Source organism: Micromonospora sp. A3M-1-15, from assembly GCF_024213425.1.
Classification (GTDB): Bacteria; Actinomycetota; Actinomycetes; order Mycobacteriales; family Micromonosporaceae; genus Micromonospora; species Micromonospora chersina.
Map to the genome: position 1 here is coordinate 569,790 of NZ_JANAVK010000001.1, position 54,490 is coordinate 624,279.

At 70.7% G+C, this 54,490-nt stretch carries 57 protein-coding genes, 1 tRNA gene and 1 pseudogene (2 of these 59 only partly in view); 28 read left to right on the forward strand and 31 right to left on the reverse strand.

The genetic code is table 11. The features are described 5' to 3' along the window. On the forward strand, positions 1–1,112 hold the 3' portion of the coding sequence (locus NLX85_RS02495; RefSeq protein ID WP_254331404.1) for an endo-1,4-beta-xylanase. 298 nt of this gene lie to the left of the window's left edge; only the last 1,112 of its 1,410 coding nucleotides appear in the window; the start codon falls outside the window, past its left edge; it ends in the stop codon at positions 1,110–1,112. 76 nt (positions 1,113–1,188) lie between these two features. Here the strand turns inward: NLX85_RS02495 and NLX85_RS02500 are convergent, their stop codons facing one another. Continuing rightward, positions 1,189–2,073, reverse strand: coding sequence for an aminoglycoside phosphotransferase family protein (locus tag NLX85_RS02500; RefSeq protein ID WP_254331405.1), 885 nt, complete (start codon positions 2,071–2,073; stop codon positions 1,189–1,191). A gap of 175 nt (positions 2,074–2,248) precedes the next feature. Between NLX85_RS02500 and NLX85_RS02505 the strand changes: the two genes are divergently transcribed. Then, on the forward strand, positions 2,249–2,866 hold the full coding sequence (locus tag NLX85_RS02505) for a hypothetical protein (RefSeq protein ID WP_254331406.1): 618 nt from the start codon (positions 2,249–2,251) through the stop codon (positions 2,864–2,866). Between the two features lie 13 nt (positions 2,867–2,879). Here the strand turns inward: NLX85_RS02505 and NLX85_RS02510 are convergent, their stop codons facing one another. Then, positions 2,880–3,971 (reverse strand): winged helix DNA-binding domain-containing protein, encoded by a 1,092-nt coding sequence (locus NLX85_RS02510; RefSeq protein WP_254331407.1) that lies wholly within the window; start codon positions 3,969–3,971, stop codon positions 2,880–2,882. 186 nt (positions 3,972–4,157) lie between these two features. Here NLX85_RS02510 and NLX85_RS02515 point away from each other — a divergent pair, with 186 nt between their 5' ends. From NLX85_RS02515 to NLX85_RS02525, 3 genes are all read left to right on the forward strand, one after another. Continuing rightward, positions 4,158–4,490: a hypothetical protein gene (locus tag NLX85_RS02515; RefSeq protein ID WP_254331408.1), complete on the forward strand. Its 333-nt coding sequence runs from the start codon at positions 4,158–4,160 to the stop codon at positions 4,488–4,490. A 10-nt stretch (positions 4,491–4,500) separates the two neighbouring features. After that, positions 4,501–6,165: a DUF885 domain-containing protein gene (locus NLX85_RS02520; RefSeq protein WP_254331409.1), complete on the forward strand. Its 1,665-nt coding sequence runs from the start codon at positions 4,501–4,503 to the stop codon at positions 6,163–6,165. A gap of 89 nt (positions 6,166–6,254) precedes the next feature. Then, positions 6,255–6,827, forward strand: coding sequence for a GNAT family N-acetyltransferase (locus tag NLX85_RS02525; RefSeq protein ID WP_254331410.1), 573 nt, complete (start codon positions 6,255–6,257; stop codon positions 6,825–6,827). 143 nt (positions 6,828–6,970) lie between these two features. Here the strand turns inward: NLX85_RS02525 and NLX85_RS02530 are convergent, their stop codons facing one another. The 3 genes from NLX85_RS02530 to NLX85_RS32930 form a co-directional block, all read right to left on the reverse strand. Beyond that, the gene (locus NLX85_RS02530; RefSeq protein ID WP_254331411.1) at positions 6,971–7,855 is read right to left on the reverse strand and encodes an aminoglycoside phosphotransferase family protein; all 885 of its coding nucleotides are present in this window, start codon (positions 7,853–7,855) and stop codon (positions 6,971–6,973) included. 113 nt (positions 7,856–7,968) lie between these two features. Beyond that, on the reverse strand, positions 7,969–9,072 hold the full coding sequence (mraY, locus tag NLX85_RS02535) for a phospho-N-acetylmuramoyl-pentapeptide-transferase (protein WP_254331412.1): 1,104 nt from the start codon (positions 9,070–9,072) through the stop codon (positions 7,969–7,971). Further along, on the reverse strand, positions 9,069–9,191 hold the full coding sequence (locus NLX85_RS32930; protein WP_256566652.1) for a hypothetical protein: 123 nt from the start codon (positions 9,189–9,191) through the stop codon (positions 9,069–9,071). The genes mraY and NLX85_RS32930 overlap by 4 nt, the downstream gene beginning before the upstream one ends. Before the next feature lie 342 nt (positions 9,192–9,533). Between NLX85_RS32930 and NLX85_RS02540 the strand changes: the two genes are divergently transcribed. Next, a complete protein-coding gene (locus NLX85_RS02540; RefSeq protein WP_254331413.1) occupies positions 9,534–10,202 on the forward strand; it encodes a hypothetical protein in 669 nt (222 codons plus the stop codon). Positions 10,203–10,283: 81 nt separating this feature from the next. Here the strand turns inward: NLX85_RS02540 and NLX85_RS02545 are convergent, their stop codons facing one another. Further along, positions 10,284–11,414, reverse strand: coding sequence for a hypothetical protein (locus NLX85_RS02545; protein WP_254331414.1), 1,131 nt, complete (start codon positions 11,412–11,414; stop codon positions 10,284–10,286). Between the two features lie 416 nt (positions 11,415–11,830). Between NLX85_RS02545 and NLX85_RS02550 the strand changes: the two genes are divergently transcribed. Continuing rightward, a complete protein-coding gene (locus NLX85_RS02550) occupies positions 11,831–12,496 on the forward strand; it encodes a hypothetical protein (RefSeq protein ID WP_254331415.1) in 666 nt (221 codons plus the stop codon). Between the two features lie 163 nt (positions 12,497–12,659). Here NLX85_RS02550 and NLX85_RS02555 read toward each other — a convergent pair whose 3' ends face one another. Beyond that, positions 12,660–12,833: a hypothetical protein gene (locus NLX85_RS02555; RefSeq protein WP_254331416.1), complete on the reverse strand. Its 174-nt coding sequence runs from the start codon at positions 12,831–12,833 to the stop codon at positions 12,660–12,662. Continuing rightward, a complete protein-coding gene (locus tag NLX85_RS02560; RefSeq protein ID WP_254331417.1) occupies positions 12,830–13,048 on the reverse strand; it encodes a flavin reductase in 219 nt (72 codons plus the stop codon). The genes NLX85_RS02555 and NLX85_RS02560 overlap by 4 nt, the downstream gene beginning before the upstream one ends. Positions 13,049–13,370: 322 nt before the next feature. Here NLX85_RS02560 and NLX85_RS33355 point away from each other — a divergent pair, with 322 nt between their 5' ends. Then, positions 13,371–13,772: a winged helix-turn-helix domain-containing protein gene (locus tag NLX85_RS33355; protein WP_254331418.1), complete on the forward strand. Its 402-nt coding sequence runs from the start codon at positions 13,371–13,373 to the stop codon at positions 13,770–13,772. 8 nt (positions 13,773–13,780) lie between these two features. On the opposite strand, the gene NLX85_RS33610 is transcribed toward NLX85_RS33355, so the two are convergent. Then, positions 13,781–14,248: an abortive infection family protein gene (locus tag NLX85_RS33610; protein ID WP_374628046.1), complete on the reverse strand. Its 468-nt coding sequence runs from the start codon at positions 14,246–14,248 to the stop codon at positions 13,781–13,783. Between NLX85_RS33610 and NLX85_RS02570 the strand changes: the two genes are divergently transcribed. Beyond that, a complete protein-coding gene (locus tag NLX85_RS02570) occupies positions 14,192–14,572 on the forward strand; it encodes a transposase (RefSeq protein ID WP_374628047.1) in 381 nt (126 codons plus the stop codon). The genes NLX85_RS33610 and NLX85_RS02570 overlap by 57 nt on opposite strands. On the opposite strand, the gene NLX85_RS02575 is transcribed toward NLX85_RS02570, so the two are convergent. Further along, entirely contained in the window at positions 14,569–14,811 is a 243-nt protein-coding gene (locus NLX85_RS02575) for a hypothetical protein (protein WP_254331419.1), read from the reverse strand. The genes NLX85_RS02570 and NLX85_RS02575 overlap by 4 nt on opposite strands. Positions 14,812–15,276: 465 nt before the next feature. On the opposite strand from NLX85_RS02575, the gene NLX85_RS02580 reads away from it, so the two are divergent. From NLX85_RS02580 to NLX85_RS02590, 3 genes are all read left to right on the forward strand, one after another. Further along, complete coding sequence (locus NLX85_RS02580; protein ID WP_254331420.1) at positions 15,277–15,888, forward strand: hypothetical protein; 612 nt, start codon at positions 15,277–15,279, stop codon at positions 15,886–15,888. Beyond that, a complete protein-coding gene (locus NLX85_RS02585; RefSeq protein WP_254331421.1) occupies positions 15,885–17,291 on the forward strand; it encodes a hypothetical protein in 1,407 nt (468 codons plus the stop codon). The genes NLX85_RS02580 and NLX85_RS02585 overlap by 4 nt, the downstream gene beginning before the upstream one ends. An 830-nt stretch (positions 17,292–18,121) precedes the next feature. Then, positions 18,122–19,279: a low temperature requirement protein A gene (locus NLX85_RS02590; protein WP_254331422.1), complete on the forward strand. Its 1,158-nt coding sequence runs from the start codon at positions 18,122–18,124 to the stop codon at positions 19,277–19,279. A gap of 279 nt (positions 19,280–19,558) precedes the next feature. Here the strand turns inward: NLX85_RS02590 and NLX85_RS02595 are convergent, their stop codons facing one another. From NLX85_RS02595 to NLX85_RS02605, 3 genes are all read right to left on the reverse strand, one after another. Next, a complete protein-coding gene (locus tag NLX85_RS02595) occupies positions 19,559–20,035 on the reverse strand; it encodes a DUF4279 domain-containing protein (protein WP_254331423.1) in 477 nt (158 codons plus the stop codon). Positions 20,036–20,261: 226 nt separating this feature from the next. Further along, a complete protein-coding gene (locus NLX85_RS02600; protein ID WP_254331424.1) occupies positions 20,262–21,068 on the reverse strand; it encodes a hypothetical protein in 807 nt (268 codons plus the stop codon). A gap of 146 nt (positions 21,069–21,214) precedes the next feature. Then, on the reverse strand, positions 21,215–21,583 hold the full coding sequence (locus tag NLX85_RS02605; RefSeq protein ID WP_254331425.1) for a cyclic-phosphate processing receiver domain-containing protein: 369 nt from the start codon (positions 21,581–21,583) through the stop codon (positions 21,215–21,217). A gap of 363 nt (positions 21,584–21,946) precedes the next feature. Between NLX85_RS02605 and NLX85_RS02610 the strand changes: the two are divergent. Then, positions 21,947–22,774, forward strand: a pseudogene (locus tag NLX85_RS02610) (tyrosine-type recombinase/integrase); the annotation flags it as partial. 77 nt (positions 22,775–22,851) lie between these two features. Here NLX85_RS02610 and NLX85_RS02615 read toward each other — a convergent pair. Together NLX85_RS02615 and NLX85_RS02620 are read right to left on the reverse strand one after the other, a co-directional pair. Continuing rightward, positions 22,852–22,923, reverse strand: a tRNA-Val gene (locus NLX85_RS02615). A 50-nt stretch (positions 22,924–22,973) separates the two neighbouring features. Beyond that, entirely contained in the window at positions 22,974–23,507 is a 534-nt protein-coding gene (locus NLX85_RS02620) for a TIGR02611 family protein (RefSeq protein WP_254333569.1), read from the reverse strand. Positions 23,508–23,780: 273 nt separating this feature from the next. Here NLX85_RS02620 and NLX85_RS02625 point away from each other — a divergent pair, with 273 nt between their 5' ends. Beyond that, positions 23,781–24,212 (forward strand): SsgA family sporulation/cell division regulator, encoded by a 432-nt coding sequence (locus NLX85_RS02625; protein WP_007457244.1) that lies wholly within the window; start codon positions 23,781–23,783, stop codon positions 24,210–24,212. A gap of 70 nt (positions 24,213–24,282) precedes the next feature. Here the strand turns inward: NLX85_RS02625 and NLX85_RS02630 are convergent, their stop codons facing one another. After that, the gene (locus NLX85_RS02630) at positions 24,283–25,059 is read right to left on the reverse strand and encodes an SDR family oxidoreductase (RefSeq protein ID WP_254331426.1); all 777 of its coding nucleotides are present in this window, start codon (positions 25,057–25,059) and stop codon (positions 24,283–24,285) included. Positions 25,060–25,210: 151 nt separating this feature from the next. On the opposite strand from NLX85_RS02630, the gene NLX85_RS02635 reads away from it, so the two are divergent. Continuing rightward, on the forward strand, positions 25,211–26,125 hold the full coding sequence (locus NLX85_RS02635) for a helix-turn-helix transcriptional regulator (protein WP_254331427.1): 915 nt from the start codon (positions 25,211–25,213) through the stop codon (positions 26,123–26,125). Between the two features lie 7 nt (positions 26,126–26,132). Continuing rightward, a complete protein-coding gene (locus NLX85_RS02640; protein ID WP_254331428.1) occupies positions 26,133–26,588 on the forward strand; it encodes an Rrf2 family transcriptional regulator in 456 nt (151 codons plus the stop codon). A 4-nt stretch (positions 26,589–26,592) separates the two neighbouring features. Here the strand turns inward: NLX85_RS02640 and NLX85_RS02645 are convergent, their stop codons facing one another. From NLX85_RS02645 to NLX85_RS33615, 7 genes are all read right to left on the reverse strand, one after another. Continuing rightward, on the reverse strand, positions 26,593–27,204 hold the full coding sequence (locus tag NLX85_RS02645; RefSeq protein ID WP_254331429.1) for a malonic semialdehyde reductase: 612 nt from the start codon (positions 27,202–27,204) through the stop codon (positions 26,593–26,595). Further along, positions 27,201–27,764 carry a flavin reductase family protein gene (locus NLX85_RS02650; RefSeq protein ID WP_254331430.1) on the reverse strand — a complete coding sequence of 188 codons (564 nt, stop codon included), beginning with the start codon at positions 27,762–27,764 and terminating at the stop codon, positions 27,201–27,203. The genes NLX85_RS02645 and NLX85_RS02650 overlap by 4 nt, the downstream gene beginning before the upstream one ends. Beyond that, positions 27,761–29,095, reverse strand: a complete 1,335-nt coding sequence (locus NLX85_RS02655; protein WP_254331431.1) for an LLM class flavin-dependent oxidoreductase — start codon at positions 29,093–29,095, stop codon at positions 27,761–27,763. Before NLX85_RS02655 ends, NLX85_RS02650 begins: the two co-directional genes overlap by 4 nt. Positions 29,096–29,106: 11 nt before the next feature. Continuing rightward, positions 29,107–29,970, reverse strand: a complete 864-nt coding sequence (locus NLX85_RS02660) for an ABC transporter permease (protein ID WP_254331432.1) — start codon at positions 29,968–29,970, stop codon at positions 29,107–29,109. Further along, positions 29,963–30,781, reverse strand: a complete 819-nt coding sequence (locus NLX85_RS02665) for an ABC transporter ATP-binding protein (RefSeq protein ID WP_254331433.1) — start codon at positions 30,779–30,781, stop codon at positions 29,963–29,965. Before NLX85_RS02665 ends, NLX85_RS02660 begins: the two co-directional genes overlap by 8 nt. After that, positions 30,778–31,809 carry an ABC transporter substrate-binding protein gene (locus tag NLX85_RS02670; protein ID WP_254331434.1) on the reverse strand — a complete coding sequence of 344 codons (1,032 nt, stop codon included), beginning with the start codon at positions 31,807–31,809 and terminating at the stop codon, positions 30,778–30,780. Before NLX85_RS02670 ends, NLX85_RS02665 begins: the two co-directional genes overlap by 4 nt. 141 nt (positions 31,810–31,950) lie before the next feature. Beyond that, on the reverse strand, positions 31,951–32,100 hold the full coding sequence (locus NLX85_RS33615) for a putative leader peptide (protein WP_374628048.1): 150 nt from the start codon (positions 32,098–32,100) through the stop codon (positions 31,951–31,953). A gap of 169 nt (positions 32,101–32,269) precedes the next feature. Between NLX85_RS33615 and NLX85_RS02675 the strand changes: the two genes are divergently transcribed. Continuing rightward, a complete protein-coding gene (locus NLX85_RS02675; RefSeq protein ID WP_107075640.1) occupies positions 32,270–32,449 on the forward strand; it encodes a DUF4236 domain-containing protein in 180 nt (59 codons plus the stop codon). A gap of 109 nt (positions 32,450–32,558) precedes the next feature. Beyond that, positions 32,559–33,083, forward strand: coding sequence for a potassium channel family protein (locus NLX85_RS02680; RefSeq protein ID WP_254331435.1), 525 nt, complete (start codon positions 32,559–32,561; stop codon positions 33,081–33,083). Here NLX85_RS02680 and NLX85_RS02685 read toward each other — a convergent pair. Then, entirely contained in the window at positions 33,043–33,951 is a 909-nt protein-coding gene (locus NLX85_RS02685; RefSeq protein WP_254331436.1) for a hypothetical protein, read from the reverse strand. The genes NLX85_RS02680 and NLX85_RS02685 overlap by 41 nt on opposite strands. 24 nt (positions 33,952–33,975) lie before the next feature. Then, a complete protein-coding gene (locus tag NLX85_RS02690; protein ID WP_254331437.1) occupies positions 33,976–34,497 on the reverse strand; it encodes a VOC family protein in 522 nt (173 codons plus the stop codon). Between the two features lie 50 nt (positions 34,498–34,547). On the opposite strand from NLX85_RS02690, the gene NLX85_RS02695 reads away from it, so the two are divergent. Both NLX85_RS02695 and NLX85_RS02700 read left to right on the forward strand, forming a co-directional pair. Further along, complete coding sequence (locus NLX85_RS02695) at positions 34,548–35,018, forward strand: MarR family winged helix-turn-helix transcriptional regulator (RefSeq protein WP_254331438.1); 471 nt, start codon at positions 34,548–34,550, stop codon at positions 35,016–35,018. A gap of 48 nt (positions 35,019–35,066) precedes the next feature. Beyond that, positions 35,067–36,632 (forward strand): tetratricopeptide repeat protein, encoded by a 1,566-nt coding sequence (locus tag NLX85_RS02700; protein WP_254331439.1) that lies wholly within the window; start codon positions 35,067–35,069, stop codon positions 36,630–36,632. 4 nt (positions 36,633–36,636) lie between these two features. Here NLX85_RS02700 and NLX85_RS02705 read toward each other — a convergent pair whose 3' ends face one another. Further along, the gene (locus NLX85_RS02705) at positions 36,637–38,085 is read right to left on the reverse strand and encodes a HAMP domain-containing sensor histidine kinase (protein ID WP_254331440.1); all 1,449 of its coding nucleotides are present in this window, start codon (positions 38,083–38,085) and stop codon (positions 36,637–36,639) included. Further along, the gene (locus NLX85_RS02710; protein WP_254331441.1) at positions 38,082–38,738 is read right to left on the reverse strand and encodes a response regulator transcription factor; all 657 of its coding nucleotides are present in this window, start codon (positions 38,736–38,738) and stop codon (positions 38,082–38,084) included. The genes NLX85_RS02705 and NLX85_RS02710 overlap by 4 nt, the downstream gene beginning before the upstream one ends. Positions 38,739–38,834: 96 nt before the next feature. Here NLX85_RS02710 and NLX85_RS02715 point away from each other — a divergent pair, with 96 nt between their 5' ends. Both NLX85_RS02715 and NLX85_RS02720 read left to right on the forward strand, forming a co-directional pair. Further along, positions 38,835–39,944: a sigma-E factor regulatory protein RseB domain-containing protein gene (locus NLX85_RS02715; protein WP_254331442.1), complete on the forward strand. Its 1,110-nt coding sequence runs from the start codon at positions 38,835–38,837 to the stop codon at positions 39,942–39,944. Between the two features lie 286 nt (positions 39,945–40,230). Further along, a complete protein-coding gene (locus tag NLX85_RS02720; protein WP_254333571.1) occupies positions 40,231–42,450 on the forward strand; it encodes an AAA family ATPase in 2,220 nt (739 codons plus the stop codon). Positions 42,451–42,504: 54 nt separating this feature from the next. On the opposite strand, the gene NLX85_RS02725 is transcribed toward NLX85_RS02720, so the two are convergent. After that, a complete protein-coding gene (locus NLX85_RS02725; protein WP_254331443.1) occupies positions 42,505–42,927 on the reverse strand; it encodes a hypothetical protein in 423 nt (140 codons plus the stop codon). A gap of 313 nt (positions 42,928–43,240) precedes the next feature. On the opposite strand from NLX85_RS02725, the gene NLX85_RS02730 reads away from it, so the two are divergent. Further along, complete coding sequence (locus NLX85_RS02730; protein ID WP_091311411.1) at positions 43,241–43,621, forward strand: hypothetical protein; 381 nt, start codon at positions 43,241–43,243, stop codon at positions 43,619–43,621. Positions 43,622–43,684: 63 nt separating this feature from the next. Here NLX85_RS02730 and NLX85_RS02735 read toward each other — a convergent pair whose 3' ends face one another. The 3 genes from NLX85_RS02735 to NLX85_RS02745 form a co-directional block, all read right to left on the reverse strand. Then, entirely contained in the window at positions 43,685–44,632 is a 948-nt protein-coding gene (locus NLX85_RS02735; RefSeq protein ID WP_189198214.1) for a sporulation protein, read from the reverse strand. Positions 44,633–44,728: 96 nt separating this feature from the next. Next, positions 44,729–45,505 (reverse strand): DeoR/GlpR family DNA-binding transcription regulator, encoded by a 777-nt coding sequence (locus NLX85_RS02740; RefSeq protein WP_148431666.1) that lies wholly within the window; start codon positions 45,503–45,505, stop codon positions 44,729–44,731. Positions 45,506–45,532: 27 nt separating this feature from the next. Continuing rightward, a complete protein-coding gene (locus NLX85_RS02745) occupies positions 45,533–47,602 on the reverse strand; it encodes a beta-galactosidase (RefSeq protein WP_254331444.1) in 2,070 nt (689 codons plus the stop codon). A gap of 279 nt (positions 47,603–47,881) precedes the next feature. On the opposite strand from NLX85_RS02745, the gene NLX85_RS02750 reads away from it, so the two are divergent. The 5 genes from NLX85_RS02750 to NLX85_RS02770 all read left to right on the forward strand — a co-directional run. Next, the gene (locus tag NLX85_RS02750) at positions 47,882–49,213 is read left to right on the forward strand and encodes an ABC transporter substrate-binding protein (protein ID WP_254331445.1); all 1,332 of its coding nucleotides are present in this window, start codon (positions 47,882–47,884) and stop codon (positions 49,211–49,213) included. 21 nt (positions 49,214–49,234) lie between these two features. Continuing rightward, the gene (locus NLX85_RS02755; RefSeq protein ID WP_254331446.1) at positions 49,235–50,191 is read left to right on the forward strand and encodes a carbohydrate ABC transporter permease; all 957 of its coding nucleotides are present in this window, start codon (positions 49,235–49,237) and stop codon (positions 50,189–50,191) included. Further along, positions 50,188–51,099, forward strand: coding sequence for a carbohydrate ABC transporter permease (locus NLX85_RS02760; RefSeq protein WP_254331447.1), 912 nt, complete (start codon positions 50,188–50,190; stop codon positions 51,097–51,099). The genes NLX85_RS02755 and NLX85_RS02760 overlap by 4 nt, the downstream gene beginning before the upstream one ends. After that, on the forward strand, positions 51,096–53,288 hold the full coding sequence (locus tag NLX85_RS02765; RefSeq protein ID WP_254331448.1) for an alpha-galactosidase: 2,193 nt from the start codon (positions 51,096–51,098) through the stop codon (positions 53,286–53,288). Before NLX85_RS02760 ends, NLX85_RS02765 begins: the two co-directional genes overlap by 4 nt. Before the next feature lie 260 nt (positions 53,289–53,548). Then, on the forward strand, positions 53,549–54,490 hold the 5' portion of the coding sequence (locus tag NLX85_RS02770) for a polysaccharide deacetylase family protein (RefSeq protein ID WP_254331449.1). Its footprint extends 51 nt past the window's final position; only the first 942 of its 993 coding nucleotides appear in the window; the start codon lies at positions 53,549–53,551; the stop codon falls past the right edge of the window.

The following is a 54,490-nucleotide window of genomic DNA, read 5'->3' on the forward strand; positions in this document are numbered from 1 at the left end:
ACCAGTTCAACTACACCAACGCCGACCGGATCGTCAGCCACGCCCAGGCCAACGGCATGCGGGTCCGCGGCCACGCGCTGGCCTGGCACTCGCAGCAACCGGGCTGGGCGCAGAACCTGTCCGGCACCGCGCTGCGGCAGGCCATGGTCAACCACATCACCCAGGTCGCCACCCACTACAAGGGCAAGATCTACGCGTGGGACGTGGTGAACGAGGCGTTCGCCGACAGCGGTGGCGTCCGCCGCGACTCCAACCTCCAGCGCACCGGCGACGACTGGATCGAGGTGGCGTTCCGCACCGCGCGGGCCGCCGACCCGGGCGCCAAGCTCTGCTACAACGACTACAACACCGACAACTGGACCTGGGCGAAGACGCAGGCCGTCTACAACATGGTCAAGGACTTCAAGGCACGTGGCGTGCCCATCGACTGTGTCGGCCTCCAGTCGCACTTCAACAGCGGCTCGCCGTACCCGGGCAACTACCGCACCACCCTGGAGAACTTCGCCGCACTCGGCGTCGACGTGCAGATCACCGAGCTGGACATCGAGGGCTCCGGCACCACCCAGGCCACCACCTACGGCAACGTCGTCAAGGACTGCCTGGCCGTGTCCCGCTGCACCGGCATCACCGTGTGGGGCATCCGGGACAGCGACTCCTGGCGGGCCAGTGGCACCCCGCTGCTCTTCGACGGCAACGGCAACAAGAAGCCGGCGTACACGGCGGTGCTCGACGCGCTGAACGGCGGCGGCACCACCCCGCCGCCCCCCACGACGACCCCGCCGCCCACCAGCGCCCCGCCGACCACCCCGCCGCCGTCCGGCAACGGCTGCACCGCGTCGCTCGTCACCAACCAGTGGCAGGGCGGCTTCGTCACCACCGTGCGGGTCACCGCCGGCGCCACCGCGCTCAACGGGTGGGCCGTCGCGCTGACGCTGCCGTCGGGCGCGAGCCTGGTCAACACCTGGAACGCCCAGCCCAGCGCCACCAGCGGCGCGGTGACCTTCCGCAACGTCGCCTACAACGGCCAGGTCGGCGCCGGCACCACCACCGAGTTCGGCTTCCAGGGGAACGGCACCGCCCCCGCCGGCACCCCCACCTGCACGGCCGGCTGACCGACCGCGGCCCGGCGCGGGGGTGCTCCCGCGCCGGGCCGCGGTTACCCCAGCGGCCGCGCGGCCGGCGCGTTGATCAGGGGCGGTCGGACAGCACCGCTCCCACCGCACGCTGGGCGACGGCGTACATCGTGGGGTTGGTCTCCCGGTAGTAGGTCAGCGCGCTGATGAAGGTCAGCGCCCACCCCTTGCCCCGCGCCCAGGTCGCGTCGTCGAACCCGGCCGTCTCGCGGAACACGTCACGTGAGCCGGCGTCGAGCAACGTCCACGCCGCCATGGCGTCGCAGGCGGGGTCGCCGACGCCCGCCGCGCCGAAGTCGATCAGACCGCACAGCCGGCCGCCCTTGACGAGCACGTTGCCCGCCAGCAGGTCACCGTGGCTCCAGACGGGCGGGCCGTCCCAGGCCGGCGCGGCCAGCGCCGCCTCCCAGACGGAGATGACCGCGTCGACGTCGACCAGGCCGCGGGCGGCCTCGGTCCACTCCCTCAGGTACTCGTCGCGGCCGCTCAACGGCCCGCCGCGGTAACCGACCGGGGCGCCCGCGGTGTCCGCCCGACGCAGGCCGGCCACCAGCTCCCCGAGGTCGGCGGCGAACCGTCGCGGATCGGTGTTGCCCTCCGCCGGGTGCTCGCCGTCGACCCAGCGACACACCGCCCAGGGCCACGGGTACGACTCGGCCGGCCGGCCGACGGCGCACGGCTCCGGCACCGCCACCGGCAGGTGCCTCGCGAGGACCGGCAGCCACTCGTGCTCGAACTCGACCTGGTCGACCGCGGATGCGATGCGTGGCAGCCGGACCGCGAGGTCGTCGCCGAGCCGGTAGATCGCGTTGCTCGTACCTCCGGAGGGCACGGGCGTGACCGGCCGGTCCGCCCACCGCGGGAACTGCCCGGCGACCAGCCGTCGGACCAGGGCGCTGTCCGTGCGTACCTCGTCCTTGTGCATCTGCCCTGCGGGCATTCCGGCCCTCCTCCGGTCGCGGTCGTCCGTGCACGCTAGTCGGAGCCGTCGCCGATGTCCCGGGAGTTACCGGTCACGCTGACCACCCCCGAGTTCGTCACACCCGTCGGGCAAGCTGGCCGCTTCCGACGTGGGCCGGTGCGGCATCGGCCCCCCGAAAACCTGGAGGGAAACCGTGGCGGTCACCGCCGACGACCTCGACGCGGCCCTGTCCAGCGTCGTCGCCAGCCTCCGACCGGCGGCCGGGCTGGACTGGTCCGTGCCGGCGGGCAGCCTGGAGTGGGACTGCTGGCACACCGCCGAGCACGTCGGTGACTGCCTGATGTCGTTCGCGGGCCAGCTCGTGGCCCGACCGGAGAAGCGGTTCGTGCGCTTCATGGCAGCCGCCGACAAGGACGCGTCCCCGGAAGAGGTGCTGGAGTTCGCCGAGGCAGGTGGCCGCATCCTGGCCGCCACCGTACGCACGGCCGGACCGGAGGTCCGGGCCTACCACCCCAGCGGCCGAGCCGATCCGGAGGGCTTCGCCGCCATGGGGTGCGTCGAGACCCTGCTGCACGGGGACGACATCGCCCAGGGCCTCGGCCTCGCCGTCGATCCCCCGCGTGACGTGTGCGCGCGGCTGCTCGCTCGACTGTTTCCGGACGCGGCGCGGGACCTCGCCGACGTCGCGGCGCGGGACCTCGCCGACGTCGACCCGTGGGCGGCGCTGCGGTGGTCCACCGGGCGCATCGCGCTGCCGCGGCGCGCGCAACTGAAGGAGTGGCGCTGGCGCGCTGCCCCGTCCGGGGAATGAGCCTCTTCCCAACCTAAGCGGGGAATTCGACGCCGGCGAGAGCGACAGAGCGGTACGCGGCGAGGCGTTCGGCCTGTTCGACGATGCCGTTGCGCGTGCTCGCGGACAGTGTCCGCCACGGCTGGACGGCCACCTTGAACGTCCTGCCCGACTTGCGGGGACGCCAGGTGCCGACCAGTTGACCGTCGACCAGGACGGCGCCGGGGCGACCCAGCACCGGCCACAACTCCTTGGCGTGGGCCGTGTCCGGCACCAGGGTCGCCCGGTCCTTGGCCTGGAGGAACAGGTCGTACGGGCCGAGCAGACGGGTTGCCGTGGCCTCGGCCGATTCCCACGCCTGCTCGTCGGCGGCCAGCAGCGAGCGCGCCTCCCCGCCGACCACCACCTCGATCACATCTTCGGGCCAGCGTGCCTTCACGTCCTTGACCGGGGCGTCGAGATAGTCGGCCACGTGCTTGGGGGTGGCCGGGCCGAGCAGACGCAGATACGCGCGGATGAGGTCGAGCCGGTCGTCCGAGGTGGCCGCCTTCGTGAACCGTGCGATGCGTTGCAGGACCGGGGGCGACGTGTCGAGCTGGAGCTCCAGTCCGGCCCGCACGGCGGCCAACCGGAACGGCATCTCGTAGAGGTGGGTGGCGTTGCATGGCCGGCAGAACCGCAGGTAGGGCTCCGGCATCACCTCGGCCAGGCGGCCGGAGACGTCGCCCTTGACCGTCGGCTGCGTGACGATGGCTCGCAGGTGAGCCGCCACCTCGTCGAGGGCGGCCAGGATGCCGATGCCGGCCGCCTTCAACGGCTTCGCCGCGTCGTAGATGCGCTTGCCCGCGTCGGCGTCGGAGAACGGCTCGACCGCGGCCGCCACCTTCCCCACGTCAGCGCGGCGGTAGAGGTGAGGAGCGCCCCGTACGGTCCACAACAGGATCAGGTCCTCCGCGGACATCGCCGGCACATCGACCCCGCGGATGGCCAGCGCCCACCGGCCGCCGTCCGGACCGGTGTCCTGCACCCCGATGTCGAGCACGGCGGTGTCTGCCAGCGTGCCCTCCGCTCGGTCGAGCTGCTGGGCCCGAACGCGGAAGTTCATCACCTGGCGCTGATCAACCACCCTCACACCCTAGTCAGCGGACCCGCGTATGGACCAGAACTGGTGGGTCATCTACATTCGGTCGATGAATGTGGGCGCGGTCGTCGAGTTTGGTCTGGTGGTCTTCGGAGGCCCCACCTTCCTCTTCCTCCTCGCCGTTCTGACCGCCTGGTGGAAGCAGAAGAACTGACGACTTGTGGAGGGGGAATGTTCTTCAAAGTCGTCATCGTGGTGCTCGTGAGCCTTGCGGGGCCGGCGGCAATGATCTGGGTTGCCAACTGGCCCTTCAACACCCCCTGGGAGAAGGATCTCAGTGCCGGGGAACGCCGGATCCACGCAGAGCACAATCGGCGTCATCGCCGCGCTGTGGCACGCATGCTTTCTCCCACTCTTGCCATCGGGTTCGGAATTGCATCGGTGAGCCTTTTCACCGGCTCGAAAAGCGATCCGTTCGCGGCAGTCGTCATGGGTGCGTGTTCGGCCGTGTGCCTGGGCGTGTTCGCTGCGTTGGTCAGGAGCGGGCGCAGGCGGCGGCCCTAGCATTGCCCCCATGATCGAGGATTTCGCGGATCGACTCCTGCGCGACATGGCCGGCCTCGATCCCTGCACCGCCGTCGTCGAGGCCGGCGAGCAGGACGTCGACGGGCTCACCGACTACGGCCCGGAGGGCCACCAGGCCCGCGCCGACCTCGCCGCCCGCGCCCTGCGCGAGCTCGACATCCTGAGTGACGCGCGGCCGGCCGCAACCGCGCTGCACGCCCACCTCGCCGAACGGCTGCACACGCGTATCGCCTTCCACGACGCCGGCGAGGACCTGCGCGAACTGCACACGGCGGCCACCGGTCCGCTCCAGCTCATCCGCCAGGCCGTCGGGGCCGCGGTTCCCGGCCGCGACGCCGGGCGCGCGGCCTTCGAGGAGGGCTGGGCTCGTGTGGGCGCACGCCTGGCCGCGATCCCCGCGGCCCTCGACGGGTACGCCCGCAGCCTCCTGGTCGCCGCCGAGCGCGGCAAGCTGCCGGCGCGACGCCAGGTGGAGCTCGTCACGCAGCGCTGCGGTAACTGGGTCGACGACGATGTCGCCCTGGTGGACCGCTACGGCGAAGGGCGTCAGCGGGCGTCGTTGCAGGCCGCGGCGACGGGCGCGCGAGAGGCGTACCAAAAGCTGGCCCGGATGCTGACCGCGGACCTGGCACCGCGGGCCGTTGATGAGGAGGCGTTCGGCCAGCAGCGGTACGCACTCTGGGTGCGCACCTTCCTCGCGGCCCAGCCTGGCCTGCGCGAGTTGTACGACTGGGGCTGGGACGAGTTCAGGTCGACAGAGGCAGAGCTGATCGCCGAAGCGAAGGCCCTGGGCGGGAGCGTGCCGGAGGTGCTCGCCTGGCTCGCCAGCCCCGACGCACCCGGCACGCTGCACAGCAGGGAGGCGTTCGCCGCATGGCTGCAGGAGCTGTTGGAGGCCACCACCGAGCGACTGGACGGCGCGTACTTCGACATCCCCGCCCCGCTGCGCCGCATCGAGTCGCAGTTGACCACGTCGTCCGGCGTTGCCTACATCGGGCCGTCGCGGGATCTGACGCGGCCGGGCCGGGTCTGGTGGTCCCTCCCCGAGGGCGAAGCCAGCTTCCCCACCTGGTACGCCTACAGCGTCGCCTATCACGAGGGCGTTCCCGGCCACCACCTCCACCTCGGCGCCGAGGTCTGCCGGGGCGGCCTCGGGCCGCGGCTGAACCTGCTGGGCGGCCTCTCCGCCGGCCAGGAGGGTTGGGCACTGTACGCGGAGCGGTTCATGGACGAGCTCGGACTCTATGAACAGCCGGGTGCCCGGCTGGGGCATCTGTACATGCAGCTCCTGCGGGCGGCACGGGTGGTGCTCGACATCGGCCTGCACCTGCGACTGCCGACACCCTCCGGTGACGGGGCACGCTGGACGCCGGAGGCGGCGCTGGAGTTGCTGCGGGACCGCTGTCACCAGGGGCCGTACGCGTCCGCTGAACTCGCGCGTTACCTGGGCCGGCCAGGGCAGGCGCTGGCCTACAAGGCGGGTGAGCGCGTGTGGCGGGCAGGGCGCGAGTCCTTCCCCGGCGACCGGCGGACATTCCATCGTCAGGCGCTGGAGCTGGGCTCGCTGGGCCTGGACCAGTTGACGGCCGCCCTCCAGGGTGACCGCGCACCACTCGTGCACGGCGGTGAGACAAGCCAGGGACCCCGCTTGTAGCGGCACGTTCGCCATAAACCCGTTGCGGGTGGCCGGCACCGGGATGTCTGGTTGACCGGCAACCAGTCACGGGAGAGAACATGACGCGCATGTCGCTGCCCACCCCCACTCTGCACACCGCTCGCCTTCGACTGCGTCCCTTCGACGACGCGGACGCGAACGACCTCTTCGCGCTGCACAGCGATGCCTACGTGCTGCGCTACTGGGACGCACCACCGTGGAGCGACCGCGCGCGCTCCGAACGGTTCATCGCGGCCTGCCGGCAGATGGCGGAGGAGGGCACCGGGGCGCGGCTGGCCGTGGATCGCATCTCCGACGGGGCGTTCATCGGCTGGTGCGGCCTGAGCCAGTGGAATCCCGACTACCGCAGCGCGTCGCTGGGCTACTGCTTTCACGAGGCGGCGTGGGGCCACGGCTACGCGACGGAGGCGGCGCGCGCTCTGCTGGGGTGGGCATTCGACACGCTCGACCTGAATCGCGTCCAGGCTGAAGCCGACACGCGCAACGTGGCATCCGCCCGCGTGTTGGAGAAGCTCGGGTTCGTGCGCGAAGGAACGTTGCGGGAAGACTGCGTCGTGAACGGCGAGGTCTCCGACTCGTGGGTCTACGGGCTGCTCAGGCGTGAGTGGCTGGGGCGATCCGAGCCGGTTCCCGCCCGCTGAGTCCTCTACTCCGGCACGCCCGCGTCATGGCCGACGAGGTCGTCAACCACGCGTTCAGCCACGGATTCCATCCCCAGCACAGGGCTTGACCATCCCCCGCTGGTCCTGGGACGGACCACAACGCTGAGCGCGGCCGGCGCAGGTCAGTCGTGGCGGTGGCGCACGATGTAGTCGATGTGGCGAATCGTGTCCTCGCGGTCGTCCTCGCTGATCGAGTCCCACAGGTCCGCCAGCCAGTAGAGCGAGCCCGACAGCATCCAGGCCCACCCGCGCACCCAGGTCGCCTCGTCGAACCCGAGCGCCTCCCGGTAGGCGGCCCGCGCGCGGGCATCGAACAGGCTCCAGCCCGGCCGCACCTCCACCGCCGGATCGCCGCGGCCGAGACCGCCGAAGTCGATCACCCCGGTGAGTCTGCCCCGGTCGACCAGCAGGTTGCCTTCCAGGAGATCACCGTGCAGCCACACCGGCGGTCCGGGCCACTCGTCCGCCGCCATCGCCTCGTCCCACGCCGCGGTCACCGCCCGCCCGTCGATCCGGTCGCCCAGCGCCGCGATCGACCGGCGGGTCAGATCGTCCCGCCGCACCAGAGGTACGCCGCGCTGAATCCCCTCCTTGACCGGCCCGCCCATCGGGTCGATCGCGATCATCGCGCGCACGAAGCCGGCGAGGTCGACGGCGAGGTCGACGAGGTCCTGCCCCGCTTCCGGATTGCGCCCGTCCAGCCACGGGACGACCGTCCACGGCCACGGATAGTCCCCGCCCGGCCGGCCGACCGCGACCGGCACCGGAACAGGCACCGGAAGATGCGGCGCCAGCCGCGGCAGCCAGGTCGCGTCGGTCGCCACCTGGTCGACCGCCCACTGCGCCCGCGGCAGCCGTGCCGTCAGGGAATCACCCAGCCGGAACAGCGCGTTGTCGGTGCCGTTCAACGGCTGCGGAACGATCGGCAGTTCCGACCATTCGGGGAACTGCTCGTCGATCAGGGCGCGTACCTGCTCGACAGCGACGACGATCTCTCCAGGGCGCATCGGCGCGACCGTAGAACCCGCTCGATCGTCCTGTCCATCGAATTCGGAGGTGGGGAACCAGGCTGCCCGGCGGATCACCGGCGGTGGCACGACACAGGCTTGTCGCGTGGCTTCTATCCCATGACCGCCAAGAAATCCGAGTAGAACAGGCCCAGGCCGACCGCCACGCAGACGCCGGCCACGATCCAGAACCGCACCACGATATTGACCTCACTCCAGCCGGCCAACTCGAAGTGGTGGTGCAACGGCACCATCCGGAAGACACGTCGACCGGTGGTCCGGAACGAGACGATCTGGATCACCCAGGTCGTCGTGATGATGACGAAGAGCCCGCCGATCATGATCGAAAGCAGCGTGGTGCGGGTTACCACCGCGAGCCCGCCGATCAGGCCGCCGAGCCCGAGCGCGCCCACGTCACCCATGAAGATCCGCGCCGGGGACGTGTTCCACCACAGGAAGCCCACGCAGGCGGCGGCCGCCGCCGCCGCGATCATGGCGATCTCCAGAGGATCCCGGACCTGGTAGCAGTAGTCGTTCGCGCGGGCGTACGTGTCGTCGGCGCACCAGTGCCGGTACTGCCAGAAGCCGATCAGCGCGTACGCGCCGAGCACCAGGATCGACGCGCCGGTGGCCAGGCCGTCGAGGCCGTCGGTCAGGTTCACGCCGTTCGACATCGCCGTGATCACGAAGACGAAGACCATGACCGCGCCGACCTTGCCGACGTCCAGCCAGCTGATGTCGCGGATGAGCGAGATGTGCTCGCTGGCCACGGTCTGACCATTGGTGCTCGGCACGTAGAGCGCGGCGATGCCGAACCCGCCGGCGACGATCGCCTGGCCGAGCAGCTTGCCTTTGGCGGACAGCCCGTCGGAGTTGCGCCGGAGCACCTTGAGGAGGTCGTCGAAGAAGCCGACCGCGCCGCAGAAGACGAACAGCCCGAGCAGCACCAGGGCCGTCATGGTCGGCCCCTCCTGCGCGATCTGCCGCTCGGGCAGGGTGGTCAGGGCGATATGCCCGGCGACGTAGGCGAGGACGGTCGCCACGATGAAGACCACTCCGCCCATCGCTGGCGTGCCCCTCTTGCCCTCGTTGCTGGCGAGCCCGATGGATCGGATCGGCTGGCCGGCCTTGAGCGCGGTGAAGACGCGAACCGCCACCGGCGTACCGAGCAGAGAGATGATGAACGCGACCGCGGCCGCGACGATGACCGCCCTCACGGGCGAACCTCCACGAGATCCGGATACCGCACGGCGTCCCCACCGAGCTGCCAGATCAGCGCCTGGCGTATCCACCTGATCCGGCCGTGCAGATCGTCCTTGACGAAATCATCGATCATGAGGCACGAGCTTGCCATCCGACGGCGAGCGGAGCAGCCCTGGACCTCACAGCGCCGTGGTTCGTAGCTCGCCAACACGAATCCGACGACGGTCTTGCAGCGCCAGGCCGAGGTTCAACTGTGTCCGAAGCCGCGGAGACAGCCCAACCGACGCGATCCCTTGTCGCTGTGGTGCGCGTTCACTGACGATCCGCTGACCCGTGCGCGTCCGTGGATTGCGGTACTTTCCTGTGTGGAGGCCGAGCGGCACGGCTCCGTCGCCGGCGGCTGTCCCCCCACGGTGAGTACGACCCCAGCCCGAGCCATTGACAGCTATTGCCCCCACCGACGCAGGAGCCAGGAGTGGCGATCAACATCTCGAGGGATTCCAGCGCAAAGGTCGCGATTCTCGTCACGAGCGGTATTGCAATCAACAAGCTGTCCGAGCTCTTCAATCTCACGGCACCGGCGGTAATCCTTGGTTCGGCGGTTGTTCTAGTCGTGATGCTACTAAATGACTCGACCGCCTCCCAGGAAGGTGATTCCACAGCCAACGAGAGGCGCTCGGATAACAGCGATTTTGTAAAGTTCTGCCTTGCCTCACTTCTGATCGGCTCAATAATCGCAGCAGCTGCAATGCTCCCGATATTCGATGATCGAAAGTTGTCCGCCCCAATTGATGTAGGAATACCTGGGGCGTACTACCATCTCTACGAGGCTGGGGCGGCGTGCTTCATTACCCTGTTGGCCGCAGTCGCCGCGATCCGCAGACGGTCACCGTTGCAGATCTTCGCATTTCTCGCTTCCGCAACCGCCGGGATGACCTTTGCAATAGCCGTTCGACCAGTGAACGAATTGCACGAGGAGTTTCAATTCGCCAACACATTCATTACTTGGCTCGCGCTGGCAGCTCTCGTCACCTTCTTCGTCTATGAAACGCCAGCCTTAATCCGCATATTCTCTGACTTCTGGTTTAAGCCCGCGACCGAGTCTCAATCCGAGCTAGCGGCCCACGACGAGCAGCGGCCTTGATGCGGCGTCCCTGCGTCCTTCGCCACCACGCGCACACTGCTTCGGTGTGAACGTGGTCGGTCGGAAGCAACGAGCATCAGCTCATGTCATCCAGCGCTTGTCACCGCAGCAAAACAGGCGTCCCGTGCGGTCCGGCATCATCGACCTCCAGCGCGTTCGCTGCTTCCTGGCTGCTCCGGCGGGGCCGACGGCCGCGGGTCTAACCTCTGAGCTGCCGTCACCCGTCGGCAACGAAGTTTCTTGGCCGTCCAGGCTGCTGGCGTCGAGCTCGATAAGACGGGGAAAGTGAATTGGTCGGAACGGTGCAGGGCGTTGCGGAGGACCCTGTACGTCCGTCGTCTGCCACGAGATCGTAGTGGACTGTGTCGCTTGATCCGTGGTTCCCACCCACACTGTAGGACGACCCACAAGTGAGGCTTCAGCAGCACCGTAGAGCCGTTCCCCCAGCTGCGTAAGGGCTAACGGGACCTCGGTCTGCGCGAAGGCGAAGTCGCCCCAAATCTCAAGCGCCTCGATCCGGTGCAGCTGTCCCGTCTCGAGGCGTCGCAGGTAGTAGCCGAGCTGGGGCATGGCCAGCCTGCACGAGAACGCGACGACCTGGTCACGTTCCTCGTGGAGATGCGCCATCACGGAAAGGCGACTTGCTACTAGGTCCATGTGGATTGCCTCGTGCACTAGGTACGCGAGGGGTCCGAGGAGGGTGCCATCCGCCTCATAGATGTCGGTGTCGGGCTGCCCAGGCACGACTGCACGATCATCGCCTTCGAAGAAGACCTGCACATTGCACCCGGTCGCGCTGTAGTTGATGGTGTCGATGAACAAACTCTTGATGACCGGCCTTCCGTCAACCGTGATCATCTCGGGCTGTAGAGCCTGTACCCGGCCGGCCTCGCGGTCGACCGCCGCCAACGCCGTAGCCGAAAACCCAGACTTGGATACGAGCAGTAGCCGGTTCGTTGGTAGGTTGCGGTGCTTCTGCAACATCTCCTGCACCCAGGGAAGCGTTGCTTTCCGACCGTGCTCGATCACCTCGACGGAGACGACCATCGGCTCGCCGTCGAACTCCCCTTCGATCACGATGTCCACCTCGCGCTGGACCCCGAGGACCGAGTCGCGAAGCAGTTTCGACTCGGTGACCGTAGCCCCGGGCTGCGCGAAGTGCTGCCGCACGAGACGCACGATCGCCTGGAAGGGTGTCGACCGCTTCGGCATGCGGCAAGCATAGTTCCGGAGTTACGCCGCAGCCCGCGCAGCAACACGCCGCCGCCGACGTGAGCGGCCACAGGCACCCCATTTCCCCGGCCGCCTCCCACCGACGACGATCCCTGACATCTGCTTGGGTATCGGGTTGATCTACACGCGCTGTAGAACAGCAGCCGCGCTGACGATTACCGAGCGTGCGCAGCTGGGCGACGGAGTGCTCACGCTTACCGGCGTTGCCCCTGCATCGGGCACGGACCGGGCACGGCTGCGCCCTCTCGTCGGGCTGCTGCCATCGACAGCAACGGACTTGACAGAGCAAGCTACGCAGACAGAAGGGCTAAGCACTAGCAAACCGACGTCGCGCGTCACATGATTGGAGGCTCCAGGAGTTGGATGCTGATTCACTCTCGGCAATCGGATCCCTGGTGGCTGCTGCCGGAACCACTGTTGCTCTTGTTGTTGCGGTGAAGGCACTGCGAGCAACCCGGCGGGCGGCCTTGGCCGAACAATTGTTGAACACGCTCGGGGATATGCTCGCGGCGCTTGCCGAAATTTCCGACCGCGCCATCGAACTGGGCAGGCTACCCGACGGCGAGGAGTCCAGTCGCGAACGACTCAGTGAACCTTTTCGGAGATTTCAGATCGCCAGCACTCGTGTCGGCCTTCTTGAACCAGCACTTTCCTCTAACCCTGAATATGGCGAATGGCTGCGAGCCGTCGCTAATAATCTTGCGGCGGACCTCCTCCAAGCCGACGAGTTTGCACCGATGGCTCGTGAGGAAGTGGCAGATCCGTCGATGGGGAGGCCGCCAAAGGCAAATGAAGACGAGTGGGAAGTACTCAGCAGATCAATGTCATACTGGTGTGTCCGAATGGTCGGATTGGACCCCCCAAAAAGGGTGCCTAGTGGCTTCGCGCGGCTTGAGGACTGGTGGGTACCAAGAGTGGTGGCGCATGGCCACGAAGAGGACAACGTCTACGGTGTGGGCGCACCGTATTTCGTCCAAATTTCACGGCTGCTTGATGACTTTGTTCGCGAATACCTTGAGGAATGGGCGACCCAGCTTGTCAAAAGCGGGCTACTTCGCTGATGTTTTAATATAGGCGGTAGAGCGGGCGGGGTGACCGCTTCGGTGTGAACTCTCGGCAAGCGGGTCGGGTCGGGCCTGATACGAGGTCAGACGGCCTGCTGAGGCGCTTCTCGGCTCGGTTCGGCTGGCACGGCTGCTGTACTTCGCTGCTGTACTGCTGGCATCACGCGAGGCGTTGGTTGCGGACCTTCGGGCGCTCGTTCCTGAGATGGCCTTGCTTGTGCTGGCGGACCTGCTCGTCCCAGATCTCCTGGTCGTAGTCCGGGTCCGGTGGGATCCACTTGTGGGAGCCGTCGCTGTAGTGGAACTTCTCGTCGCCGGGTCGCAGGATGCTCATCGGGTCCAGCCGAGGAAGCGGTGGTGTAGCTGGCCGGCGGGGACGTGGGTAAGGTCCTGGGCGGCGTCGACGAGCTGAGCGGCCAGGTAAAGGGCCAGCGAGACCGGCGCGCCGTCGTACTCGGCTCGCAGCTCCCGCCGCCGGGTGTGGCATGGCCACTCTCCCGCGCAACCGCCGCAGGTCCAGGCCGGCTTGATCGGGTGGTGAGTAGTCATCGTGCGCCGTCCTGGCTGGGCCAGTGGCCGCGGTTGATCGGGATGCGGTGGCGGCTTCGGCATGGCAGGGTCGCGCCGCAGCGGCAGATGCGTCGCCAGTGAATCCATGACCAGACCGGCCGGTGCCGTCGGGCCAAGGTCAAGGCGACGGCGAACAGGTACTCGTCGTACGAGACGCGCGGCACTGAGCCCCCTAAAGCATGGAGTCGATGGCAGGGCCTTCGGTCCGAAGCTGACTCCGGACCGGCCAAGCGTCACCGTAACGACGTAGGACTGTAGATACAATAAGATGTAGAGCTGTTGGACACGTAGCGTCACAACCGTGATCGACCCGAGCGCAGACCGCGCCGTGTTCCGGCAGCTCGCAGACCTCCTGCGAGACCGGATCACGTCTGGCGACCTCGCGCCCGGCGCATCGGTGCCGAGCGAGCTGCGGCTAGCTCAGGAGTATGGGCTGAGCCGCACGAGCGTCCGACAGGCGATAGCGTTACTTCGATCGGAAGGGCTCGTGATCGTGGAACCACCGCGAGGCACGTTCGTCCGCGCCCTGGAGCCGACCGAGACGGTGACCCTCCTCAAGGGCGATACTGCCTCTGCCCGGATGCCTACCCCGGCGGAGCGGCGCGAGCTGGAGATTGGCGAGGGCGTCCCAGTCATCGTGGTCTTCCGCGCTGACGGCTCCCGTGAGCTGTACGCCGCCGACCGCATCCGCGTCGGCCGCTGACCTGCGCATTACGCGTCCGTCCCCGCCTGCTGGTCCGTCGCCTGGTCCTCACGCCCGCCATGGCGTGAGCGTCCGTGATCGTCCGCCCCTGCTCGCCGGTTTGGCTGCTCGCTTGGCTGCTCGGAAGCCCTCGGCGGAGGGGCAGCATCACGTTCGGCGACACGACATCCGGCTGCCCGATCAGTCAGGGTTTCAAGCATGAAGTTGATCCAAGCGGTTGCGGCAGTCACCGCGAGGCGGGCATGTCTGGGTGCAAGCCCGGCGGGCGCGGTCACGCCCCCGTGACCCGTACCCAGCCGCGGCCGGTCCCGCGGCGGGTTGACCACCAAGCTGCACCTGGCCGCTGATCGTCGTTGCCGTCCAATCGCCCGGCACATCACGTGCGGGCAGCGTGCCGACTGCACCGGCTTCGTGCAGTCATGGCCGCTATCCGGGTTCCCCGCCGGGTTGGTCGGCCGCGTATCCGCCCCGGGCATGTCCTGGCTGACAAGGCGTACAGCTCGAAGGCCATCCGTGCTCACCTACGCCGACGCGGCATCACAGCCACCATCCCGATCAAGGCTGACCAGGTGGCTAACCGCCGCAAGAAGGGATCTCGCGGCGGCCGGCCGCCGAACTTCGATCGGGAGCGCCACAAGCAGCGCAACACCGCCGAACGCGCGTTCAACAAGCTCAAGCAGTTCCGGGCGGTCGCGACCAGGTACGACAAGCGCAACTTCATGTACCAGGCCACCGTCGACATCGCCACGATGAAGATCTGGCTACGCGACCTCGCCCAAGATCGACGAGACACTGCCTAGTCCAACCAGAGATTCGCGAGTCCGGCGATGCTGATCAAGCAGCCCAGGACGAGGAACACCACGCCACCCCGGCGCTCCTCGTGACGAGAAGGATTCGACGGCCGGGCCGACCGCCACAGCAGGAACCCGCCGACCAGGGCGAGACCCAGGCCCACATACGGCACGGTGCCCCGAGACATCTCTCGCTGGGCCAGCAGGGGCAGGTCGGTCGATGGCGGATACGCGAGAGGACGAAGCACGCGGCAAGGCTAACGAGCCCTCGCCAGTGCAAGTGTCCGGGGCGGAACACGGGCGGTCTTCGGCCAGACTTCCGTCCACCCGGGCGGTCGCGACCAGGTACGACAAGCGCGACTTCATGTACCAGGCCACCGTCGACATCGCCACGATGAAGATCTGGCTACGCGACCTCACCCAAGATCGACGAGACATTGCCTAAGACCCCCGGCACGCCCCAGCGGCAACGGCGACTGACGCCTGCTGACGTGCGGTCTAACGCTGCCATGGTTGGCCGCTGATTGACGACCTTTGACGGCGTCTTGTGACCCCAGTGTGCCCGACGCCGCTACCGCCGACGCGCGACGCGATGGAGCCGCCTCTCCAGCCTGCCGTCGAGAGACAAGCAGACCTTCTCGTCAGCCAGCCGACGGGCGCCAGGTGGATCTTCGGTCCTGTTGCTGTCCGTGTGGGTGATATACCCTGCTGTGATGGTGGCGGGCGAGCTGCGGCAGCAGACCGGCAGCATTGGCGTAGATAGAGCTAAGCGGTGGCTGAACTACTCGACCCGTGTTGCGTCGATCTACACAAACACCGACAAGGTCTTTAAAGACCTGCTGCATTTTCAGTGGCCCTATGGCGGTCAAGGCTTCAGCTTTGACCTGGGGGGCAAATTGCGTGGCGGCGATCTGCATGACATGTCATTTATGGCGGAAGTCAAGGCATACCGCTATGAGATGGACTCAGCAACGGAGTATCGGAAATTCATCGCCGAATGCTACGTAGCATTTCAAGAAAAGCCCGACCGATGCGATAATCTGATATGGTTGTCCTGGGCTCCCTTTCAAGCGCAGAGTTGGCACAAGCATCGAAGCGCGGAGTCCATTCAGAAGCACCTTCTCCACGCCGACAACACCTTTCGGGTGTTTGGGACAGAATCGGCAGAGGAGGCCCGACGAAAACTAGACACGCAAGTGATCTACGAATTAACCAATCGCTTGTGGCTGCTGACGCTCTGCGATGAGCAGGAGGGTCTAGTAATCACGAGCGACCACTACCAGCGGGTTATGGCGTTCATGGGCATCGGGGAGGAGTCCCAATGAGCGGCGAATTCAGCGCGGCTCTGCGTCATGCGCTAGATTTCGACACACCGGATCGGCGTATCGACTCCTTGAAAACTAGCGTGAGCAACTTCCTGCGGTCCGGCGACCCGTCTGCACGAGTCAGGAAGACTGAATACTTCAACCACACTTTCGCGCCAGACCTGGTACTGACTTGGCCGGAGGAAAGCCGGGAAAGACTCGTCTTTCTGCGCACCGATCCCAATCCAGAATGGCTAGCAGCCGACCTTAAAATCATCGCACCCAGTCACCCGATTATGCTCACTCTGGACGACTTCGGATCCGAACAGGATTCGGCCGCTCACGAACGCTTGGTGATGGCCGCGAAAGAGGCTCGGGCCCTAATTACAGATCCGGACGCGATTGAGGAATTCGTGTCCCCTCGCGTCCCCATCACTTCGGTGCTTACGAACGCCGTTATCCGTGGTGGCCTAGGCCTAGTCGATGAGCAGGCAGCGAGGGGTGCAACCGAATCCGCCATCGCGGGCTTCTCTGCGGCGGAGCACTTGGAGGCGGAGCCGATCAGGTCGGCGCTCGTAGCAGCCGAAGGCATGTTAGACGATGAGCAGGCAAACCGATTCAGTCGGCTCTACCGGGCAGTTTGGGAGGGGCAGGGGGGAACTCCTGAAAATTTCCCATCCCATCGCAACCTGGCCGGCCCACTAACAGGCAGAGACCTGTCCCTTCTTCTTGCAACCCTCACGACGGATGATGTGCAATTCTGGCGCAGGATCGGCCGTAGCGTCCGACTCGAACAAGTAGTAGCCCTGGGGACAGATTCAGGACCAAATCTAGGCCACCTAGTCGAAGCGAATTTGGATCGACTGCTAGCACGTGGAGCGCGTGTCTTCGGCCAAAGCGGCGCGTCAAACTCCGAGGGCCAGCGTGCGAACTGGGAAGTACAGAATGACTGTCTAGCGCTGCGCGGTGACGGCTGGATTGCCTACTTCGCCGCCAAGTCAAACGACTTGCCTCCGCATGAGACACGACGCGGCGTGTCGGTTAATACCTTGATTGATGGCATCCGCCAGCTGGGAGTCCGCATGACGGAAGTCAAAGTACAGCAGGCCAACTTCGCCATCTCGATCCAAGCTGTTGGCAATGCCGACGTTGTCGACAGTCCAGACTTCGGCCAACTAGTGGCTCGTGGCGACTCCGTGGCGCAGACGGCCGCAATAGCGATGTCTAGTGGACGTAATCTAATAGCGGATTTCGTCACTGGAACGGCCATGGGTCACACCAACGCCTCTTATCCACTTGACGAATTAGCGCAAGCCGCAGTTCGGCTCCTACTAGAGTTGAGTCATCGGAATGTGCCCGATGCTGACGTGAGGCTGGTCTCTGGCCGTGATCCAGTAGTAATTCAGGACCCGCTTTGGGAATAACTTCCCCTAAGCCACCCTGCCATCCCGTCTGCCTTCGACCCGCCCTTCTGGGGAGCGGGCCGCCGCCCGGCCCGCCACGTCAAGACGGCCTTGACGCACGTTCGGACGCTGGCGGGTCGGGCGGTGGTCTGCTCGGCTTGCCCGGGTCGATGGCAGGCAGGATGGCCTACCGCAACCACCCACGGACCGCGACCCGCCGGCGCTGCCCCGGCCATCCTGGAGCCGGAGCGCCCCCGCCGGAGGCGCAGTAACCGCAACCCCCGCGACGTCGCAGCTTGCCGACGCAGCCGGCGTGCGCCCCCCTACGCCGCGCGGGCTCGTAACCGCGCGGCCCGGCCGGCTGCCGGCCCACTGCCACCCGGTCAACCGTCCTGTCGTTCTGCGGCGGCCGCTTGGGCTTCCCCGCTTCCGCGCCAGCCGCCGGGCGTGTTGCGTGGCCGGAGTCGGAGCGTCAGCGGAGCGACGGACGCGCGCCCAGGCGGCGGCGCGTGCGGCCCGTCAAGGGCCGCCTTGATAGATGTACAGAAAGGTCTCCCACATCGGCTGGCAGCCGGTGTGTCCGGCTTCAGGACCTGCATGACATATCGGTATCAGGACCTGGGTGACACTCCGCCCTCCGTAGCACCGGCCGACGCTTGGCCAAGGTCGACCAGCTAATCCGAACCCGCGGCTTCAGCTGATGGGCGGAACTCTGTCGACTGTCGCTTCCCAAGATCGCGCTAGGTGCTCTGCCGTGGCGAGCGGCTTCGTCGTTCCTGGCTCGTTTGGATGAAGAGATACGAGAGGAAGCGCCATGACTAGCTTGGGACTCTGCGTCGGGCTGATGACGGATGGATGAGCCGGGCGGCGAGCGGCTCGTACGCGAGGAATCCGGCTGGATGCGGGCGAGCTTCCTGGAGCTGCTCTTCGATCTTGTCTTCGTGTTCGCGCTCAATCAGGTCAGCTTGCGGCTCATCAGCGACTTCAGCACCGGGCGCGAGCTCCTGATCGGGGAGGCTGCCCGGACCTTACTGCTGTTCCTGGCGCTCTGGGTCACGTGGCTGACGACGGTCGCCTTGACCAGCCGACGACGTCCGGATTTGTTGCTGGTCCAGGCTCTCGTGTTCATGTCGATGGCCGGCGCCGTGGTGATGGCCGTCGCGGTACCGCAGGGGTTCGAGCAGCGGGCTCTCGTCTTCGCCGGCGCATATACGGCGGTCCGGATAAGCCGCCTGCTGCTCCTCCTGAGCGTCCGCCGTCAAACGGACCCCGTGGCGATTGCCGTGAGCACGGTGCTGTGGATCGTGGGCGCGCTGGTGCACAACCAGGGTCTACGCGCCGTGCTCTGGGCCCTCGCGCTGGCCATCGGCTACCTCAGGGGCACGGCCGCTTATATGCGATTCGCTGGCGTACCAATCGCCGGTGAGCACGTGGCCGAGCGGTTGCAACAGTTCTATCTGATCACGTTAGGTGAGGCGATCTTCGTGGCTGGCAAGGGCCTCAGCGCCAGTGACTTAGGCACCCCGCACGCGGCCGGGTTCGGGCTTGCGTTCGTCGCCATCGTGCTGCTCTGGCGGGTCTATTTCTACCGGGCCGGCGCGACCCTGCCACTGGCCATCACGCGTGCTCGGAACCCGCTCCGGCAGTCCGTGGCGGTGGCCGGGACTCACCTGCTCATGATCGCCGGTGTCTTCCTGGCCGGTGTCAGCTTCGATCTGTACATCATGGAGCCGCTCGGCCGGCCGGAACCGAACTGGCTCATCGCCATCCTCGGCGGGCCCGCGCTGTTCCTGGCCGGCCGGTCACTTCTCGAACTGCAGGCCTTCAGCCGAATCTCCCGATCGCGGCTGGCCGGCCTGCTCGCCCTGGGCCTCCTGATCCCGGCTACCTGGCACCTGCCGCCCCTGGCCGCCGGCGGCGCCGCCGCTGCGGTATTGGCCGGAGTCGCCGGCTCGGACGCTTGGCGCGCCCGGGGCCGCGCACCCGAGCTACCCGTCCCACGGATCTGACCCACCACGGAATCCCGGTCCTTCACGGGCGAACCGTCAGGGCCAGGGACCAGACGGGCCTCAAAAAATACCCAACGTCAAAAGGTCGTCTAGCCGGACGTGTCGCCCACGTCCCGAGACTGGTCTGTCACGCAGGTCCTGAGACCCGACACGGCTGGCAGCCGGTGTCGTACTCCGCTTGATGCGTTACATGCTGGCGTCACTTGATGCGTGACAGTTCGACAAGGCGCGGGCGCCGCACGATGATCCCCGATAGGTCTGCCAGCCTTGCACGCGGCGTCATCCGTAGGCGTACTCGTCGACGTCCAACTCCGCGCGGGTCAGCCGGAGGAACTCCGGCGTCTGGGAGTCAAGGTGCCAGCCCAGGAGTTGATGTTGCCCCGGAAGCTTCTCGAAGTCCTCGACCGGACTGGTCAGGTCTTCCTGCTCTCCGTCGGGATGCTCGAATACCCGCACGACTTGCAGCACGCTCGCTCCCGGCTCTCCATCGATGCGGTCGAGCTCAGCCGCCAGCGCACCGATGCGTTCGGCATGGGGAGACAGCCTGTCGACGATGTGCTTGATCTGCTCATCGACCGTTCGGCCGGGCTCGCGGCAGACAACCTGCCACATGTGGGTGGCAGGTCTCGGCGGCTGGGCAAGACGACTGCCGCGCACACTCACCTCGTCCGGATCGATCCCGAGCCGAGCAGTGATCTCCGCAGCAGTCACACGCACCGAAGCCAGCTTGAAGTAGGCGTACTGGGAGATGAGCACGCCGGCACCCTACCGACTACTGGCTTGGAACAGGGCCCGCCTGACAAGGCGAGGACGGAACGCCTAGCCGGACGTGTCACTCCTCATCTGACACCGATCTGTCACGCATCAAGTGGAGAGCCCGACACGGCTGGCAGCCGCTGTGTCCTCCGTCGACTGGTGTGCGACAGGCGTCCGCCAAGTGATCTGCGGCAGTCGATGGCGCGGATCGCGGCATGAATGAGTGTCAGCGGCCACCTTCGGTCGGCCGCCAACGGTGCCGCTCGGGGATCCAGGTTAGTGCCTCGGCGGTGGTCGGCTCCGTCAGAGCGACTACGGACTCGTCGAAGAGGTGCCACTCGTGCCGGGAATACGCTTCGGCGGCGATGAGCAACGTCGACGCGTGGTCGCCGTGCAGCAAGACCTCGCTCACGAGCCCAGCATCGTGACGGCCCTCGACAACGGTGTCGTAGACGACTTCCACCTGGTTGATTTTGCCGCGTACGAGTGGAATCCCTCGGCGGGACCGCAGTGAGCCGGAGTCGAACTCCGGCAGTCGGAGTTCCACGGTCGGAATGAAGCAGAGGCCGAAGAGCGCGTCATCCTGGTAGACGCTGACCTCAGCCGATGCGTCGGCGCCGATGGCGCGTAGCCAGGCGTAGGGCGTTCGCGCGGCGTCGGGTTCAGCCCACGCAATCGCGACATCGTCAGGACCAGACTCAAGGGCCCATTCCACTCCCTCCCACGACTCGACACTCATGGAGGCCAGCAGAAGTGCGGCCGAGATGTTCTCAGTGATCCAGCCGTGTCGGTCAGCCAGTCCAGCGGCAGCCAAGAGGTCCGCCACAGCCTCGTGCGTCATGGCGGCCAGGTCGTCCGCCGAAGGCATGATGTGCCCGCGCGCTGCGGAGAAGACCGGGAACGGGCCACTGTCCTCGCGGAAGACGGCCCAGGCCGGTTCACCGGTCCGGCTGGTGAACTCCCAGCCGAGGCCGTCTCGGGCGCTCACATCGCTGGCGACAACTGCATCCCACAGAGAGCGCCAGTCGGTCATCAGTCAGCTCCTTTCGGGTGTGATGGCCTGTCGCCAGCCCTCATTCGCACGCTAGCGACTGGGCGCGGCGAACCGGCGGTGTGCGGGTGGCAGCCGGTGGTCCGCTTCATCGGCCGTCGACGCTGCGGTGTCCGGGTGGCCGGCCGCTAATCGGCCTCGGAGAGGTAGCCGACCTGCGGTGACCCAGCCGCCGAGCGGACGTCGCACCCCCAGCGCCGCAACGCCTGCGTGATCTTCTCAGCGCCGGCCGGGTTCGCCGAGTGGACGTACACCACGCCGATGTTGAACGGGCGCTCCTCAAAGGCGGCCCGCTCCAACACCTCGACGACCGGCCAGATCGTGTCGTCCTCGCCGAGGTCGTGATCCAGCCACAGCTCGTCCAATCGCTGTCCGCGGCGTCGCTCCAGCGTCTCGATGCCGGCCCTGCTGCTGCGCGCAACGTGTGCCACCCGGCCATCAACGAACGAGCGCAGGTCGTCCACCAGCACGATTCCCGGCAGCTTCTCGTTAACCACGCCACCATCCTTGGACCAGCGCCGCGCCATCGCCAGCGCTATTGGGGCCCACATATGGCATCGGACTACGGCGGGTTGACGTGTCGGTACCCGGTGCTACTCTGACGCTCGTCGAGCACGCCAGCGCGGCCTTCCTGCCGAACCGCTGGACTTGACCTCCGAGATGCCGAGCGGCCTTCCTGCCGCCGATGCGTGCCGTGGCTCGCCAGCTCTCGATCGCACCGGCCGCTGTGCCGGTCCTCCGAATCCCCTGAGCGGCCCAGGACGGCCTTCCCGTCCTCGATGGCCCGGATTCGAATATCTCCACGGGTGGGGCAGCCTGCGGCAACCCGCCGGATGCCGACATCCCAGGCTCCCCACCCGTGCCGGCCTAACAAGGACGCCGGCCGGCCGAAGGCCAAGCGGCGCTGCCGCGCGGTCGGCCGCTGCTGCCAGGCCGTCCCGTCGACGCGCACGGTCAGCGACATCCGGGCCGCCCTACGAGCTGCCCTCACTCACGCCCAAGCCGAAGACCTCATCACCAAGAACCCCGCCGTCGCGGTCACCCTCGCCACCGTCCGTAGGCGGCGAGGCAAATCCTGGTCGAGCGACGAGGCTCGGAAGTTCCTGGAGTCCGCCAAAGCAGACGACGACCCGCTCTACGCCGCCTACGCCCTGGTCCTCGTCACCGGCCTCCGCAAGGGCGAGGCACTCGGACTGACATGGGAGGACGTAGACCTCGACGCGGGAGAGCTGACCATCGGCCGCCAACTCCAACGCGTGCGCGGCCAGCTCCTGCGCCGCGACACCAAGACCCAGGCGTCGGACGCCACTCTCCCCCTGCCCGACATCTGCCTGACCGCACTCAAGCTCAGACGAGAACAACGCGACGAGGCACAAGCAGCCGCCGGCAACGCCTGGCAGGAAACCGACCTCGTATTCACCACCCGCTATGGCACGCCCATCGAGCCGCGCAACTTCCAACGCTCCTGGCAGACGAGGTGCGAGAAAGCAGGCGTCAAGCCGATCACCGTTCACGACGCCAGAAGAACCTGCGCCACGCTCCTGGCCGACCTCGACGTCCACCCCAGAGTCGCCATGCAGGTGCTGAGGCACGCAAGGTTCTCGATAACGATGGAGATCTACACCCAGGTCTCGTCGAAGGCGACGAGAGAAGCCCTGAAGCGACTCGGCGATTCACTCGCGCAATGACCAGACTGCTGTACTTAGCTGCTGTACCTAAGCAGAAAGGCCACCTCCCGAAGCCGGGAAGTGGCCTTTGACCTGCGTGGGCGATACTGGGATCGAACCAGTGACCTCTTCGGTGTGAACGAAGCGCTCTCCCGCTGAGCTAATCGCCCTCAGCGCCGATGACTCTACCTGATCGAGACGCCGGACCAAAAACCGGGTCTCAGTGGGTCGCGAGGTAGTGCAGCGTCCGTGCCACGAGGTCGATGCCGAGGCTGTACTTGAGGGACAGCCACACCACGACCGACACGAACACGAGCCCGACGGCGCCCAGGGCGCAGCGTACGGGCAGCGACCGGCTGGTGACCCAGCGCGTCCAGGCGTTGACGTGCCGGCGGGTGAAGGCGAGCAGCCGCCGCGCCCAGTGGAACTCGACGGCCCAGACCCCGAGGCCGGCGATCACCAGGAGCCAGCCGGGCCCGGGCAGCGGGATCAGCGCGACGCCGACGGTGACGATGAGGGCGCCCAGCACGCCGATGAAGATCTTGAGGGCGACGCGGCCGGTGGGGTTGGCCCGGATGAGTTCGAGGGTGGTGTGCAGGCGACCTCGCCATCCGGCCTGGCGCCGCTCCGCGAGAGCGGTCCGCGGACCCCCTTCGACAGGCACCTCGTACCCCCGACTTTCGGCTGCTCGGGCCGCACCTTTCGGCGGGCCGGCCGTGGTCCTCGCTGCTACCGAGGAACCCCTCGTGACCATTTCCACCCCCAGTGTCGCCCGGGACCGTCACCCTCGCTGAGGACTGGACGTTACCGGAGTAAGTCGACGACTGAACCACCCGTTGCCGGGCGGGATGACGGATCGGGCGGAAGCGGAAATCCTACAAGAACTTTCACGTTCTCGAAGGCTTTCCGACCCCCTTCCCACCACTGGGTGAAGTCAGCGTATGGCGGAGCGTAGCCAGGAGCAGCACCTGAGTATGGGAAAAGCGGGACACGCGCGTTCCGCAGCGGTGCCGGGGGGAGAACGTCCATGAGTGTCATCCGACCGACGACCGTAGAGGTCGAGACGTCGCTAAGGCTCGTCGCGCCTGACGCCACCGCCTTGCCGGTGCGTGCCAGTCTGCGTTACGACCCTGCTGACCCGTATGCGGTCCATGTCCTGTTCCACGCCGAATCCGCCGGCGGCGAGGCGGTGAGCTGGTCGTTCGCCCGCGAACTGCTGGTCACCGGGCTCGACGAGCCGGCCGGCATCGGCGATGTCCGGGTCTGGCCGTGGGCCACCCCGCGCGGCGACTTCGTCGCGCTCGCGCTGTCGTCCCCGGACGGCAACGCCCTCTTCGAGGTCCCGCGCAGCGTGCTGGTGCGCTTCCTGCGCCGGACCTACGTCGTCGTCCCGCGTGGCCGCGAGGCCGAGCACCTGGACGTCGACACGGCGGTGAACCGGCTGCTCGCCGGCCGCTGACACGGCACACCGGGGCCGCGCGGATCTGCCGAGTCCGCGCGGCCCCGGGCCGTCAACGCAGGGGTACGGCTCAGCCGTGCGTGGTGATCCCGCCGTCGACCGGGATGACCGCCCCGGTCAGGTACGCGCCGGCCCGCGACGACAGGTAGATCGCCGTGCCCGCCATGTCCTCGGGGCGGCCGATCCGGCCCAGCGGCACCTGCTGCTCGATGGCCGCCCGGGAGGCCGGGTCGTCCAGCGCGAAGGCCATCATCTTGCTCTCGAACGGCCCGGGCGCGATCGCGTTGACCGTGATCTGCTCGCCGGCGAGCTGGTGGGCGAGGCTGCGGGTGAGCATGTGCACGGCCGCCTTGGTCGCCGAGTAGGCGTACACCTCCATCCACGGCACCCGGATGCCGTCGATCGAGCCGATGTTGATCACGCGGGCGGGGTCGTCGGGGCTGGCGGCCGCGCGCAGCGCGGGCAGCAGCGCGGTGGTGAGCCGGAAGACGGCCTTGACGTTGACCGCCCAGAGCTTGTCGAACGCGGCCTCCGGGTACGACTCCAGCGGCGCGCCCCAGGTCGCCCCGGCGTTGTTGACCAGCACGTCGAGCCGGTCGGTGCGCTCCCGCACGGCCTGCGCCAGTCCGAGCGCGCCCTCGTCGTGGCCCAGGTCGGCGGGGATCGCCTCGCAGTGGCCCTCGGCGGAGAGTTCCTTGGCCACGGCCTCGCAGACGTCGGCCTTGCGCGAGGAGATGATGACCTTGGCGCCGGCCCGGACGAAGCCCTGGGCGATCATCAGGCCGATCCCCCGTGAGCCGCCGGTGACCAGGACCGTCTTGCCTTCGACCGAGAACAGATCCGTCATGCCCATCCCATCGCCGGTGTGCGGGGCCGCGGGCCGGTCGGCCGACCCGAGCGCTACCGATCGGTAACCTAACCGTCCCTGATCAGTCCCGACAAGACCGGCCGAAACCGTCGAGATGCAAGGTGCGCGGCGGGCGGTTACCGTCGGGACGATGGTCACTACCGGTCAGCCCTCCCCGGCAACCCGCACCGACCTGTGCGCGCCTGCCGTCGACGCCGACGAGATCGTCACCGGTGCGCTCGGCGACCTGGCGCCCGCGCCTGGCTGGTCGCGGCCGGTCCTGCTCGGCGCCGACCTGCTGATCCTGGTCACCCACGGTCACGGGAGCGCGGAGCTGGACTTCCGGGCGCTGCCCTGCCGCCCGGGCACGCTGCTGCGGGCCCGACCCGGCCAGGTGCTGCGCTGCCTCGGTCCGCAGCTCGACGCGACGGTGGTGCGCTGGGGTCCGGAGACCCTGCGCGGCCTCGACGTCGACCCGGACGCGGTGCCGGCGTACCGGCAGCTCGCCGGGGAGGACGAGGACGCGGTGATCAGCGAGGTGACCCAGCTGGCCGTGGACGCCGACCGACACGCCGGGATCCCGGCCGCGACGGCGCTGCTGCGCCACCAGCTCGCCGTGCTGCTGCTGCGGCTGAGCCTGCTGCCCGGCGGCGAGGAGCGGGCCGCGCCGCGGGCCGAGACGGAGACCTTCCGGCGGATGTGCCGGGAGGTGGAGCGCGGCTACCGGCACACCCGCCGGGTGGAGGACTACGCGGCCCAGCTCGGTTGTTCGGTGCGTACCCTGACCCGGGCCTGCCTGGCGGTGACCGGCCGCAGCGCCAAGCAGGTGATCGACGAGCGGGTGGCGTTGCAGGCCAGCCGCCTGCTCGCGGCCACCGACGAGCCGATCGCCCGGATCGGCCGGCGGCTCGGCTTCCCCGAGCCGACCAACTTCGGTCGCTTCTTCACCCGCGAGGTCGGGGTGAGCCCCGGGGCCTTCCGGGCCGCCCGGGAGCAGCCGCTGCCCGTCCGCATGGTGCGCCCCCGCCCGCCCGCCGACTCCCCCGCGCCCGCCGGCCGGGCATGATGGCACTGTGCACATCTCCGCGCGCGGCGACTACGCGGTCCGGGCGGCACTGAGCCTGGCCACCGCGTACCCCACCCTGCTGTCCACCCAGGCCATCGCGGCGGAGCAGGACATGCCCCGCAAGTTCCTCGAGGCGGTCCTGGCCGACCTGCGCCGGGCCGGGATCGTCCGGGCCCAGCGCGGCGCCGAGGGCGGCTACACCCTGGCCCGGCCGCCGCGCGACATCACCATCGGGCAGATCCTGCGCGCCGTCGACGGCCCGCTCGCCGGGGTACGCGGGCTGCGCCCCGAGGAGACGCGGTACGAGGGCGCGGCCGAGAACCTGCCGCGGCTCTGGGTGGCCGTCCGCGCCGCCGTCCGGCAGGTGGTCGACGAGGTGAGCCTGGCCGAGATGGCCAGCGGGAAGCTCCCCGGCCACGTCCGCAAGCTGATCGCCCGCCCCGACGCCTGGGAGCCCCGCTGACGCCTCAGAGGGTGCCGACGACCTCGGCGTAGTCGAGCCGGGGCAGCCGTTCCCGCCAGGCGTCCGCCGCCGGCCGGCCGATGTTCATGAGCAGCAGCACCCGGTGCCGGCCGTCCGGGAAGAACTCGCGCTCCACCCCGGCCGCGTCGAACCCGGCCATCGGGCCGGCGGCCAGCCCGGCGGCGCGTACCCCGACCAGCAGGTAACCGATCTGGATTGCCGCGTTGAACCGGGCCTGGGCCTCCCGGCCGGCCGGATCGCCGGTGAACCAGTCCCGCGCGGCGGGCCGGTGCGGGAACAGCTCGGGCAGCCGGTCGTGCCAGTCCACGTCGGCGGCGAGCACCGCGGTCAGCGGCGCGCTCGCCGTCTTGTCCCGGTTGCCGGAGCTGAGGTACGGCAGCAGCCGGGCCCGGGCCGGCGCCGAGCGCAGCAGCAGCACCCGCAGCGGCTGGGCGTTCATCGCGGTCGGGCCGTGGCGGACCAGGTCGTGGATGGCCCGGACCTGCTCCTCGTCGACCGGCTCGTCGGTGAACGCGTTGGCCGTGCGGGCCGCCCGGAACAGCAGGTCCTGGGCGGCCCGGTCGAGCGCGAGCAGTTCGCCGGCGGGTGCGCTCACCACGTCTGCGGCCAGGCGCCGAGCGTGGTGGTGTAGCCGCCGCGGTGGTGCACCAGCGGGTCGCCGTCCTCGCCCGCGCCGAGCGCCAGGGGTTCGGCGAGCACGAGGGTGTGGTCGCCGGCCTCGACCCGGCGGACCACCCGGCAGAGCAGCACGGCGAGGGCGTCGCCGATCAGCGGCACCCCGAACGGGCCGGCCGCCCAGCCGGGGTGGGCGGCGAACCGGTCGATCCCGCTCGTGGCGAAGATCCGCGCGACCTCCTGCTGGCCGGAGGCGAGCAGGTGCACGGCCACGTGCTCGGCCCGTTCCACCGTCGGCCAGCTCGACGACGCGCGGCCCAGGCAGAAGGAGACCAGCGGCGGGTCCAGCGACACCGAGGTGAACGAGGTGGCGGTGAAGCCGGCCGGCGGCAGCGACGGCAGGCGCCGGCCGCCGTGCAGGCCGGGCGTGGTGACCACGGTGACCGTGGACGCCTGCCGGCGCAGCAGGCCGCGGAACGTGTCGGCGTCGACCGGGCGCAGCTCCACGGTGCCGGCCCCGGGCCGGTCCACGGTGGTCACGCCGTCACCAGCTCTCGGCCGGCGTAGGTGCTCGCCGGGCGGGGCAGCCCGTAGTGCTCGCGCAGGGTGCGGCCGGTGTACTCGTGCCGGAACAGTCCGCGGCGGCGCAGCAGCGGAACGACGTGGTCCACGAAGGCCTCCAGTCCGTGGGGCAGCAGGGGTGGCATGACGTTGAAGCCGTCGGCGGCGCCCTGGGTGAACCAGAGCTCGATCTGGTCGGCGATCTGCTCCGGGGTGCCGGCGACGACCCGATGCCCGCGACCGCCGCCCAGCCGGCCGATGAGCTGCCGGATGGTGAGCTTCTCCCGCCGGGCCAGGTCGACCACGAGCTGGTAGCGGCTCTGGTGGGACTGCACGGCGCTGACGTCGGGCAGGTCGGGCAGCGGCCCGTCCAGCGGCAGCCCGGTGAGATCGAGACCGGTCATGCCGGAGAGCTGGGCGAGGGCGTGCTCGGGCACGATCAGCGCCTCCAGCTCGTCGGCGAGGCCCCGGGCCTCGGCCTCCGTACCCCCGATGACCGGCGCGATGCCGGGCAGCACCTTGACCCCGTCGGGGTCCCGGCCGGCGGCGGCGGTCGCGCGCCGCAGCTCGGCGTGGAACGCCTGGCCGTCGGCGAGGGTCTGCTGGGCGGTGAACACGGCCTCGGCGTAGCGGGCGGCGAACGCGATGCCGTCGGCGGACGAGCCGGCCTGCACGAGCAGCGGCCGGCCCTGCGGCGGGCGCGGGGTGTTCAGCGGCCCGTGCACCCGGAACCGCTCGCCGTGGTGCGCGATCTCGTGCACCCGGTCGGTGTCGGCGAAGACGCCGGCCGCGGTGTCGAGGACCAGCGCCTCGTCCTCCCAGCTGTCCCAGAGCTTGATCGCCACGTCGACGAACTCGGCGGCCCGCCGGTACCGCTCGGCGTGCTCGGGGTGGTCGTCGAGGTTGAAGTTGCGGGCCTCCCGGGCCTGCGCGGAGGTGACGACGTTCCAGCCGGCCCGGCCGCCGCTCAGGTGGTCCAGCGAGGCGAACTTGCGGGCCAGGTTGAACGGCTCGTTGTACGTGGTGGAGGCGGTCGCGATGAGGCCGATGTGCTCGGTGGCCGTGGCCAGCGCGGCGAGCAGGGTGAGCGGCTCGAAGACGGCCTGGATGTTGTGCCGGACGGCCGGGCCGACGGCGAGTGAGTCGGCGAGGAACACCGAGTCGAGGGTGCCCCGCTCGGCGATCCGGGCCAGCTCCTGGAAGTGCGTCACGTCGGCGATCCGGCGCGGGTCGGTACGCGGGTGCCGCCAGGCCGCCTCATGGTGGCCGACTCCCATCAGGAACGCGTTGAGGTGCAGGGTTCGGGACATGGGGTTTCCTCTCAGGCGGTGACGTCGACGCGCCAGGTGGAGAAGCGGCGTTCCCCGGCGACGAGGAGTTGGTTGACGACCAGGCCGATGGCGGAGATCGTGATGATGCCGGCGTACATGTCGGGGATCGCGAAGTTGTACTGGGCGTAGTTGACGAGGTAGCCGAGCCCCGCCTTGGCGCCCACCATCTCGGCGGCGACCAGCACGAGGATCGAGTACGCCCCGGCGAGCCGGACGCCGGTGAAGATGGTCGGCACGGCCGCCGGCAGGATCACCTTCTGGAACAGCCGCAGGTGGTTCAGCCCCATCGAGCGGGCCGAGCGGACCAGCAGCGGGTCCACCCCCTTCACCCCGGCGATGGTGTTCAGCAGGATCGGCCAGGAGCAGGCGTAGACCACCAGGGCGATCTTGGAGGTCTCGCCGAGGCCGAGGATGAGCACGAAGACCGGCAGCAGCGCCAGCGCGGCCGTGTTGCGGAACACCTCCAGCAGCGGGCTGAGCAGGTCGGCGAGGGGCCGGTACCAGCCGATCAGCAGGCCCAGCGGGATGGCGGCGGCCACGGCCAGGGCCAGCCCGGTGAGCGAGCGGGTCAGGCTCGCGCCGACGTGGTCGGCGAGCTGGCCGTCGCGCAGCAGCGTCCACCAGGCGGTGAGCACCTCGGACAGCGGTGGCAGGAAGACCCGGTCGACCAGCCCGGCGCGGGGTGCGGTCTCCCAGACCGCGGCAAGCGCCAGCAGGGCGACGCTGCGGTGCAGGGCCCGGCCGCCGAGCCCGAGCAGCCGTCCCGGCAGGGCGGGCGCGGCGGCGGGAGCTGCCGACGGCGACTCGGCGGGCCGGGCCGCCGGGCGGGCGGGGCGTTCGGCGATGTCAACCAACGCGGGCCTCCTGTCGTACGGCGGACTGGGCGGCCCGCACCTCGTCGCGCAGCAGCGTCCAGATCCGGTGCCGGTGGTGCCGGAAGGCGTCGGAGGAGCGGACGTCCTCCTCGGCCTCCCGGTCGCCCAGCTCGATCTCGATGACCTCCTTGATCCGCCCGGGGCGGGAGGTCATCACGGCGACCCGCTGGCCCAGGTGGACGGCCTCGTCGATGCCGTGGGTGATGAACACGACGGTCTTGCCGGTGGCCTGCCAGATCCGGATCAGCTCGTCCTGGAGCGAGTCGCGCGTCTGCGCGTCGAGCGCCGCGAACGGCTCGTCCATGAGCAGCACGTCTGGGTCGTACGCGAGGCTGCGGGCGATGGCCACCCGCTGCTTCATGCCGCCGGACAGCTCGTGCGGGTGGCGGTCGGCGAACCCGGTGAGCCCGACCAGGTCGAGGTGGTGGGCGATGAGGTCGGCGCGCTCCGCGCGCGGCACCCCCTTGGCCTCCAGTCCGAACGCGACGTTGCCGGCGGCGGTGCGCCAGGGCAGCAGCGCGTACTGCTGGAAGACGATGCCCCGGTCGAGGCCGGACCCGGTGACCGGGCGGCCGTCCACCAGCACCTGCCCGCCGGTCGGGGTGGAGAGCCCGCCGAGCAGGTCGAGCAGGGTGGACTTGCCGCAGCCGCTGGGACCGACGACGACCAGGAACTCGCCGGGGCGTACCCCGAGGGTCAGCTCGTCGAGCGCGGTGACCGCGCCGCCGCTGCCCCGCCGGCCCGGGAAGACCTTCGTCACCCGGTCGAAGCGGATCTTGTCGGTGTTCATGCGCCACCGCCGGCGGTGGCGGCCTCGTTGAACCTGTTGGTGTAGAGGTCGGCGGGCTTCGGGCGGTCGCCCTTGAGCTCGCCGGAGTCGGCCAGCCAGTCGATCCAGGTGGTGAACTCCCGGTCGCTGATGAGACCGCCCCTGCCGGCCACCCCGCTGGACTTCCAGTACCTCACCAGGGACGGGTCCTCGTTGCGGCCGCGCTTGGCGATGATGGACTCCAGCCTCGCGATGACGGTCTCCCGGGGCTGGGTCCGCGCCCACTCGACGGCCCTGCCCACACCTGTGACGAACGCCCGGACGGTGTCCGGGTTGCGCTTGATGAAGTCGTCCCGGAACACGTAGCTGCCCCCGCTGAACGCGCCGAGCAGCTCGTAGTCGGTGAAGACGGTGCGGACGCCGGCGGCGGCGACGGCCTTGTCCCGGATCACGCCGCCGAGCACCGCGACGTCGATCTGCCGCTGCCGCAGCGACTGTTCGATGTTGACCGGGGGCAGCGCGACCAGCTCGACCTTGGCGATCTCGGCCGGGGTGAGGCCGCCCTTGACCAGCCAGGTCTTGAGCACCGCCTCGGCGTGCGCGCCGAGGGTGTTCATGCCGACCTTCTTGCCGATGAGGTCCCGGGGGCCGCGGATCGGGCTGTCGGTGAGGACGTAGTAGCCCTGGAAGGTCTGCGCGTCGGAGCCGTAGTAGGCGACCACGGCGGTGATCGGGGCGTTCGCGGCCCGGAGCTTGACGATGGCGCCGTTGAAGGCGCCGCCGAAGTCGGTCTGGCCGGTGGCGGTGGCCTGGATGTCGGCGGGGCCGCCGGTGACGTTGCCGATCCAGTTGAGCTTGACGTCGCCGAGGTAGCCGAGGTCGGCGGCGAGTTCGGGGAGGGTCACCTGGCCGACCGAGCCCTGGTAGCGCAGCTCGGTGGTCTGCCGGCCGCCGGCGGCGGCGGCGCCGCAGCCCGTGGCGGCGGCGAGGGCGAGCAGGGTGACGGCGGCGGCGAGGGTACGCCGCAGCGACTGACGGGTCGAGGGCATGGAGGGGTCTCCTGATCTGTCCACGATGCGGTGGCGAGGGCCCGCGAGGGGCGCGTGAGCACGCCGCTGCCGGCCGGGCCACGATGCGCCGGCGACGGGAGCGGACGAGCGGAGGAGATGCGACGACCGAGAGCGGTCAGCTCAACAGAGCGCGCTCGCGTGCCGGACCAGGTCGACGTGCACGCGAGCGGTGAGGAGAAGCTCGTCCCGCTGCGACATGACCTCATGCTGCCGACCGATCTCCGCGCCGGTCAATGCCCTTCCACAGAGTGAGACTTGCGTCGCTGGCATTGTTACGACCCGTCACCACCAGCATTTACCGCCCCTTAACACCTACCCGTTGGATAGAGATTGTGACCTGTGGGACGGGCACCGTCCAGACCGGATCCGACCGGGTTTCGCGTACCGCCGTTTCGGGCATGTTCGATCCCGCAGACGCAGGGAGACGAAGGAGGACCCCATGGGCATCCAGTTCCGCAAGCGCAAGAAGTACGGTCCGGTGATCCTCCACTTCACCGAGAACGGCTTCTCGTCCTGGAGCATCAAGATCGGTCGGTGGTCGTGGAACTCCAACACCCGCGCCCACCGCGTGGACCTGCCGGGGCCGCTCTCCTGGAAGCAGGACAAGACCCGGGCATGACGTCCCGACGTCGAGCGGGGTGCCGGTGGTTCACCGGCGCCCCGCTCGGCGTCCGGGCCGGCTTCGCCGTTCCGCCGCCGGGAGCCCCGTCCGGACGGAGAATCGCGGAGTGGCGGACCAGTCCTTCCGGCGGGAGCGGCGGCGGGCCGCGGTGGCCGTCGCGCTGCTGCTGCTCGCCTACTTCGTCGTCCCCGTCGAGCCGGACCCGAACGGCCTGCGGCTGGCCCTGCGCTCCGCCGGCACCCTGGCCCTGGTGGTCGTGGTCGCCTTCCTGGTCACCGGCCAGGTACGCCGCCAGCTGGCCGCCACCCAGCCGACCGGCGACGCGGAGACCCGGGCGCTGATCCGGCTCGCCGTCGCGCTCATCGCCGGGCTGCTGGTCTTCGCCCTCGCCGACTTCGTCGTGGCGAACAGCCGCCCCGGCGAGTTCATCGGCCTGCGGACCCGGATCGACGCGCTCTACTTCGCACTGGCCACGCTCACCACGGTCGGGTACGGCGACGTCACCGCCGAGGGCCAGATCGCCCGGGTGGTGGTCTGCGCGCAGATGGTCTTCAGCATCGGGGTGATCGCCACCGGCGCGTCCATCGTGGTCAAGCAGATGACCCAGCGGCCCCGCCCGAACCGGCGCTGATCACCACGTCGCCGCCGAGGCGGCCGTGCCCGGGGTCGCGGGTCACCGCGCCGGCGGCGAGCAGCGAGGCGAGCGCCCGGTTCGCGTCGGCGGCCCGGTAGACCGTCGACGTGGCGGCGAAGCGGCGCAGCTCGGTCACCGTACTCGGGCCGGAGCGGGCGAGTTCGGCCAGCAGTTCGCGGCGCAGCGGGCCGGGTTCGGGATCGAGACTGATGTCGAGCAGCCGCCCCGCCGGGTCCGCCGGGTCGCGGTAGCGCACCCCGGCGTACTCGTCGACCGCCCAGAGGGCGTCCTTCACCGTCTCCAGGCCCCGGTCGGAGCCGGTGGCGTAGCCGAGCAGCCGGGCCGGCCCGCCGTCGGCCGGCACCAGCTCGACCTCGGTGACCAGCGGGAAGCCGGCCGCGGTCAGCGCCGGGCGCAGCGACCGGCCGGGCGCCGTGACCAGCAGCACCTCGGCCGGGCGGCCGGACGCGGCGGCGGCCAGCAGGGCGGAGTCGGGCTCGCCGCCGTCGACCATCGTGAACAGCGGGGCGCCGGCCGCGCCGGCCGCCTTGAGCGCCACCGGCAGCCGGTCCGGCCGGCCCGGCACCACGTGCACGGCGACGTCCGCCGGCAGGGCGGCCTCGGCCGCGCCCAGCCGGGCCGGCAGCTCGGCGCCACCGTCGGCGAGCACCAGCACGGTCAGCCGCCGGCCGCGCAGCCGGTCGGCGAACTCGGCCACCACCCGCAGCGCCGCCTCGGCGCCACCGATGTCGCTCCCGGCGTACGTGAGGGCCAGCGTGGCCCGCCGCGAGCGGTGCAGCGCGGCGGGCAGCCAGTGGTCGAGCTGGCGGACGAGCAGCTCGCGCAGGACGGCGTCGGTCGACATCCTGCCGTTCTACCCCATGCGCCCTCAGACGGGAACGGAGATGCCCACGCCGCCGCGGGTCTGGCCGCCGTAGCGCTGCCGCTCGCGGTCGAGGTCGAGCCGGCCGATCCGCTTGCGCGCGGCGAGCGCCCCCTCGTCGAGGAGGTCGGCGGGGACGATCCAGACGATCTCGAACTCCAGGCCGTCGGGGTCGCGGCCGTAGAGGCTCTTGGTGGTCCCGTGGTCCGAGGCGCCCACCAGGGCGTCGGCGGCGGCCAGCCGCTCGGCGGTGGCGGCCAGCTCGTCCAGGGTGTCCAGCTCCCAGGCGAGGTGGTAGAGGCCGACCGTGGACCGCCCGGCCGAGGAGGCTCCGGCGGCCGCGCCGATCTCGAACAGCCCGAGGTCGTGGTCGTTGGTGGAGTCGGGCGCCTGGAGGAAGGCGGCGCCGCGGAAGCCGTCCGGCGTCATCGGCACCGGGCGGAAGCCGAGCACGTCGCGGTAGAAGGCGACGCTGCGGTCGAGGTCACGGACGTAGAGGACGGCGTGGTTGAGACGGTGGATTCCCATGACACCGACGGTAGCGCGCTTTGGTTGAGCGTTCAACAACAGGCGCTATGATGGCCGTCATGACCCGGTGGCTGGACCCCGACGAGCAGCGGACCTGGCGGGCGTTCCTCACCGCCTCCCGGGCCCTGATGGACACCCTCGACCGTGAGCTGCAACGCGACGCCGGGATGCCGCACGCGTACTACGAGATCCTGGTCCGGCTCTCCGAGGCCCCCGACCGGCGGCTGCGGATGAGCGACCTGGCCGACGCCACCGGCTCCTCCCGCAGCCGGCTCTCGCACGCCGCCGCCCGCCTCGAGGCCGCCGGCTGGATCCGCCGGGAGGACTGCCCCACCGACCGCCGCGGCCAACTCGCCGTGCTCACCGACGCCGGCTTCGCCACCCTGGCCGCCGCCGCGCCCGGCCACGTCGAGGGGGTACGCCGCCACCTGTTCGACGCGCTCAGCCCGGCCCAGGTCGACCAGCTGCGGCGGATCAGCGAGACCCTCGCCGACCACCTGACCGGATCGCGACCAAACTGATCCACAGCGGGTCTTGTACTTACCGTCGTCGGATGAGCACGATGGGGCGTGTCCTCCGGCTTCGCTGACCTGACTGTCCAGGCGCACCACCTGGTGTCCGAAGGCGACCTCGCCGGTGCCCAGCGACTGCTCGCCGACGCGCTGAGCGACGCCGACCCCCGTCCCGCCAACGCCTCCGCCGAGCTGGCCGAGGCCGCCGGCCTCCAGGCCCGGGTCCTCGTCGCGCTCGGCGAGCCGCACTCCGCCCGCGGCTGGGCCGCGTTCGCGTACGCGGCGGCCTCCCGGCTGTTCGGGCGCTCCGACGAGCGGACCGTCACCGCCGCCGCGACCCTCGCCGCCGTGCTGCACCGGGTCGGCAGCGACGCCCGCGCCGCCCGGCTCTACTCCGACGTCATCATCGAGCTGACCGCCCGGGACGGGCCGGAATCCCAGCGGGTGCTGGCGGCGCACGCCGACCTGGCCACCGTGGAATACGCCCGCGGCCAGTGCGACGTGGCACGCGACCGGTTGCAGGACGCCTGGGAGCTGCACCGCGAGGTCTACGGCGACGGCCATCCCAGTGGCATCAAGATGCTGGCCAAGCTCGGCGCCATGGAACGCGACTGCGGCCGCTACGCCGAGTCCCACGAGCACCTGGCGCTCGCCGAGGAGCTGTGCCGGCAGCACCTGGCCGCCGACGACCCGCTCGCCGCCCAGGTCGCCGGGCTGGCCCGGGCCGCCGCCGACCCGGACCACGTCTGCGACACGCCGGAACCGCCCGCCCGGGAGACCCCGGTGGTTCCCGCCGCCCGCGTCCCCCCGCCCGCCGAGGGCCCGCCCGACCTGCCGCCCTACCAGCCGCCGACGCTCGACGACCCGGTCGAGACGCCGCTCTACCGCCCGCCGGACCGGGCCGAGGCCGCGCACGTGCCGACGCCCCGCACCCCGCCCGAGGCGGACGACGAGGCGTTCGCCGACTACCCGTGGCCGCCGGACGAGCCGGCCGACGAGCCCTGGCGGCCCGGCGAGAGCGCGCTCCCGCCGACCGTGGTCGGGCTGACCGAGGCCGAGCCCGACGGCGTACGCCGGGTGCCCCCGGCCACCGAACCCGGGGCGCCGTCGCGCCACCTGCCCGTGCACGTGCCCCGGCCGCCCGCCGCCGAGGGCCGGAACAACACGCCCTGGCTGCCGCTCGTGGTGGCCGGGGTGGTGGTGGCGCTGCTGCTCGGCACCATCGCGGTGATCGCCGGGGTGTCCCGGGTGGACGACCGGCGGGACGCTCCCGCGCCCGCGCCGACCGGCCAGGCCTCCTCGGCCGGCCCCAGCACAGGCACCCCGAGCGCCGCCCCGGCTGCCTCCCCTGGCACCCCGCCCGGGCGGCTCACCCTGACCGACCGGCGGGACAGCATCGTGCTGAGCTGGACGTACCCGGCCGGCGCGGAGGGGCCGGTGGTGGTCGCCGGGGGCCGCTCCGGGCAACCGCAGCGCACCTTCCTGACCCTGCCCGCCGGCTCGGTCGACTACATCGCCTACGGCCTCGACCGCACCACCGACTACTGCTTCACGGTCGCGGTGGTCTGGTCCACCGACACGGTCGCCCGGACCACGCCGGTCTGCACGACGCGACGCCGCTGACCGGTCACTCCGGCTCGGGGTCGGCCAGCGCGGGCAGCCGCACCGTCACCCGCAACCCCGGCGCGGCCGCCTCCGGCGCGGCGTCGGCCAGCTCGACGGCGCCACCGGCCCGGCGGACCAGCTCGCGCACGATGGCCAGGCCCAGGCCCGCGCCGCCCGCGTCGCGCCCCCGCGCGTCGTCCAGCCGGGTGAAGCGGGCGAAGACCCGCTCCCGGTCCGCCGCCGGGATGCCGGGCCCGTCGTCGGTCACCGTGACCAGGTGGTACGCGGACCCGCCGCGCTGCCGCGGCACGGGCGGCCCGGGGTGCGGGCCGGTGACCGCGAGCCGCACCTCGCCGTGCGCGTGCCGCAGCGCGTTCTCCACCAGGTTGACCAGCACCCGGCGCAGCTCCCCCGGGTCCCCCTCGGTCCAGAGCGGGCCGGGTGGTGGGTCCAGGCGCAGCGGCGGGGACGGGTAGCGCCCGGCCACCCCGCGCAGCAGCTCACCCAGCTCCACCGGGCCGACGGGGTGCGGCGCGGGGCGGTCCGGCCGGGCCGCCTGCTCGTCGAGGCGGGCCAGCAGCAGCAGGTCGTCGACCAGCCGGCTGAGCCGCTCGGTGTCGGCGAGCAGGTTCTCCGCCACCGCCGGCCAGTCCGGGTCGCCCAGCCGCCGGGCCACCTCCAGCTCGGTGCGCATGTTCGTCACCGGGCTGCGCAGCTCGTGCGCCGCGTCGGCGACGAACGCCCGCTGCCGGTCCCGGGACGCGGCCAGCCGGTCCAGCATGTCGTTGAGGGTGACCGCCAGCCGGTGGATCTCGTCCCGCCCCGCCGGCACGGGCAGCCGCTCCGCCCCGGCCCGGCCGGTGATCTCGGCGGCCCCGCTGCGCAGCGCCTCCACCGGGCGCAGGGTCGCCCCCACCACCCGCCAGGCCACCACGGCCAGCCCGGCCACCAAGAGTGGGAAGCCGACCAGCAGCAGGTTCCGGACCACGTGCAGGCTGTGCCGGACGTCGGTCATCGACTTGGCCACCAGCACGGTGCGCGGCTCGTCGGCCGTGCCCGCCGGCACGGTCACCACCCGCACCGGCCCGGTCAGGCCGACCCGCCGCCCGTCCACCACCAGCCGCTGGCGCTCCCCCGCGCGCAGCTGGTCCGGGCCGAGCATCGGCACCAGCCGGTCGGCGTCGATGGAGGCGGCCCGGATCCGGCCCTCGCCGTCGACGACCTGGACGCGGAGCTGCCCGCCGGCCACCGGCAGCGGATCGGGCAGGGCGTCCTCCGCGGCGAGCAGGGCGACCGCGTCCGCGGTCCGGAGCGCCTCGGCGTCGACCGAGCGCTGCAACGTCCAGCCGAGCGCGCCGAGCAGCAGCGCCCCGCCGAGCGCGAACCCGACGACCAGGCCGGCCACCCCGAGCACGAGCAGCCGGGACCGCAGCCCGAGGTCCGGCAGGAGCGCTCTGATCCGGCGCCTCATGTGGCCAGCCGGTAGCCGGCGCCGCGGACCGTCTCCAGCCGGTCCCGGCCGATCTTGCGGCGCAGGTAGCCGACGTAGACCTCGACCGCGTTCGGCGCGGTCTCCACCGACGCGTCCCAGACGTGGTCCAGCAGCTCGGTCTTGGAGACCACCTCGCCGGGGCGGCGCATCAGGTAGTCGAGCAGGGCGTACTCGCGGGTGGTCAGGGCGACCTCGGCGTCGGCCCGCGTCACCCGCCGCCGGGCCGGATCCAGGCGCAGGTCGCCGACCGCGAGCACGGCCGGGCGCTCCGGCGCGCCCCGGCGCAGCAGCGCCCGCAGCCGGGCCAGCAGCATCACGTACGAGAAGGGCTTGGTGAGGTAGTCGTCGGCCCCGCAGTCCAGCCCGTCGGCCTGGTCGTACTCGCCGTCCTTGGCCGAGAGCATGAGCACCGGCAGCCAGCGCTCCTCCGCGCGCAGCCGGCGGACCACCTCGTAGCCGGAGAGGCCGGGCAGCATCACGTCGAGGATCATGGCGTCGTAGTCGCCGTGCCGGGCGGCGTCCAGCCCACCCGGACCGGTGGACGCGACGTCCACCACGAAGCCCTCCGCCTGGAGGCCCCGCCGCAGCGACGCGGCCAGCCGCGTCTCGTCCTCCACCACCAGCAACCGCACGGGTCAAGGGTGCCATCCGGTGACACCCCCTAGGGAATCTCCTCAGCGCTCTCACAGCGTCCCCCGTGCACCATCTACGTTCAGGAGGTGCACACCATGTCCGTACTGAAGAACCGCGCCGTACTGCGCTGGCTGGTCCCGGTGACCGCGGGGGTCGCCGTGATCGGGGGCGCCGCCGCCGTCGGCACGTTCGCCGCCGCCGACCCGGCGCTGCCGCCGCGTACCGCAGCCCAGCTCCTGGAGGACCTGCGGACGTCCCGCCTCGACGGGCTCTCCGGCACCGTGGTGCAGCGGGCCGACCTCGGGCTGCCGCCGATCGCCGAGCTGGCGGGGAAGGCCGGCGGGAACGAGCTGGCCAGCCTGGTCAGCGGCACGCACACCCTCCGGGTCTGGTACGCCGGCCCGGACCGCCAGCGGCTCGCCCTGATCGACACGCTCGGCGAGCGGGACGTGCTGCGCAACGGTCGCGACGTCTGGACCTGGAGCAGCCGGGACAACGCCGCGTCGCACCGGACGCTGCCGGCGGAGGGGAAGGACCTCGACACCGCACCGGCCACCCCGGCCGATGCCGCCGACCGGGCGCTGGCCGCGATCGACCCGAGCACGGCCGTCACCGTCGGGCGCTCCGCCACCGTCGCGGGCCGCAGCGTCTACGAGCTGGTGCTGACGCCGCGCGACCGGGACTCGCTGGTGCACCAGGTGCGGATCGCGCTGGACGCGAAGGAGCACGTGCCGCTGCGCTTCGAGGTGCTGGCCGACGGGTCGGACGAGCCGGCGTTCGAGGTGGCGTTCACCCAGGTGGACTTCCGCACCCCGGACGCCGACCAGTTCCGGTTCAACCCGCCGCCGGGTGTGAAGGTCACCGAGGAGTCGGCGGGCGACGGGCACGGCCCGGCCGGCAAGCGTCCCGCGGGCCGGGGCGAGGACCGGCCGGACGTGCGTACCGTCGGGACCGGCTGGACCACCGTGCTGGTCGCGAAGATCGACGCGGCCGGCGGCGCGACGGGCGCGAAGCCGGGCGAGGCGGCCGGACCGGACGCGGAGGCGCTGTCGAAGGTGCTCGGCGGGCTCCAGCGGGTGAGCGGTGACTGGGGCAGCGGCCGGCTGCTCACCGGCAAGCTGTTCAGCGTGCTGCTCACCGACGACGGCCGGGTGCTGGCCGGGCTGGTCACCCCGGAGCGGCTGTACCAGGCGGCGAAGGGCTGAGATCCGCGAAACAGACCCGTCGGGGTCCGGTCGGCGTGACGCCGGCCGGGCCCCGCTTTCGTGTGCGAGCCTGCGGGTGTGACGTCGTCGCGGGCGCCCGGCGAGGCTTGGTACGGCGGGCGACCACGCGGTATCTTTCTCAGTTCAAACACAAAAAGGAATGGCTCCGAAAGCCATTCCTTTGCGCAATTCTAGGCGATGAGGAGCCGGCTTGTCAACGCACTCCGACGTGTCGGGTGAGCTGCACCAGGACGACGAGATCGGTCACGAGCAGAAGTACGTCTCGATGCTCTACGACCGGCTGGACGGCATGCGGGACCAGGCGGCCCGGCGGCTCACCGAGGAGCTGCGCACCACCGGCGGCACGCAGCAGGCCCGGTCGCAGCGCGACTCGGCCGTGCAGATGTACGCCGACCAGGTCGAGCAGTACTCGGCCGTGGAGACCGGTCTCTGCTTCGGCCGCCTCGACGGCGACGACGACTCGTGCCGCTACGTCGGCCGGATCGGCATCTTCGACACCTCCGGCGACTACGACCCGCTGCTGATCGACTGGCGTGCCCCCGCCGCCCGCGCCTTCTACCTGGCCACCGCCGCCAACCCCCAGGGCGTACGGCGGCGCCGGCACCTGCGCACCCGGGAGCGGAAGGTCACCGGGCTCAACGACGAGGTGCTGGACATCGCCGCCGCCTCCCCCACCGCCCACGAGGAGGTCACCGGCGAGGCGTCGCTGCTCGCCGCGCTGAACGCTGGGCGTACCGGGCGGATGCGCGACATCGTCGAGACCATCCAGGCCGAGCAGGACCGCATCATCCGGGCCGACCTGCCGGGCGTCATGGTGGTGCAGGGCGGGCCCGGCACCGGCAAGACCGCGGTGGCGCTGCACCGCGCCGCGTACCTGCTCTACACCCACCGGCAGCAGCTCTCCACCCGGGGCGTGCTGCTGGTCGGCCCGAACGCCACCTTCCTGCGCTACATCTCCCAGGTGCTGCCGGCGCTGGCCGAGACCGGCGTGCTGCTGCGCACCCAGGCCGACCTCTTCCCCGGCGTGCACGCCGGGCGCACCGAGCCGGCGGCGACCGCGGCGCTGAAGGGGCGCGTGGTGCTGGCCGAGGTGCTGGCGAACGCCGTCCGGGACCGGCAGTGGGTGCCGGAGGAGCCGCTGGAGATCGAACTGCCCCAGCGGGAGATCCTGACGCTCGACCCGGAGACGGTGCGCCAGGCGCGGGACCGGGTCCGGCGCACCGAGCGCCCGCACAACCTGGCCCGGGCGCTGTTCGACATCGAGATCGTGCACGCGCTCGCCGAGCAGGTGGCCGAGCGGATCGGCGCCGACCCGCTCGGCGGGGAGAACCTGCTCTCCGAGGCCGACCGGGCCGAGATCCGCCGGGAGCTGCGCGACGAGCCGGAGATCCGGGCGGCGCTGGACGAGTTGTGGCCGGTGCTCACCCCGCAGCGGCTGCTCGCCGACCTGTACGCCTCCCCGGAGCGGATCGCCGCCGCCGCGCCGATGCTCACCGACGCCGAGCGGGCCGCGCTGCACCGGGAGCCGGGCGGCTGGACGCCGGCCGACGTGCCGCTGCTCGACGAGGCGGCCGAGCTGCTCGGCGAGGACGAGCGCGCCGCCGCGGCCCGCCGGGAGCGGATCCGCGCGCTGGAACGGGAGTACGCCGAGGGCGTGCTGGAGATCTGGCGCGGTTCCCGCTCGATCGACGTGGAGGACGAGGCGGACGGCGGCGAGATCCTCGGCGTCACCGACCTCATCGACGCCGACCGGCTCTCCGAGCGGCAGGAGGAGGCCGACCGGCTCACCACCGCGCAGCGCGCCGCCGCCGACCGCACCTGGGCCTTCGGGCACGTGATCGTCGACGAGGCGCAGGAGCTGTCGCCGATGGCCTGGCGGCTGCTGATGCGCCGCTGCCCGAGCCGGTCGATGACCATCGTGGGGGACGTGGCGCAGACCGGCGCGCTCGCCGGCACGCCGTCCTGGCAGGAGGCCCTGGCGCCGTACGTGGCGGACCGGTGGCGGCTGGAGGAGTTGACGGTCAGCTACCGCACCCCGGCCGAGATCATGGCGGTCGCCGCCGAGGTGCTCGCCGAGATCGACCCGGCGCTGCGCCCACCCCGCTCCGTACGCGCCAGCGGCGTGCCGCCGTGGGACCGGTCCGTCGCGGCGGACCGGCTCGCCGCCGAACTGGTGGAGGCGGCCGCCCGGGAGGCGGCCGGGCTGGCCGACGGCCGGCTCGGGGTGATCGTGCCGGCCGGCCGGGTGGCCGAGCTGGGCGCGGTGGTCGTCGCCGCGCTGCCCGAGGCGACCGTCGGGGAGCAGCCGGAGCTGGCGAACCGGGTGGTGATGCTCACCACCGAGCAGGCCAAGGGCCTGGAGTTCGACTCGGTGCTGGTGGTGGACCCGGACCGGATCGTCGCCGAGTCCCCGCGCGGCCACAGCGACCTCTATGTCGCCCTCACCCGCGCCACCCAGCGCCTGGGCATCCTCCGCACCCCCTGACCCACGCCGTGAAGGGGGCGGCCGTGGCCGCCCCCTTCGTCGTCGGTGTCCGGGTCAGCCCGGGTTGGCCTTGTCGTTGGTGAAGTTGCCGACCTGGCTGCCGCTCGACGAGGCGTCGCTGGTCGAGCCGCCGGCCGGGGTGCTCAGGCCGCCGGTGGTGGCGTCGCCCGTGGTGGTCGGCGCCACCTTGCCCCGGTGCCGTTCCGGCTGCCGGGCCAGTCGGCGAACGCTCGCCGGGCCGGCGGTGCCGCCGGTCGTGGTCACCGCGCCCTGGCCCCGGGTGGGACCGCCGTCGCGCAACACGTTCGGGTCGACCGGGGTGTGCGCCGGATCGTCCGGATCCTCCTCCTGGATCACCCGCAGCACGTCGGTCTGCGGCACGGTGACCTCGTCGAGCGCGCCCTCGCCGTAGACACCGCCGGCGACCCGGTCCTCGGCCCGCCGGGCGGCGTCCTGCCGCATGTCGTCCTCACGCACGTCAACCACCTCGCAGATCTCTCGGGATCCTCGTTGCGTGCCCGACGACCGCCGGCTGAAACCGGCCGACGCCCGTTCCGTACCTTGATGTCGGGTTCGGTGCCCGTGCCGTGCACGGGATGCCGGGTTCCGCCGCGGACCGGCGGCGACCCCGCGCGGTGCTCCTATTCGGGCGGGGGCCCGTGTTACCTCGCCGGGGCCCCGGGTAGACGGAGGGTGCCCCCGCCACAGAGCGCGAACCGCGCCGTGGCCGACCTGCGGCAGCGGGGCGGGAGGTGTGCAGAGAACGACTCATCAATCCTGAGGAGGACAGATGAGCACGCAGGCTGCATCCACCAGGCCGATGAACCGGCCGGCGCAGGACATGTCCAACCGGGCCGCGATGCAGGAGACGCCGACCCGCCCCATGCCGATGATGCACGACGGGCACCGGGAGCAGGCGATTGCGGCGCCCGGCACCGAGACCAAGCCGTCGTTCGCGACAACCGAGTTCTGGGTCTACGTCGCGTCCGTCGCGGCGGTGCTTGTGGCGTCCTTCCTGGTCGGGAAGAACTCGGTCGGGGTGGACATCTTCCGTGCCCCGCAGGCCTGGTTCTTCATCACGCTGCTGACCATCGGTTACCTGGGTAGCCGCGGTCTGGCCAAGGCCGGAAGCAACTTCCGCAGCGGTGAGGAGCGCAAGGCCCGGCACTGACCAGAGCCACACCTGAGACGACGATGCCCCCGGGGATCACCCCGGGGGCATCGTCGTGTGCCGTCACTCCCCGCCGAAGTCCCCGAAGTCGCCCTCGAAGGCGTCCTCGATGAGCTCACCGGCGACCAGGCCGCCCGCCATGCCGAGCGCCGCGCCCGCCACCATGCCGCCCATGCCGGACCCGCGGTGGCCGTGGTGCCCGTGCGGGGCGCCGAAGCCGTGCGCCCGCAGGTTGCCGTACCGCGAGGTGGTCTCCCGCAGCCAGCCGTCGACCACCTGGACCCAGTCGGTCCGGCCGGCGTCGCTGTGCGGGACGGCGTACCGGCCGAAGGCGTCGTGGCCGGCGCTGAGGAAGCCGCCGCGCTTGTCGCACTCCAGGATCACCTCGACGCCCTGCTGGCTGGTGACGAAGGTCAGCTCGACCTCGTTGATCGCCCCGGCGTACTGCGGCGCCGCGAAGAACTCGATCTCCTGGTAGAAGGGCAGCGTCTGCTGCACGCCGCGGATGTGGCCGCGCTCCAGGTCCGCGTGCTTGAAACGGAAGCCCAGCGCCTGGAAGGCGTCGAGGATCCGCTCGTGGATCGGCAGCGGGTGCACCGCGACCTGGTCCAGGTCGGACTTGTCCACGGCCCGGGCCACCGCCAGCTCGGTCCGCAGGCCCATGGTCATGCCGTGCAGCCGCTGGCCGTAGACGTCGGTGACCGGGGTCTCCCACGGGACGGGGAGCTGGAACGGGATGGACAGCTGCTGCTTCGGGGCGAGCTGGAGCGGGCCGCTCACGGCCATCCGATGGAACTCCATGACGCCGGCGTACTCGGTGTCGCCGCCCTCGATCTCGACCCGGGTGACCAGGCCGACGGTGATCTGCTCGATGCTCGCCGGCGCGTCGCCGCCGACCAGGTTGACGTGCCCGTCCAGGGTCAGGCCCGGCCGGGTGTTCGGGTTGGTCAGCACCGTGTCGACGCTCGGGCCACCCACGCCGAACGCGCTCAGCATCTTCTTGAAGACCATCGCCACTCCGCTCCCACCGTCGGCGCGCTCCACCGTGGAGCGGGCCAAGGGCACCCTAACCTGGGCGGCTGTGAAGTGCCTGAAAGCGGACGCCGGTCAGTCGACGTCGACCACGATCAGCTCACCCACCTGCTCGCCGATCTGCCGGCGCCCGTCCGGCGGCAGCCCGGCGTCGGTGATGAGCAGGTCGGCCTCCTCCAGCGGGGCGATGGTGGCGATGCCGATGGTCTCCCACTTGGTGTGGTCGGCGAGCACGACGAGTCGCCGGGCCGCGCCGATGAGCCGCCGGTTGACCGCCGCCTCCAGCAGGTTCGGGGTGGTGAACCCGGTGCGCGGGCTCATCCCGTGCACGCCGAGGAAGAGCAGGTCGACGTTGAGCGCGGCGATGGCCGCCTCGGCCACCGGCCCGGTCAGCGCGTCCGAGGGGGTACGGATGCCGCCGGTCAGCACGACCGTCTGGTCGGCGCGCGGGTTCTGGTAGAGGGCGTCGGCGACCGGGATCGAGTTGGTGACCACGGTCAGCCCCCGGACGTCGGCCAGCCGGGCGGCCAGCGCGGCGGTGGTGGTGCCGGCGGACAGCGCGATGGCCATGCCGGGCTCCACCAGGCCGGCGGCCCGCTCGACGATGGCCCGCTTCTCGGCCTGCTGCCGGATCGACTTGGCCGCGAAGCCCGGCTCCTCGGCCGAGCCGGGACCGGCCAGCGTCGCTCCCCCGTGGACCTTGTCGACCAGGCCCCGCTCGGCGAGCACCTCCAGATCCCGCCGGATCGTCATGTCCGACACCCCGAAGCGGCTGACCAGGTGGCTGACCCGGACGCCGCCGCGCTGGCGGATCAGCTCCAGGATGGCGCTCTGCCGTTGCTGAGCGAGCATCGAACTCCCTTCGGGCGGCACGAAACGTCAGACCGCGTCGGTCATCCGGTGCACCGCGGGCGCGCCGGCGTCCGGCGGTCCGGACGGCAGGGCCCGGTCGCCGGCGCCGCCGGACGTCTCGCGGACGACGGCCACCTCCCCCACCGGGACGACCAACTCGCCGTCGCACCAGTCGCCGGCGAGCAGTTCGGCGCCGGTGACCGCCAGCCGGGCCTCGGCGTCGGTGTGGTTGATGACGAACAGCCAGCTCCGGTCGGCCGACCGGCGGCGGACCACCTCGACGCCCTCCGGCGCGGTCGCCGCCGGCCGGACGCCGGCCTCGTCCAGCAGTCGGGCGACCAGCCGGTCGGTGGCCGGCTGGTCGAGCCGGGTGCCGAGGTACCAGGCGGCGCCCGCGCCGACCGCGTGCCGGGTCAACGCCGGCACCCCGGGCAGCGGCCCGTCGGCGTACGACGCGAGGACCTCGGCGCCCTCGGCGTGCAGCCACTCGGTCCACACGTCGGCCGCCGTGCCGTCGTCGAGGCGGACCGACTCGCCCGCCCGGAGCGGGAAGAACTCCTCGGTGCGTACGCCCAGCAGGTCGCGGAACGCGCCCGGGTAGCCGCCGAGCCGGATGTGGTCGTGCTCGTCGACGATGCCGCTGAAGTACGTGACCAGCGCCGTCCCGCCCGCCTCGACGTAGCGGCGCAGCGCGTCGGCGTCGGCGTCGCGGACCAGGTAGAGGGTGGGCGCCAGGACGAGCCGGTAGCGGGACAGGTCGACCGACGGGTGCACCACGTCGGCGGTGACCCCGGCCCGCCACAGCGCGCCGTGCAGCGCGGCGAGCCGGTCGGTGTAGGTGACGTCGACGCTGGGGTGGGAGTCGAGTTCGGCGCCCCACCACGCCTCGTAGTCGAAGAGGATGGCCACGTCGGCGTCGACCCGGCTGCCGCGTACCTCGGACAGGGCCGCCAGGTCGGCGCCGAGCCGGCAGACCTCGCGGAACACCTTGGTCTCCGGGCCGGCGTGCGGGACCAGCGCCGAGTGGAACTTCTCCGCGCCGGCTCGGGAGGCCCGCCACTGGAAGAACAACACGCCGTCGGCGCCGCGCGCCACGTGCGCCAGGCTGTTGCGGCGCAGCTGGCCGGGGGTCTTGGCGACGTTGAGCGGCTGCCAGTTCACCGCGCTGGTGGAGTGCTCCATGAGCAGCCAGGGCTCGCCACCGGCGACGCCCCGGGTGTGGTCGGCGGCGAGCGCCAGGTTGACCTGCGGCTGCGGGTCGGCCGCCGTGAGGTAGTGGTCGTTGGCGACCATGTCCACGTCGGCCGCCCAGGAGTGGTAGTCGAGGTACTTGATGCCGGTGCCGATCATGAAGTTGGTGGTGACCGGCTGGGTGGTGACCCGGGTCAGCAGGTCCCGTTCGGCGCGCAGCTGGGCGCGCTGCTCGTCGGAGGAGAAGCGCAGGAAGTCCAGCTGCTGCGTGGGGTTGGCGAAGGTCGGCGCGGTCCGCGGCGGGTTGACCTCGGCCCAGTCGTGGTAGCGCTGGCTCCAGAACGCCGTGCCCCAGGCGGCGTTGAGCGCGTCCAGGTCGCCGTAGCGCTCGCGCAGCCAGCGGCGGAACGCGTCCGCGCTGACGTCGCAGTAGCAGTGCACGTTGTGGCAGCCCAGCTCGTTGGAGACGTGCCACATGACGACGGCCGGGTGGTCGGCGTACCGGCCGGCGACGGCCTCGACCAGGGCGAGCGAGCGCTCCCGGAAGACCGGTGAGCTGGGGCAGTACGCCTGCCGCCCGCCGGGCCAGAGGATGGTGCCGTCGGCGCGGCGGGGCAGCGTCTCCGGGTGCCGGTGGGCCAGCCAGGGCGGCGGGCTGGCGGTGGCGGTGGCCAGGTCGACGCTGATCCCGCCGTCGTGCAGCAGGTCGAGCGACCGGTCCAGCCAGCCGAACTCGAAGCGGCCGGGAGCGGGTTCCAGCAGGGCCCAGGAGAAGATCCCGACCGACACCAGGTTGACCCCGGCCCGGCGCATCAGCTCGACGTCCTCGGCCCAGGTCTCCTCGGGCCACTGCTCCGGGTTGTAGTCGGCGCCGTACCAGATGCGCTCGCCGTGCCAGTTCCGCATGACAGCAGAGGGTGCCCCCGAACGGCACCCAAGTCAACACTTTCCAACATCGACAGAAATTCCAACGTTTACCGCCGCATCCCCGTGTCACAACTGGGTTATCGCTGTCCTTCTGCCCTCTTGACAGCGCCGAACCAAGGGGTAGCTTCAACCGCCACCGGCTGTTTGTGTTCGGACGTGTGGATTCACGGTGGATCTACGTCGGTCGACACGAACACCGATCCCCGCCACCCGTCACGGCCCTTGGGCGCAGCGCACCTCTTCCACGCAGGAGGCACAATGTCCCGTCCCCGCTCGCAAGCCGAGTACCTCGCCCGACTCGTACCCCCGTCCGTCGCCGGCCTGAACCGCCGCTCGCTGCTGGCCGGCGCGGCCGGCACGGGCGCGCTGCTCGGCACGGGACTGCTCGCCGGCTGCGGATCCGACTCCGACTCCGGCGGCGCGGACGCCAAGACCGTGTCGCTCGGGTCGAACCAGTCGGACCCGAAGCCGAAGGACGTCATCGCCAAGGTGATGGACGGCTACAAGACCTCGTCCGGGGTCACCGTCAACATCAACACGGTCGACCACAACACGTTCCAGGAGAACATCAACAACTACCTGCAGGGCAAGCCGGACGACGTGTTCACCTGGTTCGCCGGCTACCGGATGCGGTTCTTCGCGGCCAAGGGCCTGGCCGGCGACCTCAGCGACGTGTGGGGCAAGCTCTCCGGCTACTCCGACGCGTTCAAGAAGGCGTCGACCGGCGACGACGGCAAGCAGTACTTCGTGCCGGCCTCGTACTACCCGTGGGCGGTCTTCTACCGCAAGTCGGTGTGGCAGCAGCGCGGCTACCAGGTGCCCAAGACCCTGGACGACCTGAACACCCTCGGCGCGCAGATGAAGAAGGACGGCCTGAACCCGATCGCCTTCGCCGACAAGGACGGCTGGCCGGCGATGGGCACCTTCGACATCCTCAACCTGCGGATCAACGGCTACCAGTTCCACGTCGACCTGATGGCCGGCAAGGAGGCGTGGACCTCCGACAAGGTCAAGAAGGTCTTCGACACCTGGGCCGGGCTGCTGCCGCTCCACCAGCCGGACTCGCTGGGCCGCACCTGGCAGGAGGCCGCCCAGTCGCTGCAGCAGAAGAAGAGCGGCATGTACCTGCTCGGCCTCTTCGTCGCCCAGCAGTTCAACAACGACGAGCAGGACGACCTCGACTTCTTCACCTTCCCCGAGGTCGACTCGACCATCGGCGCGAAGGCCCTGGACGCGCCGATCGACGGCTACATGATGGCCCGCAAGCCGAAGTCCGAGGGCGCCGCCAAGAAGCTGGTGGAGTACCTGGGCTCCAAGGACGCCGCGAACATCACCGTCAAGAACGACCCGAGCACCCTGGTCGCCAACACCGGCGGCGACACCAGCGGTTACACCGCGCTGCAGAAGAAGGCCGCGGAGCTGGTCGGCTCGGCCACCGAGATCGCCCAGTTCCTCGACCGGGACACCCGCCCGGACTTCGCCTCGACGGTGATGATCCCGGCGATCCAGCAGTTCATCAAGAACCCGAAGGACATCAGCGGGCTGCTCACGAGCATCGAGAACCAGAAAAAGTCGATCTTCACCAGCTGACGGCGGAAGGGGGAGGACACCATGTCCGACCTGCCCCTGATCCAAGCGGATCGCGCCGTGCCGCCGCCGGTCGCGACCACCACCACGCGTGGTCGCGGCCGCCGGCTACGGCTCCTGTCCCGCACCGACCGCGTGGTGATCACGCTGATGGTGCTGGTACCCCTGCTGCTCGTCGTCGGCCTGGTCTGGCTGCCGGCGGCGGCGACCGTGCTGCTCTCCGGCACCAACTGGGACGGCATCGGCCCGCTGGGCGAGATCGACTGGGTCGGTCTGAGGAACTACGACGACGTGGTGAACATCTACCCGCCGTTCGTGCCTGCGGTGCAGAACAACCTGCTCTGGCTGGCCGCCCTGTTCGTGGTGGCCACCCCGTTCGGGATGTTCCTCGCCGTGCTGCTCGACAAGGAGCTGCGCGGCAGCCGGTTCTACCAGACCGCGCTCTACCTGCCCGTGGTGCTCTCGCTGGCGCTGATCGGCTTCGTCTGGCAGCTCATCTACAGCCGCGACCAGGGCCTGCTGAACGCCCTGCTCGGCACCCAGACCGACTGGTACGGCGACCCGAACGTGAACATCTGGGCGGTGCTCTTCGCCGCCGGCTGGCGGCACGTCGGCTACATCATGCTGCTCTACCTGGCCGGCCTGAAGGGCGTCGACCCGTCGCTGCGCGAGGCCGCCGCCGTGGACGGCTCCTCGGAGACCAGCACCTTCTTCCGGGTGGTCTTCCCGGTGATGCGACCGATCAACATCATCGTGCTGGTCGTGACGGTGATCGAGTCGCTGCGCGCCTTCGACCTGGTCTGGGTCATCAACAAGGGCCGCAACGGCCTGGAGCTGCTCTCCGCGCTGGTCACCCAGAACGTGGTGGGCGAGGCGAGCCGGATCGGCTTCGGCTCGGCGCTGGCGACCATCATGCTTGTCGTCTCCCTGGCCTTCATCACCCTCTACCTGTTCACCGTGATGCGGGAGGACCGGCGATGAGCAGCGCGACCCTGACCCGTACGCCGGACACCACGACGCCGCCCGCCCGCCGCCGGCCGCTGCGGCCGGCCCGGGTGGTCCTGCACGTCTTCCTCGCCGCCGTGGCGGTCGGCTGGCTCTTCCCGATCCTCTGGGCGGTGCTGACCTCGCTGCGCTCGTACGAGTACACGGCCACCCACGGCTACGTCTCATTCGGCGGCTGGACGCTCGACAACTACGTCACCGCATGGCGGACCGCCGAGTTCGGCAAGCACTTCCTCAACTCGGTGTACATCACCGTGCCGGCGGTGCTGCTGACCCTCTTCCTCGCCTCCTGCGTGGCGTTCGTGATCGCCCGGTTCAGCTGGAAGCTCAACATCGCGCTGCTCGGCCTGTTCACCGCGGCGAACCTGCTGCCGCAGCAGGCCCTGCTCATCCCGCTGTTCCGGATGTTCACCGAGGTGCCGCTGCCGGCGTGGATGAGCGACTCGGAGCTGCTCTACGACAGCTACTGGGGCCTGATCCTGGTCAACGTGGCCTTCCAGTGCGGCTTCTGCGTCTTCGTGCTCAGCAACTACATGAAGGCCCTGCCGCACGAGCTGTACGAGGCGGCGATGGTCGACGGGGCGAGCGTCTGGCGGCAGTACTGGCAGGTCACCATGCCGCTGTGCCGGCCGGCCCTGGCCGCGCTGGCGACGCTGGAGGTGACCTGGATCTACAACGAGTTCTTCTGGGCCACCGTGCTCATGCGCACCGGCGACAAGTTCCCGGTGACCAGCTCGCTGAACAACCTGCGCGGCGAGTTCTTCACCGACAACAACCTCGTCTCGGCCGGCTCGGTGCTGGTCGCCATCCCCACCCTGGTCATCTTCTTCCTGTTGCAGAAGCAGTTCGTCCGGGGCCTCACCCTGGGAGCTTCCAAGGGATGACCATCGTCCACCTGCGCCGCGCGCGGACCAGCCTGGTGCTCGACGCGCGCGGCCCCGGCCTACCCCGGGTCGTGCACTGGGGCGCAGACCTCGGGCCGCTGCCCGCCGGCGACCTGCCCGCGCTCGTCGCCGCCACCGTCCCGCCCGTGGTGCCGAGCAGCTTCGACGCGCCGACCGTGCTGTCGCTGCTGCCCGAGGCGAGCGCCGGCTGGAGCGGCCGGCCCGGCCTGGCCGGGCACCGGGACGGCCGGGACTGGTCGACCGCCTTCCGCCTCGACACCGTCGACGTGGACGACCCGCGTGGCGGCGGGGAGGCTGCCCGCGTATCCGAGCGGGAGCGGGACCACGGCGGGGCCGGGGCCGCGCGGGTGACCGTGCGGGCCGCGGACCCGGGCGCCGGTCTGTCCCTGACCGTCGAGATCACCCTGAGCGCCGCGGGGCTGCTGACCGTGCGGCACCGGCTGCGCAACGACGGCGACCGGCCCTACGAGGTACGCGAGCTGACGCCGGTGCTGCCGGTGCCGGCGGTCGCCACCGAACTGCTCGACCTGACCGGGCGCTGGTGCCGGGAGCGCGCACCGCAGCGGCACCCGTGGCCGATGGGCGCCTGGGTGCGCGAGGGACGGCACGGCCGGACCGGGCACGACGCCACCCTGCTGCTGGTCGCCGGCACCCCCGGATTCGGTTTCGGGCACGGCGAGACGTGGGCGGTGCACACGGCGTGGAGCGGAGACCACGTCACGGTGGCCGAGCGCCGGCCGACCGGTGAGGCGACCCTCGGCGGCGGTGAGCTGCTCACCCCCGGCGAGATCCTGCTCGGGCCGGGCGAGGAGTACGCCACTCCCCTGCTGTACGCGGTGCACTCGGCCGACGGGCTGGACGGGCTCAGCGACGTGCTGCACACCCACCTGCGGGCCCGCCCGGAGCACCCGCGCGGCCCGCGCCCGGTGACGCTGAACGTCTGGGAGGCGGTCTACTTCGACCACGACCTGGACCGGCTCAAGGGTCTCGCTGACCGGGCCGCCGACGTGGGCGTGGAACGCTTCGTGCTCGACGACGGCTGGTTCCGCGGCCGGCGGCACGACCGGGCCGGGCTCGGCGACTGGTGGGTCGACGACGACGTCTGGCCGGACGGGCTGCAACCGCTCATCGACCACGTCCGCAGGCACGGCATGCAGTTCGGCCTCTGGGTCGAGCCGGAGATGGTCAACCCGGACTCGGACCTGTTCCGGGCCCACCCGGACTGGGTGCTCCAGGCGCCCGGCCGGCTGCCGCCCGAGTGGCGCCACCAGCAGGTGCTCGACCTGGCCCACCCCGACGCGTACGCCCACCTGCTCGACCGGCTGGACGCGGTGCTGCGCGAGCACGACGGGATCGCGTACCTCAAGTGGGACCACAACCGGGACCTCACCGAGGCCGGGCACGCCGGGCGGCCGGGCGTGCACGCGCAGACCGTGGCGGTCTACCGGCTCCTCGACGAGCTGCGCGCCCGGCACCCCGACCTGGAGATCGAGAGCTGCTCGTCCGGCGGGGCCCGGGTCGACCTGGAGATCCTGCGGCGGACCGACCGGGTCTGGGCCAGCGACTGCAACGACGCCCTGGAGCGACTCTCGATCCAGCGTTGGACCGGGCTGCTCCTTCCGCCGGAGCTGATCGGCACCCACATCGGACCGGAGCGCTCGCACACCACCCACCGGGTGCACGACCTGGGCTTCCGGGCGGTCACCGCGCTCTTCGGCCACCACGGCATCGAGTGGGACATCAGCGGGATCAGCGCGACCGAACGGATCGAACTCGCCGCGTGGGTGGCGCTGCACAAGCGGCTCCGGCCGCTGCTGCACGGCGGCCGGGTGGTCCGGGTCGACCACCCGGACCCGGCCGTGCAGGCCCACGGCGTGGTCGCCCACGACCGCTCCCACGCGGTGTACGCGGTCTCCCGGCTGGCCACCTCGGCGGCACAGGTGCCGGGCCCGGTCCGGCTGCCGGGGCTGGACCCCGCGCGGCGCTACCTGGTCCGCCCGCCCGCCGGGGTGCCCGAGCCGGCGCTGCTGGAACTGGCCCCGCCGGGATGGCTGGCCTCGGACGGCGGGGTGACGCTGAGCGGGTCGGTGCTCGGCTCGGTCGGGCTGCAACTGCCCGCCCTGCACCCGGAGCAGGCGTTCCTGCTGGAGGTCACCGCGGCCGACTGAGCAACAGCTCGCCGGAAGAAGTCGGAAGCTTCCGGAAAGGTAGCCTCCCCCGGCTCCGCCAGGTTCATCGTGGCGGCGCGGGCGGTGGCCCTCCACCAGCGTGGACAGAGATCAGCTCTCGGGCGGGCCTCCGCAGCACTTCCGGAAGTTGTTGACTCCGCCTCGGCGGCGGGCCAATACTTGCGCCGCCGACGGACCTCGACGCTGATCGATGCAAGGGGCGTCGGCTGACCCGCCACCACAAAGGAGGGCTCATCCGCATGTGGAGCAGAACGCCTGCGCCGAGGCGATCCCTGACCGCGGGACTCGCCGCGGCCGCGCTGGTCGCGGCGAGCAGCCTGGCCGTCACGCTCACCGTCACGGCCGCCCCGGCCCGGGCCGCCGCCTGCAACGGGTACGTCGGGCTCACGTTCGACGACGGCCCGTCCAACGACCACACCCCGGCCCTGCTGAACGCGCTGCGGCAGAACGGGCTGCGGGCCACCATGTTCAACGAGGGGCAGTACGCGGCCGCGTACCCGGCCCAGGTGCGGGCGCAGGTCAGCGCCGGCATGTGGGTGGGCAACCACAGCTACACGCACCCGCACCTGATCCAGCAGAGCCAGTCGCAGATCGACTCCGAGGTCTCCCGGACCCAGCAGGCCATCGCCAACGCCGGCGGCGGCACGCCCCGGCTGTTCCGCCCGCCGTACGGCGAGACCAACTCGACGCTGCAGTCGGTGCTGACCAGGTACGGCCTGACCCAGATCATCTGGGACGTCGACTCGCAGGACTGGAACGGGGCGAGCGTCGACGCGATCGTGCAGGCCAACGCCCGCCTCACCAACGGCCAGATCATCCTCATGCACGAGTGGTCCGCCAACACGCTGGCGGCGATCCCCCGGATCGCGCAGGGGCTGGCCAGCCGGGGCCTGTGCGCCGGAATGATCTCCCCGCAGACCGGCCGCGCCGTGGCGCCCGACGGCGGTGGCGGTGGCGGTGGCGGGAGCAGCTGCACCGCGACGCTCTCGGCCGGGCAGCAGTGGAGCGACCGCTACAACCTCACCGTCTCGGTGTCCGGCTCCAACACCTGGACGGTCACCATGAACGTCCCGTACCCCGCGAGGATCATCGCCACCTGGAACGTCAACGCCACCTGGCCCAACGCCCAGACGATGGTCGGCACGCCGAACGGCAGCGGCAACACCTTCGGGGTCACCATC

Excerpts from the sequence above, each read along its gene's own strand:
- NLX85_RS02500 (WP_254331405.1), bottom strand. The coding sequence starts at position 2,073 with ATGCCCGCAGGGCAGATGCACAAGGACGAGGTACGCACGGACAGCGCC.
- NLX85_RS02515 (WP_254331408.1), top strand. The coding sequence starts at position 4,158 with ATGTTCTTCAAAGTCGTCATCGTGGTGCTCGTGAGCCTTGCGGGGCCG.
- NLX85_RS02520 (WP_254331409.1), top strand. The coding sequence starts at position 4,501 with ATGATCGAGGATTTCGCGGATCGACTCCTGCGCGACATGGCCGGCCTC.
- NLX85_RS02525 (WP_254331410.1), top strand. The coding sequence starts at position 6,255 with ATGTCGCTGCCCACCCCCACTCTGCACACCGCTCGCCTTCGACTGCGT.
- NLX85_RS02530 (WP_254331411.1), bottom strand. The coding sequence starts at position 7,855 with ATGCGCCCTGGAGAGATCGTCGTCGCTGTCGAGCAGGTACGCGCCCTG.
- NLX85_RS32930 (WP_256566652.1), bottom strand. The coding sequence starts at position 9,191 with ATGATCGATGATTTCGTCAAGGACGATCTGCACGGCCGGATCAGGTGG.
- NLX85_RS02545 (WP_254331414.1), bottom strand. The coding sequence starts at position 11,414 with ATGCCGAAGCGGTCGACACCCTTCCAGGCGATCGTGCGTCTCGTGCGG.
- NLX85_RS02555 (WP_254331416.1), bottom strand. The coding sequence starts at position 12,833 with ATGAGCATCCTGCGACCCGGCGACGAGAAGTTCCACTACAGCGACGGC.
- NLX85_RS02560 (WP_254331417.1), bottom strand. The coding sequence starts at position 13,048 with ATGACTACTCACCACCCGATCAAGCCGGCCTGGACCTGCGGCGGTTGC.
- NLX85_RS02570 (WP_374628047.1), top strand. The coding sequence starts at position 14,192 with ATGGCCGCTATCCGGGTTCCCCGCCGGGTTGGTCGGCCGCGTATCCGC.
- NLX85_RS33610 (WP_374628046.1), bottom strand. The coding sequence starts at position 14,248 with ATGCCCGGGGCGGATACGCGGCCGACCAACCCGGCGGGGAACCCGGAT.
- NLX85_RS02580 (WP_254331420.1), top strand. The coding sequence starts at position 15,277 with ATGGTGGCGGGCGAGCTGCGGCAGCAGACCGGCAGCATTGGCGTAGAT.
- NLX85_RS02585 (WP_254331421.1), top strand. The coding sequence starts at position 15,885 with ATGAGCGGCGAATTCAGCGCGGCTCTGCGTCATGCGCTAGATTTCGAC.
- NLX85_RS02590 (WP_254331422.1), top strand. The coding sequence starts at position 18,122 with ATGGATGAGCCGGGCGGCGAGCGGCTCGTACGCGAGGAATCCGGCTGG.
- NLX85_RS02600 (WP_254331424.1), bottom strand. The coding sequence starts at position 21,068 with ATGACCGACTGGCGCTCTCTGTGGGATGCAGTTGTCGCCAGCGATGTG.
- NLX85_RS02620 (WP_254333569.1), bottom strand. The coding sequence starts at position 23,507 with ATGGTCACGAGGGGTTCCTCGGTAGCAGCGAGGACCACGGCCGGCCCG.
- NLX85_RS02625 (WP_007457244.1), top strand. The coding sequence starts at position 23,781 with ATGAGTGTCATCCGACCGACGACCGTAGAGGTCGAGACGTCGCTAAGG.
- NLX85_RS02630 (WP_254331426.1), bottom strand. The coding sequence starts at position 25,059 with ATGACGGATCTGTTCTCGGTCGAAGGCAAGACGGTCCTGGTCACCGGC.
- NLX85_RS02635 (WP_254331427.1), top strand. The coding sequence starts at position 25,211 with ATGGTCACTACCGGTCAGCCCTCCCCGGCAACCCGCACCGACCTGTGC.
- NLX85_RS02655 (WP_254331431.1), bottom strand. The coding sequence starts at position 29,095 with ATGTCCCGAACCCTGCACCTCAACGCGTTCCTGATGGGAGTCGGCCAC.
- NLX85_RS02665 (WP_254331433.1), bottom strand. The coding sequence starts at position 30,781 with ATGAACACCGACAAGATCCGCTTCGACCGGGTGACGAAGGTCTTCCCG.
- NLX85_RS02670 (WP_254331434.1), bottom strand. The coding sequence starts at position 31,809 with ATGCCCTCGACCCGTCAGTCGCTGCGGCGTACCCTCGCCGCCGCCGTC.
- NLX85_RS33615 (WP_374628048.1), bottom strand. The coding sequence starts at position 32,100 with ATGCCAGCGACGCAAGTCTCACTCTGTGGAAGGGCATTGACCGGCGCG.
- NLX85_RS02675 (WP_107075640.1), top strand. The coding sequence starts at position 32,270 with ATGGGCATCCAGTTCCGCAAGCGCAAGAAGTACGGTCCGGTGATCCTC.
- NLX85_RS02685 (WP_254331436.1), bottom strand. The coding sequence starts at position 33,951 with ATGTCGACCGACGCCGTCCTGCGCGAGCTGCTCGTCCGCCAGCTCGAC.
- NLX85_RS02690 (WP_254331437.1), bottom strand. The coding sequence starts at position 34,497 with ATGGGAATCCACCGTCTCAACCACGCCGTCCTCTACGTCCGTGACCTC.
- NLX85_RS02695 (WP_254331438.1), top strand. The coding sequence starts at position 34,548 with ATGGCCGTCATGACCCGGTGGCTGGACCCCGACGAGCAGCGGACCTGG.
- NLX85_RS02705 (WP_254331440.1), bottom strand. The coding sequence starts at position 38,085 with ATGAGGCGCCGGATCAGAGCGCTCCTGCCGGACCTCGGGCTGCGGTCC.
- NLX85_RS02715 (WP_254331442.1), top strand. The coding sequence starts at position 38,835 with ATGTCCGTACTGAAGAACCGCGCCGTACTGCGCTGGCTGGTCCCGGTG.
- NLX85_RS02720 (WP_254333571.1), top strand. The coding sequence starts at position 40,231 with ATGCTCTACGACCGGCTGGACGGCATGCGGGACCAGGCGGCCCGGCGG.
- NLX85_RS02730 (WP_091311411.1), top strand. The coding sequence starts at position 43,241 with ATGAGCACGCAGGCTGCATCCACCAGGCCGATGAACCGGCCGGCGCAG.
- NLX85_RS02735 (WP_189198214.1), bottom strand. The coding sequence starts at position 44,632 with ATGGTCTTCAAGAAGATGCTGAGCGCGTTCGGCGTGGGTGGCCCGAGC.
- NLX85_RS02740 (WP_148431666.1), bottom strand. The coding sequence starts at position 45,505 with ATGCTCGCTCAGCAACGGCAGAGCGCCATCCTGGAGCTGATCCGCCAG.
- NLX85_RS02745 (WP_254331444.1), bottom strand. The coding sequence starts at position 47,602 with ATGCGGAACTGGCACGGCGAGCGCATCTGGTACGGCGCCGACTACAAC.
- NLX85_RS02750 (WP_254331445.1), top strand. The coding sequence starts at position 47,882 with ATGTCCCGTCCCCGCTCGCAAGCCGAGTACCTCGCCCGACTCGTACCC.
- NLX85_RS02755 (WP_254331446.1), top strand. The coding sequence starts at position 49,235 with ATGTCCGACCTGCCCCTGATCCAAGCGGATCGCGCCGTGCCGCCGCCG.
- NLX85_RS02760 (WP_254331447.1), top strand. The coding sequence starts at position 50,188 with ATGAGCAGCGCGACCCTGACCCGTACGCCGGACACCACGACGCCGCCC.
- NLX85_RS02765 (WP_254331448.1), top strand. The coding sequence starts at position 51,096 with ATGACCATCGTCCACCTGCGCCGCGCGCGGACCAGCCTGGTGCTCGAC.